The 57671-nt window shown below is 66.9% G+C and carries 53 protein-coding genes and 1 pseudogene (1 of these 54 running past the window's edge); 23 read left to right on the forward strand and 31 right to left on the reverse strand.

Annotation, left to right across the window (positions count from 1 at the left end; genetic code table 11):
- Positions 1 to 942: 942 nt before the first annotated feature.
- The 4 genes from AB0L53_RS44275 to AB0L53_RS44290 all read left to right on the forward strand — a co-directional run bounded on the left by AB0L53_RS44275 (position 943) and on the right by AB0L53_RS44290 (position 4369).
- On the forward strand, positions 943 to 2193 hold the full coding sequence (locus AB0L53_RS44275) for an integrin alpha (RefSeq protein ID WP_364008128.1): 1251 nt from the start codon (positions 943 to 945) through the stop codon (positions 2191 to 2193).
- Positions 2183 to 3478: a VCBS repeat-containing protein gene (locus AB0L53_RS44280; RefSeq protein WP_364008131.1), complete on the forward strand. Its 1296-nt coding sequence runs from the start codon at positions 2183 to 2185 to the stop codon at positions 3476 to 3478. The genes AB0L53_RS44275 and AB0L53_RS44280 overlap by 11 nt, the downstream gene beginning before the upstream one ends.
- A gap of 359 nt (positions 3479 to 3837) precedes the next feature.
- Positions 3838 to 4089 carry a hypothetical protein gene (locus tag AB0L53_RS44285; protein WP_364008134.1) on the forward strand — a complete coding sequence of 84 codons (252 nt, stop codon included), beginning with the start codon at positions 3838 to 3840 and terminating at the stop codon, positions 4087 to 4089.
- Positions 4061 to 4369: a hypothetical protein gene (locus AB0L53_RS44290; protein ID WP_364008137.1), complete on the forward strand. Its 309-nt coding sequence runs from the start codon at positions 4061 to 4063 to the stop codon at positions 4367 to 4369. Before AB0L53_RS44285 ends, AB0L53_RS44290 begins: the two co-directional genes overlap by 29 nt.
- 228 nt (positions 4370 to 4597) lie before the next feature.
- On the opposite strand, the gene AB0L53_RS44295 is transcribed toward AB0L53_RS44290, so the two are convergent.
- Genes AB0L53_RS44295 through AB0L53_RS44310 form a run of 4 tightly spaced genes read right to left on the reverse strand, consistent with a single transcriptional unit; the run spans position 4598 to position 6353 of the window.
- The gene (locus AB0L53_RS44295; RefSeq protein ID WP_364008140.1) at positions 4598 to 5491 is read right to left on the reverse strand and encodes a tyrosine-type recombinase/integrase; all 894 of its coding nucleotides are present in this window, start codon (positions 5489 to 5491) and stop codon (positions 4598 to 4600) included.
- 36 nt (positions 5492 to 5527) lie between these two features.
- A complete protein-coding gene (locus AB0L53_RS44300) occupies positions 5528 to 5836 on the reverse strand; it encodes a hypothetical protein (RefSeq protein ID WP_364008143.1) in 309 nt (102 codons plus the stop codon).
- Complete coding sequence (locus tag AB0L53_RS44305) at positions 5833 to 6024, reverse strand: excisionase family DNA-binding protein (protein WP_364008146.1); 192 nt, start codon at positions 6022 to 6024, stop codon at positions 5833 to 5835. Before AB0L53_RS44305 ends, AB0L53_RS44300 begins: the two co-directional genes overlap by 4 nt.
- Positions 6021 to 6353, reverse strand: a complete 333-nt coding sequence (locus AB0L53_RS44310) for a replication initiator (RefSeq protein WP_364008149.1) — start codon at positions 6351 to 6353, stop codon at positions 6021 to 6023. The genes AB0L53_RS44305 and AB0L53_RS44310 overlap by 4 nt, the downstream gene beginning before the upstream one ends.
- 258 nt (positions 6354 to 6611) lie before the next feature.
- Here AB0L53_RS44310 and AB0L53_RS44315 point away from each other — a divergent pair, with 258 nt between their 5' ends.
- Positions 6612 to 7325 carry a hypothetical protein gene (locus AB0L53_RS44315; RefSeq protein WP_364008151.1) on the forward strand — a complete coding sequence of 238 codons (714 nt, stop codon included), beginning with the start codon at positions 6612 to 6614 and terminating at the stop codon, positions 7323 to 7325.
- Positions 7322 to 7855 (forward strand): flavoprotein, encoded by a 534-nt coding sequence (locus AB0L53_RS44320; RefSeq protein WP_364008154.1) that lies wholly within the window; start codon positions 7322 to 7324, stop codon positions 7853 to 7855. The genes AB0L53_RS44315 and AB0L53_RS44320 overlap by 4 nt, the downstream gene beginning before the upstream one ends.
- 298 nt (positions 7856 to 8153) lie before the next feature.
- Here the strand turns inward: AB0L53_RS44320 and proS are convergent, their stop codons facing one another.
- Complete coding sequence (gene proS, locus AB0L53_RS44325; protein WP_364008157.1) at positions 8154 to 9596, reverse strand: proline--tRNA ligase; 1443 nt, start codon at positions 9594 to 9596, stop codon at positions 8154 to 8156.
- A gap of 427 nt (positions 9597 to 10023) precedes the next feature.
- On the opposite strand from proS, the pseudogene AB0L53_RS44330 reads away from it, so the two are divergent.
- Positions 10024 to 11245: pseudogene (locus tag AB0L53_RS44330) on the forward strand (IS30 family transposase).
- Between the two features lie 38 nt (positions 11246 to 11283).
- On the opposite strand, the gene AB0L53_RS44335 reads toward AB0L53_RS44330, so the two are convergent.
- Positions 11284 to 11604 carry a helix-turn-helix domain-containing protein gene (locus AB0L53_RS44335; RefSeq protein WP_364008160.1) on the reverse strand — a complete coding sequence of 107 codons (321 nt, stop codon included), beginning with the start codon at positions 11602 to 11604 and terminating at the stop codon, positions 11284 to 11286.
- A 58-nt stretch (positions 11605 to 11662) separates the two neighbouring features.
- Here AB0L53_RS44335 and AB0L53_RS44340 point away from each other — a divergent pair, with 58 nt between their 5' ends.
- Positions 11663 to 11989 carry a putative quinol monooxygenase gene (locus AB0L53_RS44340; protein WP_364008162.1) on the forward strand — a complete coding sequence of 109 codons (327 nt, stop codon included), beginning with the start codon at positions 11663 to 11665 and terminating at the stop codon, positions 11987 to 11989.
- Between the two features lie 517 nt (positions 11990 to 12506).
- Here AB0L53_RS44340 and AB0L53_RS44345 read toward each other — a convergent pair.
- The 3 genes from AB0L53_RS44345 to AB0L53_RS44355 form a co-directional block, all read right to left on the reverse strand.
- On the reverse strand, positions 12507 to 14486 hold the full coding sequence (locus AB0L53_RS44345) for a sugar transferase (protein ID WP_364008165.1): 1980 nt from the start codon (positions 14484 to 14486) through the stop codon (positions 12507 to 12509).
- Positions 14487 to 15340: 854 nt separating this feature from the next.
- Complete coding sequence (locus AB0L53_RS44350; RefSeq protein WP_364008168.1) at positions 15341 to 15598, reverse strand: hypothetical protein; 258 nt, start codon at positions 15596 to 15598, stop codon at positions 15341 to 15343.
- Positions 15599 to 15748: 150 nt separating this feature from the next.
- Positions 15749 to 16423: a hypothetical protein gene (locus AB0L53_RS44355; protein ID WP_364008171.1), complete on the reverse strand. Its 675-nt coding sequence runs from the start codon at positions 16421 to 16423 to the stop codon at positions 15749 to 15751.
- Between the two features lie 406 nt (positions 16424 to 16829).
- On the opposite strand from AB0L53_RS44355, the gene AB0L53_RS44360 reads away from it, so the two are divergent.
- Positions 16830 to 17003 (forward strand): hypothetical protein, encoded by a 174-nt coding sequence (locus tag AB0L53_RS44360; RefSeq protein ID WP_364008174.1) that lies wholly within the window; start codon positions 16830 to 16832, stop codon positions 17001 to 17003.
- Positions 17004 to 17275: 272 nt separating this feature from the next.
- Here AB0L53_RS44360 and AB0L53_RS44365 read toward each other — a convergent pair whose 3' ends face one another.
- The 7 genes from AB0L53_RS44365 to AB0L53_RS44395 form a co-directional block, all read right to left on the reverse strand.
- Positions 17276 to 17995 carry a zf-HC2 domain-containing protein gene (locus AB0L53_RS44365; protein ID WP_364008176.1) on the reverse strand — a complete coding sequence of 240 codons (720 nt, stop codon included), beginning with the start codon at positions 17993 to 17995 and terminating at the stop codon, positions 17276 to 17278.
- On the reverse strand, positions 17995 to 18504 hold the full coding sequence (locus AB0L53_RS44370) for a sigma-70 family RNA polymerase sigma factor (protein WP_364008179.1): 510 nt from the start codon (positions 18502 to 18504) through the stop codon (positions 17995 to 17997). Before AB0L53_RS44370 ends, AB0L53_RS44365 begins: the two co-directional genes overlap by 1 nt.
- 24 nt (positions 18505 to 18528) lie before the next feature.
- Complete coding sequence (locus AB0L53_RS44375; RefSeq protein ID WP_364008182.1) at positions 18529 to 19305, reverse strand: enoyl-CoA hydratase-related protein; 777 nt, start codon at positions 19303 to 19305, stop codon at positions 18529 to 18531.
- A 32-nt stretch (positions 19306 to 19337) separates the two neighbouring features.
- Complete coding sequence (locus AB0L53_RS44380; RefSeq protein ID WP_364008185.1) at positions 19338 to 20618, reverse strand: hypothetical protein; 1281 nt, start codon at positions 20616 to 20618, stop codon at positions 19338 to 19340.
- Entirely contained in the window at positions 20615 to 22156 is a 1542-nt protein-coding gene (locus AB0L53_RS44385; protein WP_364008188.1) for an amino acid adenylation domain-containing protein, read from the reverse strand. Before AB0L53_RS44385 ends, AB0L53_RS44380 begins: the two co-directional genes overlap by 4 nt.
- 80 nt (positions 22157 to 22236) lie before the next feature.
- Positions 22237 to 22518 carry a hypothetical protein gene (locus AB0L53_RS44390; protein WP_364008191.1) on the reverse strand — a complete coding sequence of 94 codons (282 nt, stop codon included), beginning with the start codon at positions 22516 to 22518 and terminating at the stop codon, positions 22237 to 22239.
- A 320-nt stretch (positions 22519 to 22838) separates the two neighbouring features.
- The gene (locus tag AB0L53_RS44395) at positions 22839 to 26333 is read right to left on the reverse strand and encodes a WD40 repeat domain-containing serine/threonine-protein kinase (RefSeq protein WP_364008194.1); all 3495 of its coding nucleotides are present in this window, start codon (positions 26331 to 26333) and stop codon (positions 22839 to 22841) included.
- A gap of 264 nt (positions 26334 to 26597) precedes the next feature.
- On the opposite strand from AB0L53_RS44395, the gene AB0L53_RS44400 reads away from it, so the two are divergent.
- Complete coding sequence (locus tag AB0L53_RS44400) at positions 26598 to 27056, forward strand: hypothetical protein (protein ID WP_364008197.1); 459 nt, start codon at positions 26598 to 26600, stop codon at positions 27054 to 27056.
- Between the two features lie 101 nt (positions 27057 to 27157).
- Here the strand turns inward: AB0L53_RS44400 and AB0L53_RS44405 are convergent, their stop codons facing one another.
- Complete coding sequence (locus AB0L53_RS44405) at positions 27158 to 27928, reverse strand: SMI1/KNR4 family protein (protein WP_364008200.1); 771 nt, start codon at positions 27926 to 27928, stop codon at positions 27158 to 27160.
- 681 nt (positions 27929 to 28609) lie between these two features.
- Here AB0L53_RS44405 and AB0L53_RS44410 point away from each other — a divergent pair.
- Complete coding sequence (locus AB0L53_RS44410) at positions 28610 to 29101, forward strand: RICIN domain-containing protein (RefSeq protein WP_364008203.1); 492 nt, start codon at positions 28610 to 28612, stop codon at positions 29099 to 29101.
- 454 nt (positions 29102 to 29555) lie between these two features.
- On the opposite strand, the gene AB0L53_RS44415 is transcribed toward AB0L53_RS44410, so the two are convergent.
- Genes AB0L53_RS44415 through AB0L53_RS44425 form a run of 3 tightly spaced genes read right to left on the reverse strand, consistent with a single transcriptional unit; the run spans position 29556 to position 32490 of the window.
- Positions 29556 to 30857, reverse strand: coding sequence for an MFS transporter (locus AB0L53_RS44415; protein WP_364008206.1), 1302 nt, complete (start codon positions 30855 to 30857; stop codon positions 29556 to 29558).
- Positions 30858 to 30889: 32 nt separating this feature from the next.
- Positions 30890 to 31651, reverse strand: a complete 762-nt coding sequence (locus AB0L53_RS44420; protein ID WP_364008209.1) for an SDR family NAD(P)-dependent oxidoreductase — start codon at positions 31649 to 31651, stop codon at positions 30890 to 30892.
- Complete coding sequence (locus AB0L53_RS44425) at positions 31648 to 32490, reverse strand: sugar phosphate isomerase/epimerase family protein (protein WP_364008212.1); 843 nt, start codon at positions 32488 to 32490, stop codon at positions 31648 to 31650. Before AB0L53_RS44425 ends, AB0L53_RS44420 begins: the two co-directional genes overlap by 4 nt.
- Positions 32491 to 32604: 114 nt before the next feature.
- On the opposite strand from AB0L53_RS44425, the gene AB0L53_RS44430 reads away from it, so the two are divergent.
- Positions 32605 to 33609 carry a LysR family transcriptional regulator gene (locus tag AB0L53_RS44430; RefSeq protein WP_364008215.1) on the forward strand — a complete coding sequence of 335 codons (1005 nt, stop codon included), beginning with the start codon at positions 32605 to 32607 and terminating at the stop codon, positions 33607 to 33609.
- Positions 33596 to 34288, forward strand: coding sequence for a GNAT family N-acetyltransferase (locus AB0L53_RS44435; RefSeq protein ID WP_364008218.1), 693 nt, complete (start codon positions 33596 to 33598; stop codon positions 34286 to 34288). Before AB0L53_RS44430 ends, AB0L53_RS44435 begins: the two co-directional genes overlap by 14 nt.
- Before the next feature lie 49 nt (positions 34289 to 34337).
- Here AB0L53_RS44435 and AB0L53_RS44440 read toward each other — a convergent pair whose 3' ends face one another.
- The 5 genes from AB0L53_RS44440 to AB0L53_RS44460 form a co-directional block, all read right to left on the reverse strand.
- Complete coding sequence (locus AB0L53_RS44440; RefSeq protein WP_364008221.1) at positions 34338 to 35555, reverse strand: globin domain-containing protein; 1218 nt, start codon at positions 35553 to 35555, stop codon at positions 34338 to 34340.
- A 32-nt stretch (positions 35556 to 35587) separates the two neighbouring features.
- Positions 35588 to 36016 (reverse strand): Rrf2 family transcriptional regulator, encoded by a 429-nt coding sequence (locus tag AB0L53_RS44445; RefSeq protein WP_364008224.1) that lies wholly within the window; start codon positions 36014 to 36016, stop codon positions 35588 to 35590.
- A 13-nt stretch (positions 36017 to 36029) separates the two neighbouring features.
- On the reverse strand, positions 36030 to 36695 hold the full coding sequence (locus AB0L53_RS44450; RefSeq protein WP_364008227.1) for a hypothetical protein: 666 nt from the start codon (positions 36693 to 36695) through the stop codon (positions 36030 to 36032).
- Positions 36696 to 37047: 352 nt separating this feature from the next.
- Complete coding sequence (locus AB0L53_RS44455) at positions 37048 to 37515, reverse strand: NUDIX domain-containing protein (RefSeq protein WP_364008230.1); 468 nt, start codon at positions 37513 to 37515, stop codon at positions 37048 to 37050.
- A gap of 57 nt (positions 37516 to 37572) precedes the next feature.
- Entirely contained in the window at positions 37573 to 38628 is a 1056-nt protein-coding gene (locus tag AB0L53_RS44460; RefSeq protein ID WP_364008233.1) for a hypothetical protein, read from the reverse strand.
- 140 nt (positions 38629 to 38768) lie between these two features.
- Here AB0L53_RS44460 and AB0L53_RS44465 point away from each other — a divergent pair, with 140 nt between their 5' ends.
- Positions 38769 to 39713: a GntR family transcriptional regulator gene (locus AB0L53_RS44465; protein ID WP_364008236.1), complete on the forward strand. Its 945-nt coding sequence runs from the start codon at positions 38769 to 38771 to the stop codon at positions 39711 to 39713.
- On the opposite strand, the gene AB0L53_RS44470 is transcribed toward AB0L53_RS44465, so the two are convergent.
- From AB0L53_RS44470 to AB0L53_RS44485, 4 genes are all read right to left on the reverse strand, one after another.
- Entirely contained in the window at positions 39710 to 40693 is a 984-nt protein-coding gene (locus tag AB0L53_RS44470; RefSeq protein ID WP_364008239.1) for a BtrH N-terminal domain-containing protein, read from the reverse strand. The two genes, AB0L53_RS44465 and AB0L53_RS44470, sit on opposite strands and share 4 nt — an antisense overlap.
- A 63-nt stretch (positions 40694 to 40756) precedes the next feature.
- Positions 40757 to 43003: a bifunctional polysaccharide deacetylase/glycosyltransferase family 2 protein gene (locus AB0L53_RS44475; protein WP_364008242.1), complete on the reverse strand. Its 2247-nt coding sequence runs from the start codon at positions 43001 to 43003 to the stop codon at positions 40757 to 40759.
- On the reverse strand, positions 43000 to 43503 hold the full coding sequence (locus AB0L53_RS44480) for a hypothetical protein (RefSeq protein ID WP_364008245.1): 504 nt from the start codon (positions 43501 to 43503) through the stop codon (positions 43000 to 43002). Before AB0L53_RS44480 ends, AB0L53_RS44475 begins: the two co-directional genes overlap by 4 nt.
- A gap of 199 nt (positions 43504 to 43702) precedes the next feature.
- A complete protein-coding gene (locus AB0L53_RS44485) occupies positions 43703 to 44605 on the reverse strand; it encodes a DUF1152 domain-containing protein (RefSeq protein WP_364008505.1) in 903 nt (300 codons plus the stop codon).
- Here AB0L53_RS44485 and AB0L53_RS44490 point away from each other — a divergent pair.
- From AB0L53_RS44490 to AB0L53_RS44505, 4 genes are all read left to right on the forward strand, one after another.
- Positions 44500 to 45228 carry a DeoR/GlpR family DNA-binding transcription regulator gene (locus AB0L53_RS44490; RefSeq protein WP_364008248.1) on the forward strand — a complete coding sequence of 243 codons (729 nt, stop codon included), beginning with the start codon at positions 44500 to 44502 and terminating at the stop codon, positions 45226 to 45228. The two genes, AB0L53_RS44485 and AB0L53_RS44490, sit on opposite strands and share 106 nt — an antisense overlap.
- Before the next feature lie 273 nt (positions 45229 to 45501).
- Complete coding sequence (locus AB0L53_RS44495) at positions 45502 to 45807, forward strand: hypothetical protein (protein ID WP_364008251.1); 306 nt, start codon at positions 45502 to 45504, stop codon at positions 45805 to 45807.
- 311 nt (positions 45808 to 46118) lie between these two features.
- On the forward strand, positions 46119 to 47687 hold the full coding sequence (locus AB0L53_RS44500; protein WP_364008254.1) for an alpha-L-arabinofuranosidase B: 1569 nt from the start codon (positions 46119 to 46121) through the stop codon (positions 47685 to 47687).
- Positions 47688 to 47938: 251 nt separating this feature from the next.
- The gene (locus AB0L53_RS44505; RefSeq protein ID WP_364008257.1) at positions 47939 to 49783 is read left to right on the forward strand and encodes a cellulose binding domain-containing protein; all 1845 of its coding nucleotides are present in this window, start codon (positions 47939 to 47941) and stop codon (positions 49781 to 49783) included.
- A gap of 11 nt (positions 49784 to 49794) precedes the next feature.
- Here the strand turns inward: AB0L53_RS44505 and AB0L53_RS44510 are convergent, their stop codons facing one another.
- Positions 49795 to 50235: an SRPBCC family protein gene (locus tag AB0L53_RS44510; protein ID WP_364008259.1), complete on the reverse strand. Its 441-nt coding sequence runs from the start codon at positions 50233 to 50235 to the stop codon at positions 49795 to 49797.
- A gap of 137 nt (positions 50236 to 50372) precedes the next feature.
- On the opposite strand from AB0L53_RS44510, the gene AB0L53_RS44515 reads away from it, so the two are divergent.
- The 5 genes from AB0L53_RS44515 (at position 50373) to AB0L53_RS44535 (ending at position 56759) form a co-directional block, all read left to right on the forward strand.
- The gene (locus tag AB0L53_RS44515; protein WP_364008261.1) at positions 50373 to 51359 is read left to right on the forward strand and encodes a DUF1838 family protein; all 987 of its coding nucleotides are present in this window, start codon (positions 50373 to 50375) and stop codon (positions 51357 to 51359) included.
- A 138-nt stretch (positions 51360 to 51497) separates the two neighbouring features.
- Entirely contained in the window at positions 51498 to 55052 is a 3555-nt protein-coding gene (gene dnaE, locus AB0L53_RS44520; protein ID WP_364008264.1) for a DNA polymerase III subunit alpha, read from the forward strand.
- Positions 55049 to 55393 carry a DUF6300 family protein gene (locus AB0L53_RS44525; RefSeq protein WP_364008267.1) on the forward strand — a complete coding sequence of 115 codons (345 nt, stop codon included), beginning with the start codon at positions 55049 to 55051 and terminating at the stop codon, positions 55391 to 55393. Before dnaE ends, AB0L53_RS44525 begins: the two co-directional genes overlap by 4 nt.
- 119 nt (positions 55394 to 55512) lie before the next feature.
- Positions 55513 to 56130, forward strand: coding sequence for a superoxide dismutase (locus AB0L53_RS44530; RefSeq protein WP_364008270.1), 618 nt, complete (start codon positions 55513 to 55515; stop codon positions 56128 to 56130).
- A 170-nt stretch (positions 56131 to 56300) separates the two neighbouring features.
- Positions 56301 to 56759, forward strand: a complete 459-nt coding sequence (locus AB0L53_RS44535; protein WP_364008272.1) for a GNAT family N-acetyltransferase — start codon at positions 56301 to 56303, stop codon at positions 56757 to 56759.
- A 55-nt stretch (positions 56760 to 56814) separates the two neighbouring features.
- On the opposite strand, the gene AB0L53_RS44540 is transcribed toward AB0L53_RS44535, so the two are convergent.
- Positions 56815 to 57671 carry the 3' portion of an aminotransferase class V-fold PLP-dependent enzyme gene (locus tag AB0L53_RS44540; RefSeq protein WP_364008275.1) on the reverse strand. Its footprint extends 520 nt past the window's final position, so 857 of the gene's 1377 nt are visible here — the last part of the coding sequence; its start codon lies off the right edge, out of view; the stop codon is at positions 56815 to 56817.

A 57671-nucleotide genomic window follows, 5' to 3' on the forward strand; every position in this document is an offset into this window, starting at 1 on the left:
CGGCGGTTACGCACCGCAACCCAGCCCATATCCGCCAGATTCGAGCTGGTGGAAGCCTTGAAGGGCGTTACACCACTGGTTCCTCACGTACACCTCTCCCGCTCGTTAACCAGGCCCGCACCGTCCGGCAGTACCGGCACGCCCTGACGTCGTCGAGGCTGCTCCCACCCTCACCCACGCCTCCGGGATCAGGCTGCCTCCCACTTCACACGACCCGCTACGACGGGCCATCGGCGAAGGCCTTCCACCTCCGCACGGTCAAAAGCGCCTCGTGGCGCACGCCGCGCCGCTTCCGGTGCTCGGGCCTGACAGCCCTGCACTCCGGGTCGGCTTGCCATCGAGGTGCCCTGGTTCTGGGATCCGCTGTACAGCACGGAGGTACAGCAACGTCGTCTCACGCAGTCTGATCGTCCCGAACCGCATCACACGCTTGACCAGGTGCGCAGCGCTTCGGTGAGGGAGTCGCGTCTTCCTTGTAAACAGAAGGTCAGGGGTTCGATTCCCCTCGTCGGCTCTGCATCAGAAAGGCCCCTGAACAGGCATTACGCCGTCAGGGGCCTTCTGCTTTCCGATCTTCAACCGGTGTCTTCGGCGTCTTTGGGAGCCACCTTGGGAGCCACCGGGGACTGTTTCCCCCAGGAGAGCGCTGGATATGGCTTCGGTTGCGGCGCGCCGGTCGCCTTCCAGCAAGTGTCCGTAAATGTCCTTGGTGATCGCGATGCAAGCATGGCCGAGGACTACGGAGACGACGTGAAGCGGGGTGCGAGCGGCGCGAGACGCCGTTCGATCACCAGCGACCTCGGATTCTTCGGACATTGCAGTGTCTCCCTATCGGCCTCCTCCGAGAGGACGGATCGCCGTCGGCAGGCATGAAGGCGTCCGCCTGCTGTCACCGGATAATGTGATCATTCCGGTTGCTGAACTCTCCGATTTGCCGGAAAGATGGCCCGGATGACGAGGGGGCGCCCGCTGTTCACCCGTTTGCTGACCGCGGTCCTGCTGGTGGTCACTGCCTGCAGCACCACTCCACCATCATCACCACAGGCCCAACCCACCGCAGGCGACTGCAGCCGGGCAAGCGCGCGCGACTTCGACGGCGACGGCCGCGACGACGTCGCGGTCAGCCGCACAGAAGGCGAGAGCACCATCTACCTCCTGACGGCAGGCAAGCTCGTTCCGCTGCCCGTGCCCGGTTCCAACCAGGAGAACGGCGGCTTCTTCGGCTGGGCGTTGACCCTTGCTCACGTCAACGGCGATCGCTGCATCGATGTGGTGGTGGGCGCGCCGGGCGTGGAAATAGACGGCAAGGAGGCCGCGGGTGCCGTCTTCGTCTATTACGGCGGAGACTTCGCACCCCCGCAGCGACTCATCGCCACCAAGCCGCACAAGCGTGGCCTGTTCGGCTCGTCGCTGGCCGCCCACGGCGACCTGCTCGCCATCGGCAGCCCGGGCGCGGCAAACGGAGGAGCGGTGTACCTGGCCAGGAACGGCACGCTGATCCGGTCGATCAGCCAGGACAGCGAGGGCATACCGGGCAACGGCGAGCGCCTTGACTCTTTCGGCGAACGAGTGGCACTGGGACCGCTGGCATCCGGCAAGGTGGGGCTCATCGTCGGCGCACCAGGGGAGATCGATGACGGTCCCGGACAGCAGGAGGGGAATCCGGACGAAGAAGCGGGCGCGGTGACCGTGATTCACGATGTCACGGCGGCGAAACCGGCAGCGACCCGGCTGAAGCACCCCACAGCGGTGAGCGGTGGTTTGCTGTGCGTCGGCTTCGGATCAAGCCTCGCGTACGTCCGGGGAATCGGACTGGCCGCCACGGGCAGCGACTGCGACCGCATCCAGTTTTACGGCCTCGATCTCCAGCCGATGCGCACGGTGCTGCGACCGCCGGGAGCCAACGTGGACTCGGGTGCCAGGCTGGCCGCATCCGAGCGCGGGCAGGTCGCCGCCCTGTGGATCAACCCCGGCGGGCTTCCCACGCTGCAGGTCCTGTCCACCACCGACAGCCTGCTGCCCAGCGACCGGTTGCAAGGGAGCTTCGGAGTGACCTTCGGCGGCGATCGGATCATGCTCGGCTCGATCGGCGGGCCGTACAGCAACGTGGCCGTCGTCGATCCATCCACCGGTAGAACCCAGCTGATCAAAGCGCCGAGCTCCTTCAGTTTGGGTGATCTAATTGCGGGCTGAAGCCACCGCCGCACTGCTGATCTGCGCCTTGATGGCCTGCTCGGCGCCGTCGTCGAAACCCGCATCCAGCGCGGCCCCGGCCGCCCGGCCCGCAGCGACCGCCTCCCAATCGGCAGTCGTCACCCAGCCCACCGTCGCCGTCACCCAGCCCGCGAAGACCGACTGTGCCAAGGCGAGCGCGCGCGATTTCGACGGCGACGGACATGACGACATCGCCATCGGCTATGGAGGCCCCGTCGGCCGTGTACACGTCCTGACGGCGGACAAGGTCATCACTATCCCCACCCCTCCTGGGAACAGGGCCGCGGCCTTCGGCCAGTCGGTGACCATGGCCAAGGTCAACGACGACGACTGCGTCGACGTCATCGTCGGCGCCCCGGGCGCCACGGTCGCGGGGAAGACCGGAGCCGGCGCTGTCTACATCCTGTACGGGGGAGCCGCCGCCCCACCCAAAAGGCTCGTCTCCCTCAGACCGGAAGAGGACGCGAACTTCGGCGAGTCCGTCACCGCCCACGGCGACCTGATCGCGATCGGCGCACCGAACGAGCAGCCCGGCGGAGCCGTCTACCTGGCCAAGAAGGGCTCGGTCAGCCGGCGAATCACACAGGAGACCAGCGGCGTGCCCGGCACCTCGGAACCCGACGACCACTTCGGCGAGCACCTGGCCCTCGGCCCCCTCGCACGCGGCGGCGTGGGCCTCATGGTTGGCGCCCCCAGCGAAAATCAGGACGGTCCCGGCCGCCAGGACCGCGACGGCCTGGACGAGCCTTTCGGCGCGGTCACCGTACTGCACGACGTGACAGCCGCAAACCTCACCGGAGTACGGCTTCCACCACCCAATGACAAGGACGGCAAGCCCTGCCGCAGCTTCGGCGAGAACCTGGCGTACGTCCCTCATGCCGGGCCGGCCGTCCTGTCGGCAGATTGCGGCCTGCTCCAGTTCTACGACCTCGGCCTCAACCAAACCCGCGCAGTCGCGGCCTCGGCCCCGTCGTGGGCGGGCGCCCTGGTCGCCTCAGCCGACGGACAGGTCGCCGCCCTGTGGAACGACGACAACGACCCGACCCTGCTCTTCCTGTCCCCCAAGGACCCGGCCAAGGACCGCCGTATCTCCGGCGACTACCTCAGGTACGCGATCCGAGGGGGGATCACGTTCAGCGGAACCCGGCTCGTGGTCGGCCTCGACCGGCCCGCGGACCTGGCCATCATCGACCCCGCCACCCAAAGAGCCGAACTCGTCAAGGCCGCCACCGGCACGCTCTCCGTCGACTCCATCGCAGGCTGAGGTGGGTGGGCTCGATGAGGCTCCGATCACTGGCCGTTGACGGAAACCGGTAACGACCCGGATGGACGATCACGAACTGAGCCGGACGGGTCTGAACGGTCGAATGACTGACGACCAGCGCGGTGAACGAGTCCGAACGACCCTAGAGATCGCTTGGGAACCTTGTAAACAGAAGGTCAGGGGTTCGATTCCCCTCGTCGGCTCACAGGCGGGAGGCCCTCGCGATCTTCGCGAGGGCATCTTGATTTCCCTCTGGCGAGCTTCATCTGGTCTCCTCCCAGTGCGCTGTCGCGTCTGGCGGCTATCCTCGCGGTATGAGCGCTCAGCCTGTCCATTCACAAGTTCCTCGGGAGCCCCGGGTGCCGCGTACCGTCGACGGGATCGCCGATGCGCTTCAAGGTGGTCGGCGGATGGAGTTCTACCGCGAGCTTGGTACGGCGCCGCTGGATCAGGCTGAGGCGATCCTGCGCCGGTGGTGGTGTGAGGCGATGCTGGACACCGATCCCGAGGCGGAGCAGATTCGCCGGGCCGCAATGGACGGCACTTTGCCGGTCGTCACGATGGAGGACATTCTCGCTCGCCGTGAGCGGCAGGGCCTGCCTCTCGAGTGAGTATGAAGAGGAGGGGTGGCCTTGCTACTTCTCCGAGAGCGTTGCGGAGCTGTTGGCGGATCCCCAGATAAGCCCGGCGTTGTTCTCGGCGATTGCCGCGCTGTCCGTTGAGATCAACGAGACGAGGGGCGGGGTCCCGGGGCACACTGCTTCGCCCCAGTGGCCACAGCAGCGGAGGGTTCCACTCGGCAAGGATGGGGTTCTGGGTGTCGCCGAGTACGTCGTCGTGGCGGACGCAGAGGAACCGCACTGCGTCATCACCCGCGTTCAGGTGTACTGAGTGGGTGGTACCCCGCCCGATCTTGCTAACGGATTTGCTAACAACGGCTCTGGATGATCGTGGACAGCCAAGGAAATTCCGGAGCCGGAGGACCCCTTCCACGCGGGCGCCGAAGTCAGGTTCGGACGACCGTGGACGAGCTGGAACCCTCTTGTAAACAGAAGGTCAGGGGTTCGATTCCCCTCGTCGGCTCTGCAACCGAAGGGCCCCTGAACAGGCATTACGCCGTCAGGGGCCTTCTGCTTTCCGATCTTCAACCGGTGTCTTCGGTGTCTTTGGGAGCCACCTTGGGAGCCACCGGGGTCTGTTTCCCCAGGAGAGCGCTGGAAATGGCTTCGTCGCGGCGCGGCGGTCGCCCTCCACCAGGTGTCCATAGATGTCCTTGGTGATCGCGATGCTCGCGTGGCCGAGGACTTCGGACACGACGTGGAGCGGGGTGCCTTGGGCGAGCATGAGTGACGCGCCGGAGTGGCGAAGCTCGTGGGGGTGCCAGTGGCCGAGGCCCGCCTTCTTGGCCAGCCGGGAGAACAGGTGCGAGAAGGTGTCCGGGTCGGATGGGTTGCCGAAAGCCGTTGGGACCATCAGCCCGCGCTCCGCCCAGTCCTCGCCGGCCTTGAGGCGTTCCTGGTTGTGGGCGGACTTGTGGCGCTTGATCGCCTCGATCAACTCGGGAGTCAGGCAGAGGACGCGGCGTGAGCGTCTGGTCTTGAGTTCGCTGATCGCGATGCGGGTCTTGGCGGCGGTGTTCGGGTCGCGGTTCTTGAGCCGCTTGACGGAGTGGGTGACTCGGAGGGTACGAGCGTCCAGGTCGAAGGCGTTCCACATGAGCCCCAGAGCTTCGCCGCGACGCAGTCCGAAGACGAGGGCCAAGAGGACGAGGACGCCCATGCGATGATCGGCGACGGCGTCGAGGAGCTGCTTTCCCTCCTCCACCGTGAGCGTCCGGCCTTCCTCTACGGGCACGCGCGGAGGCATCGACAGCGCCGCGACGTTCCGTATGACCAAGCCTTCCCGTTCCGCCTGGCCCAGGGCCTTTCGGAGCACGGCCCGCATGTTGCGGACGCTGTTCGCCTTGTAGCCTGCCTTGCGCTTGGCTTGCCACAGGGCATCGACCTGGGCCACGGTGAGCTTGGTCAGCTTGTGACGGGCGAGTCCTGGCTAGAGGTGCAGTCGTACCGTGTCCTCGTAGTCGTCCAAGGTCCCATCGGAGATGTGGCCGGGCAGGTGGAGCAGCCAGCGATCGAGGAACGTGCCGACCGTAAGCCGGTCATCTGGGACTGGAGCACCCTTGGCCAGGGTCTCCTTGAGCTTGCGAACCTTCTCAACAACTTCGGCGCGGGTCTTGCCGGAGACCTTCTTGCGGATGCGCGTCCCGTCCGGGCCGTAGCCGAGGGAGACCGCACCGCGCCAGCGGTCACCGTCCTTGTAGATCGAGCCCTCGTTCTGGCCACGCTTCTTGGTGCTCATGCTGCTTCCTGTTCAAGCTGAGTGACGAACTCGGTTAGTGCGGTTGCCGGAACGCGGCGCAGGGTGCCGATGCGGACGGAGCGGAGCGCGCCGGAGCGGATCAGTTCGTAGATCTTGGTGCGACCGATGCCGAGGTAGTCGGCCGCCTCTTCCGGCCGTAGCAGGAGAGGAGTGATGGTCGCGGTCATGCGGCTCTCCTCATGTCCTCGGTTGCCGAGAGATCTTGTCCGGCAGCTCTGGCTTCCAGTTCTCTGAGGTGGGCGCGCCAGCGTTGGCGTTCGTGGACGGATCTGAGGAGGCGGACGGCGAGTGGTGGCACGCTGGCGTCTCCGGCTGGGACGGGTCGCCAGACGTAGCGGTGCGGGTCGGTGGGTTCGTCGGGTTGGCCGAGGGCTTGCAGGACCCAGGTGCGGCGGTCCTGCTTGTGTTCGGTGAGGGCCTTGTTGCTCCACTTGCGGGAGACCAGGACGCGGCGTCCGGCGTAGCCGAGGTGTTCGGGGCTTGTGGGCCTTGCCACGGCAGCGGCCGGGGATCATGCCGGGCTTGGCGTCCTTGGGCTGAACGCCGTAGCGCAGCCAGTTCGGGCAGGTGGGCGAGCACGGTTCGTAGCGCAGGGCGTCGAGCATGCGGGCCGCGGCGGAACTATCAGGCGTGCCGATACGCCCAAGTGACCGCGATGCTCCCCGCCCTGCTCCGCAAACTCCGCGCTGCCTGCACGCTGCTGCACGGTGACGACCGGCTACGAGCTCACACCCTGTGCGCCGAGGCATACCACGTGACCTCCTCCATCCTGCTCAAGCAGGAGGACAAGGGCCTGGCATGGCTCGCGGCAGACCGCAGCGTCCAATCCGCACACACCAGCCAAAGCCCACTCATGATCGGCTCAAGCTCGCGCATCATCACACATGCCCTGATGGACGGCGGGCATCATCGCGCCGCCACCGACGCCGCACGCAGCGCCGCCGAACGCATGGACGCCGATCTCACCGACCCTTCTCCCGACGACCTGTCGATCTACGGTTCTCTGCTGCTGCGCGGAGCCATCGCCGCCGCGAACACCGGCAACCGGCACAACACCTCGGAGCTACTCGACGAAGCCGCCGAGGCAGCCACTCGACTGGGCCACGACGCCAACCACATGTGGACCGCATTCGGCCCGAACAACGTCCTGTGTCACCAGGTGAACGTCGCCCTGCGTTTCGGCGACGCGGGTACCGCCATCGACTACGCCCGCCAGGTCGAGCTCGACAGGCTACCGACCAACGAACGCAAGGCCACGCTCCTGCTCGACACCTCTCGCGCGTTCCTGATGTGCAGCCAGCACGACAAGGCGTTGCACATCCTGCGCGCCGCAGGCGAGTTGGCCCCCGAGGAAATCTCCGGCCGCCCCGCGGCCCTCCGGTTGGTACGTGACATCCTGGCTACCGCCCCGATCAGCGTCCGCCGTGAAGCCCGCGAGTACGCGGCATCCCTGGGAGTCAGCGCGTGACCCAACGCGGCAAGGTCCTCTACATCATCGTGTGCGCCGCCGGCCCCGCCCCTGACGTCGGCCGCCTGGTCGCCCTGGCCCAAGGCGAAGGCTGGACCGTCCAGATCATCGCCACCCCGCCCGCGCTCGACTTCATCGACGCCCCGGAGCTGGAGAAGCAGACCGGCCGGCCCGTTCTCAGCCAGTACCGAAAGCCGAACGAACCGAAATCTCCCCGTGCTGACGCGATCATCGTCGCCCCGGCGACGTACAACACGATCAACAAATTCGCCTCAGGCATCGCCGACACCTACGCGCTCGGCCTGCTCTCCGAGGCTCCCGGACTCGGCATTCCCGTCGTCATCCTGCCGTTCGTCAACACCGCCCTAGCCTCACGGGACCCTTTCCAACGCAGCGTTGACCGGCTCAGAGCTGAAGAAGTCCGAGTCCTACTCGGCCCAGCTCAGTTCGAGCCACACCCGCCCAGTTCCGGTGGCGAACGCATCGACAGCTACCCCTGGGCTTTGGCGCTGGAAAACTTGCCGAATTGATCTCATAGGTATCAAGCGGCGGCGCGGCGCGCCGCCGTACCCCCGGCCCTCCGCCCGCCCGCCGTCCGGGCGTGCGGCCTGGGGGCCGGTCCCGGACGGCGGCGGGACACCGGGCCGGGCACCGCACGCCCGCCCCGCCGTACTGACCGGACGCTCCGGCCGGGGTTGCCGCGCCGCCGCACAGATGCAGCCCTACGATCGCCACTGCATGGCTGGACGCCGTACGTGCCTGGGGGCGATCGACGATCCGGGACTTCGTTCCTCAGCCCCGGCTCACGGAGCATCGTGGTAACCGTGATCAGTAAGCCCGCCCAAAGATGACACGCTTGCCATATGCCGATGCTTCCCCGCAATGCACGCACCATCCGGTCTCCGGAGTACCGTCGAGCGGAATGCAGCGCGGAGTTGCTGCGACCTTGGCCTTGATGTCGTCCTCACAGGCGGGTCTGCCGCAGTGCAAGACCAACGCCCATCCCGATGCCACCGCCTTCGTGAAGGCGTCCCAGGTGTCCACTCTCATGGTGTGACTGTCGCGGTATTCGGTAGCCCGCTGAAGAAGGAAGGCTTGGAACTCCTCCAGTACGCCAGGAATGAGCTCCGGTGCAGAAGACAGCGAGATGCTTTGTTTGCCTTCGTCGCCCAGCCTCTTGGCCATCACTACAGTGCCAGCCTCAAGATCACGCGGACCGAGTTCCAGCCGGATAGGGGCGCCGCGCAGCTCCCAGTCATTGAACCGGAAGCCAGGTGAAAGCTGTGCGCGATCATCGACATGGGTACGTATACCGGCCGCCTTAAGTCGCCCTGCAAGCTTCAGTGCTGCGGCTGAGGTCTGCGCGCCCTGATCGCCACGTCCAATCGGCACGATTACCACTTGATAGGGGGCGAGTCTGGGTGGGAGGACCAGGCCCTTGTCGTCGCCGTGGGTCATGATGACGCCGCCGATCATTCTCGTCGACATGCCCCATGAGGTGGTGTGACACAGTTCGAGACGACCGGCTTCGGAGGTGTACTGGATGTCGAAGGCTTTGGCGAAATTCGTGCCCATGTAGTGGGAGGTTCCAGCTTGGAGCGCCTTGCCGTCCCTCATCATGCCCTCGATGGTGAAGGTACGGACTGCGCCGGCGAACCGCTCCCCAGGTGTCTTCTCGCCAGGTACTACTGGGATCGCCGCGATGTCTCGCGCAACCTCCGTGTAGAGATCGAGCGCCAGCATCGTCTCGCGCATGGCGTCCGCCTCGTCGGCGTGTGCTGTGTGACCCTCTTGCCAGAGGAATTCCGTCGTGCGCAGGAACATGCGGGGCCGCAATTCCCAGCGCACGACGTTGGCCCACTGATTCAGTAGGAGCGGAAGGTCTCGATGGGATGAGACCCACTTGGCCATCATCTCGCCGATGATTGTCTCTGAGGTGGGCCGAACGACCAGCGGCTCTTCGAGCTCCTTACCGCCAGCGTGAGTGACAACGGCGAGCTCAGGCGAGAATCCCTCGACGTGATCGGCCTCTCGCCGAAGGTAGCTCTCTGGGATCAGTAGAGGGAAGTAAGCATTCTCATGACCGGTGTCCTTGATCCGGCGATCAAGTTCCTCTTGGATGAGCTCCCACAGGCGGTAGCCGTACGGTCGGATGACCATGGTGCCCTTGGCGGGTCCCCTGTCAACGAGCTGCGCCTTGGCAACCAGCTCGTTGTACCAGGCCGAGAAGTCCTCATTCTGAGGAGTCACACCACGTTCATCACGTCCCATGCACGGAGAATATCGCTCATGGCATGTCCTCGTGGCCCCGTGGAGGACGGCCTTGCGACAGTGCCCTACGGGGAAGAGAGCAGATGGCAGTCATAGGGTCTGTGACGCCCAATACATCAACCTGGCCTCGTGCCTGCTCATGAGTGCACACGGGCGATCGCGGCCGGAACGGCGGCCCCGGTTTGGGAGCCACGTGGGGAGCCACCCGAACGGACGATCATGAACTGAGCCGTACGAGCCTGAACGGCGAGGCGACCTCCTACTGGCCCAGCGAACGGACCTGAACGGCCCTGAAGATCGTTTGGGGACCTTGTAAACAGAAGGTCAGGGGTTCGATTCCCCTCGTCGGCTCGCAGCTCAAAGGCCCCTTTCAGAGGGAGGGCCCTCCTTCTAGTGGTCGTCGCAACACCCCAGATGAGGGGATGCGATGGACTTCGAGATCCGGGAGGACCGGGAGCGCGCGCGGGGGCGCAGGGCTCTTTCCCGTGAGCGAGCGGCATACTTGCGGCTCGTGCAGCAGGGCTTGAGCACCAAGGAGGCATGCCGGATCGTCGGCATCAACCTCCGGACGGGTCGGCGATGGCGTAACGGACGCAATCCGACCGGCAAGCACGTGGGGGCGCTACCGATCACATCGGCGGCGCCCCCAGACGTGCGTGGCCGCTACCTGAACGAGACCGAGCGAATTCACATCGCCGACCGGGTGCGGGAGAAGGCGTCGATCCGGGAGATCGCGCGCGAGCTGGGCCGTGCGCCCTCGACCATCAGCCGGGAGATCCGCCACAACCGGCACCCCACCAATGGTCAGTACCGCCCGCACGCGGCGCAGGCCCGAGCCGACGCGCGCCGGCCCCGCCCCAAGCCCGGCAGGATCGGGCAGAACCCGGAGTTACGGCATACATTCAAGACCATCTGCACAAGCGCTGGAGCCCGGAGCAGATCGTTCAGAGCCTGCGCAAGACCTTTCCCGAGCGGGCGGAGATGCACGTGTGCCACGAGACCATCTACCAAGCGCTCTACGTCCAGGGCCGCGGCGAGCTGCGCCGCGAGCTGACCCGGGCCCTGCGCACCGGCCGCGCGATGCGCAAGCCCCGTCGCCAGGCCCAGCAGCGTCAGCCCCGCTACAGCGCCCCTACGGTGATGATCAGCGAGCGACCCGCCGAGGCTGATGACCGCGCCGTGCCGGCCACTGGGAAGGTGACTGCATCATCGGCAAGAACGGCACCTCGGCGATCGGCACCCTGGTCGAGCGGACCACGCGTTTCGTGATGCTCGTCCACCTGCCGACCGACCGCAGCGCCGAGCGCATGCGCGACGCTCTGGTGGAGGCCATGGCCACGCTGCCGACTCATCTCAAGCGCTCTTTGACCTGGGATCAGGGCAGCGAGATGGGCGCTCACCGGGCTTTCACGCTCGCCACCGACATCCCCGTCTACTTCTGCGACCCGGCCAGCCCTTGGCAGCGCGGCTCAAACGAGAACACGAACGGCCTGCTGCGTCAGTACTTCCTCAAAGGCACCGACCTGTCCGTTCACACCCGCCACCAGCCCGACGCCGTCGCCGCCGAGCTGAACTCCAGACCTCGCAAGTCGCTCGGCTGGGAGAGTCCCGCACAGCGCCTCACCGAGCTCATGACGGCCTGCCTCTGACCTGTGAGAGCAGCAGGACGGCCAGTGCTCCTGGTGGGCTAATCAGCCGCAGTGTTCCCGGTTCTGCCCGTCGCGCTGCCGGACTTCAGCTCCTCAGACAGGAGCTGCAACAGGCCGGGCAGATGACGCTCGATGTCCTGCCTGGGCAGTGAGACGGCGCTGCCGTTGCCGTGGTCACGCTGCATGATCAGCCCCGCCTCGCGCAACACCCGGAAGTGATGCGTGCGCGCGGCCTTCTTCACCGGCAGGTCAAACGAGCCGCAGGCACGCTCCCGGTCTTCGGGATCGGCCGCGAGTTCGGCCACGACCCGGCGGCGGGAGTCGTCGGCCAGCGCGCGCAACACCTTGCCCAGATCCATAACTCACTCCTAGGTACGATTTGCATCATACCTGGGTCGATGGCTAGCGTTGGCAGGTATGAAAATTGTCGTACCTGAAGGAAGTGGGGCGGTCGGTATCTACGGCTTCGCCCGGCCGAAGCCCGAGCGCGCCGATGAGCTGGAGCGGCTGCTGCTGTCATTCGTGGAGCCGACCAGGGCCGAGCCTGGCTCGATGCAGTACCAGGTCCACCGAGACGTGGCTGATCCCAGCACGTTCGTGTTCTACGAACTGTGGCGGTCGGCCGACGACCTGCGCGCGCATCTCGCGCGTCCCGAACTCGCACGCTTCCAGCAGCACCGCATGGACTACCTACGAGAAGACCTGGAGATCCACTGGCTGACACCCCTCAGCGTGACCTCCTGACCCCATTGTCAGCGTATCCGCGCCGACACGCTGGACAGAGTGACCGACCTTGGCCAGGCGCCCCACATACGTCGGTTCCCGAAGAATCTCGCCGCCGTCCGCATCACATGAGCAGGCAAGACGAACGGCCGCCCACTCCCGCTATCGAGGGAGCGGGCGGCCATCGCCGCAACGCTCAGGGTCAGCGCGGATTTCTCGCGGCTATGCTGACCCGGCTGATCACAGGGTCGGTCACACTGAGTCGGACGAAGTGAGGGCTGTCAAGATCAACTCGGGCCAGAGTCTCTGTAGGAGCGAGGCGTTCAGAAAGCGCTGCAGGTCGTCAGACGTGACGCTTTCCCGGATCACGCGCATGTACATCAGTCGCGTGCCAGTAACCACCGGTCTGCTACCGGGCCTCCTGACGGTTGCTCGGACCGACTCCCACCCGGCAAGTGAGGACGAGCTTACGAACCACAAGACTCACCGCTACGTCACGGCTTCACTCCTGTTCTGCTGGGCGCACGGAAGATCGAGCCTAGAGAATGCGCTTCCAGTAAGTGGAGAGGAATTTCCGGGCGATCTCCCGATCCAACTTCAGGCTCGCGTGCTGGTCATGCCAGAGGCCCGTGAAGCCTCGTTGAAGGTCGTACGCGAATGTCCCCTGCTTGAGATTGAGCTCGACGGTCTTGTTGGGGAAGGCGCCGAGCCACCCAGGCTTTCCGGCCAGATCCGCTTCGTTCCAGCGTGGCCCCAGGATGGGCCCGAGCGCCGCTACTGTTCTCTGTCTGTCGGGGGTCAATAGCGGTCGGTCGTTTACGACCGACATGTTTCCCTTGATGATGACGTTGTAGAGCATTTGGACGGTCTCGTCGAGAGTGGTTCGCGACCACCCATTACCGACGCTCGTACGTTCGCCGCTGCCGCCTTTCGTGCCGTCGGTCATCTTCATCGTACGGCCCTTGGCCATGTCGAACTCGCGGCCGAACTGGCCAACCCGTTTCTGGAAGAAGAAGGGATTTCTTCCGTCCTCGGCGAACTTTGCGAGCGCGAAGATGGCGTTCGCAGGAGTGGTGATCATGACAATCCCGGTGGCCCATTTGACGTCATGCCACCGCTTGGCCGGGCTCTGCTTCCATTCTCTGCCCCTCAGGCTCGCATAGGGTGGGGCAGGCCAGGACCGAGCGGCGATACCCGCGCCGGTGCTGAGTGCGGCCATGCCGAAGCCCATCTCAGCGGCGTGCTTCCAATCCCAGCCGACGCCGCTCGCCCATCCCGTGGTTGCCAGCACAGTTGAGCTCACCGCACCGCCGACCATGATCCGGGAGAATGCCCGCTCCCATGTGGCCGACTCCATGGCCTCGGCCAGGCCCGTGAGCGCGGGTCCGCCTCGGCGCAGCAACGCGGGCAGCGCGCCGTGCGCACCGGCCATCAACCCGCCGGCGAGCGCTCCGTGCAACATATCCCGAACCAGCTTTCCGACATTGATGGTGCCGGTGGCGAACAGCTGGTCGATCGCGCTCAGTCCGCCGGAGTACATCGCGCCCAATGCTGCCTGACGGATGATCAGCAAAGTGATCCGCAGTACCTGGCCCTCGGTTCGGAGCAGCTTTTTCACCACGGCGTCGAGGAGCGGGCCGAGCCGGGGGGCCAGTAGCTTTGCAATGAGCATCAGTGCCACCACGAACGCCGCAGATGCCAGGAATCGCCGTCTGGCCTCCACGATCGCGTCGTAGCCGATCTGGCCGCTGTCGGCGAGGTGCGCGCACCGCCGATGCAGGTCGGCCAGCTGCCCATTCTCGCCGTGCACCACCCGCGTGGTACGTCCGAACACAGCCGTGGCCAGCCCGGACCCGGCCCCGGTCACCCGCCCGGCCTGCCCGGCGACCTGCTCCTTGACGTCAGCGACCACGCGTCCCACCGTCGTCGCGGCATCCCGCAGCCGCGCCACACCGTCGAGATCACCATCCGGCCACGCGGACCCGACTCCTACAGATTCGAGGAACCAGATCGCCTGGCTCACGAAGTCAGGCGCTGGTGTGGTCGTCGGCAGACCGCTCGGGCTCAGCCCGGGCTTGTACACATCCGGATCCGTCAGCCATCCCGGGTACCCCTGCGCGTACGGGATCTCGGTGGTCGCCTCCCCGGCCTCGGCGTACCTGCCCCCGGCAATCATCCTGGCGTTCAAGTCCTCGGTTGCGGCATACCTGCACCCGGCGACGACCATCCCGGCCGCCATCGCGCGTAGCAGGTTCACCGCTTCGACCAGGTCTTTCAGCAGGTCGTCACGTAGTCGGGCGAACCCCGGCATGCCTGCCTCGGGATCGCCCTCGAACAGCGCCCGGCCTAGATCGTCCTGACCGAAGGGGCGCTCATCCACCGCCCGGCAGAACTCGTCCACGCCCTCGGCCAGATCATCAGCGGCCTTCCGGACGCCTTTCCCCGCGCTGAGCCAGCTCTCCGGGTCGAATATCAGTATCCCCGCAGGGGCCAGATCGTCGGCGGCGATGTTCCTCATCTCCATGATCTACAGCAACCGTTCGCAATCACTAACGGAGCATCTACGCCGACGGATGGCGGGGCCGCCTTCACCGTCGGCCGGCAAGGCTCGATGCAGTGGTGGTTGATGCGCGTTCGGCAACGTCGCACCCCCGCCGATGGCGAGCTCCTTGGGGACCAGACGAAGCCGCGACTTACATTGCAAAGAGCTCGTTCGACCAAAAGCCGATGCATTTGCAGTGGACGAAGGCTCAGCCGCCTGCGGCTGTCTCCTGGGTGGGGTCGGCGCGTGGGCCAGAACGCCAACTCCCATGATCGCGGCTATGGAGAATCCTGTACCCACAAAAACTGTGCGGAGGCGCATGTTCAGCATCCTCCTTTTCAATAAGGTAGAAATGCGAAACAAGCGATCCCCATATCGGATGTCGATGTCGCCGCCCAGGACGAATGCCACATAAATACACCATTTATACAGCCGGCAAGATCACGAGTCAATGCCCACTGGTCCGGTCGCTACTTGGCCGTAGTCCTCACCCACATGACCGCCCCGACTGCCGGAAGTGCGGCTACACCGCCGACCTCGCGAGGCGACGAGGCCGCATGCGCCGGGTGCCGGCGTGGCGATGTGGAGACGGTTCCCCAGCCTGCCCGCGTTCTTGCCAGGCTACTGCTGCGTCTGAGCATCGCCGAGCGATGCGCGCTGGGCGAGCGGCCCTGCGGGTCCAGCGTGGACGTGCTTTACGGTGTTCGCCGCCAGTGGGCCGCCCTTCTTGCCGCCGCTCGTCAGCAGATCGCGGTAGAACTTGGTGATCGCTGATGGGCGTAGTGCTTACAAGCGGACGCTGCCGATCCTGGGTGTGATGTAGAGCCGGATCATGTCGCATGGCCCTTGAGGGGGTGCGGCTTGATCTGGACGGCGTGGCCCTCGATCCACTCGGCGAGGTATTCGGCGACCATGATCGCGTTCCGATCGATGTACTCGCCGCGCCGAGCTCTCACCCTGGGCCTCATCACGGGGGCCTTGGCGTCGTCCTCTATGGCGAAGCCGCTCACCCAGCGTGGCTTGCTCTGGCCGGTCTCAGGGTCCCTGACACGGATGACGTACGACCAGGTGGCGCCGCACTTCATCACGCCCCGGCACGCCGGGCGTGCGGCCTGTCCCGTCCGGTCCCGGCACGCCGCGTCGCCCGTCCGCCACTAGCCCCCCGCGAGCCCAGAAGCGTAGGGTGCTCACCTCTAGCTCGCCTCCTCCCTGCCCCCCTCAGTAGCCCAGGTATCCCATCAGCCGAAACGGACCGATCTGTTGCCGCCCCGTTGAGCTGCAACACGACGAGGTGTCGGGATTGCTTGGAATGCAGGACCAGGTACGCCCCAACGGCAGAGGCGATCGGCATGTGGCTGGTTAATGTGGGAAGGCCCTGTCGGGTTTCTCCCGATCAGCGCCTGCGCTGCTCGACCGGCCAGCGCACGGGTATCCGTTTCAGGATGTCGGTGGTAGAGGTCGACGAGCTCATCCAGAAAGAGCGGCCAGCCGGTTAGGCAGGCCGCCTCGATGGCGGCATGCTTCCTGTCACGGTCTGGGCTGTGCAAGGCTTGCCGGATGAGGGTTATCGAGTCCTGATCTGGTTCTTCGGCTGCGATGGCCATTCGCACCAGCGCGCCAGGGTCCGATTCCGTCCGCTCATGCGCACGAGTGCGGAGATCTTCGAAGCTCACCACGGGCAGTTGCGTCTTCAAGAAGGCGACCATCCGGTCCAGGACGTCGTCCGGTGCGGTGAGTATGAGGTAGTCCACAGGCGTCTTGCCATCATTCGCCAGAGACAAGCACACGGTCTCGTCTGCGTCCCGGTACTGATGCTCGATCACGTGCTCGGTGCGCGGCACCAGCGCGTCATAGATGAGGTCGACCCCCTCCTGCTCCTCTAGATCGGCCAGCAAGTCATCGATGTCGTTCACAACGTCGGGACCCCGTGCCGGAGGGGCGAGCACGAGGTACGAAACTGCCATCGTGGCCGAACTCCAATCCGTCGCCTTCTATGAATACTTCATGGTGTCAGGTTGGTGATCACTCCCTCGCCCGAATCACACGATACTCATGAAAAGCTGAGGGACGCCGAGCAAAAGCCGGTTGAGCGAGCGTGAACCAGAGGGGCTGCGCCGCCCCCTGGACCCTCGCGAGCCGGGGCACTCGTTCGCGTCGCTGATCAGAGCAATATGCATCGAAAGTGGATCTCCCACTTGTAAACAGAAGGTCAGGGGTTCGATTCCCCTCGTCGGCTCTGCAAGATGAAGCCCCTGGACTGGTGTTTCCGGTTCAGGGGCTTCATGTTTGTCAGGACAATATTGCGATCTTGCTAACACGGTGTTCGCCCCCGTCAGCCACCTGGCCGGGAAGGTGACTCCGCTCGGCATCGCCGCTACGCTGCTGGGCGGTTCGCCCGCGCTGGGCGTCTGCATCTATCTGTGCTGGCGGATCCTGCGCGCCCAAGCGGACCCGACAAACCCGGCCTTGGCTGTCATCGGGTCGAACCGTTGACAGCCATCGATCCCGGCCAATACATGCCGCGTCGCCATGAGGCTGTACGGCGGGCGTTCCTGCTGGCCGAACGCCGTGTTCGAGATCAGAGCTCGTGTCCCGATGACCATCCGTCGTCTGCCATGGGGAACTTGGTGGAGGCGATTGAGCCTCGCGGGTGAAGGCGTGGGACCCTGTGCCGAATCCGGCGGCCTGATGTCGGGTGGTAGGCGGGGGAGGCGACCCCGATCCTGACTCCGCGCGCACCGGAGCGTCGCCCTCGGAGTCGGCCGCTACAGGTGCCTGTCGAGTAGGATGCGCCCGTTCTTGGTAAGCCGGACGTCGATGCTCCTGATTTGCTTCATGGTCAGCCCGGTCGTGCCGACGGGCATGGTCGTGGTGCCGGGCGACGCCATCCAGGTGGCCAGCCTGGTACTGCTGCCCAGAAGGTCGGTGACGTACATGGCGTACTCGAACGTCTTGGGCGGGGCCGGGTCGGCGGGCACGGCGTAACGGCAGGTCAACTCCACTCGAGTGCCCCAGGGTTCCCGGATGACGCGCACCTCGGCGGTGACCGGGCTGGGAATCGTCTGCAGCATCGGCAGGGCGGCCTCTTGCCGCTCGGGCGGGAGCGGGGACGCCTGCATCGGCAGGGCGGCCTCTTGCCGCTCGAGCAGGAGCGGGGACGCCATCACCCCGGCAAGGGCCGCCGCGATGGCGACCGCGGCGGCACGTATCCGGCCCCACCGCCGGGCCCGTCGGCTGGAGTCCATCAGCTCGGGCAGCAGACTCGCCGGCACCTCGGCAAGCGAGGGGTCGGCGTGCGGCGGGCGCAGGGCGCGGTCCGCCGGGACGGTCGAGAGGATGCCGGGTATGCCGGCGAGCGAGGCGACCGCCTGCGAGCAGGCGGCGCATCCACTCAGGTGCTCTTCGTACTCGAGTCGTTCGCGGGGTGACAGGGCCCCGATGACGTACGCCGCGTCCCATTCCGCGTACGGATCCGTTGAGGACATCAATGAGTGGTAACCCCCCTCTCCTGCAGCGCGAGTCGCAGGGCCCTGAGAGCGTAGTGCAGCCTCGACTTCACCGTGCCGGGCGGCAGGTCGAGCTCGTCGGCGAGTTCGGCGATGGATTCGCCGCCATAATAGGTGCGCACGATGACGGTTCTGTGGTTCTCCGACAGTTGCGCGAGGGCGTCGGTGACCAGCCAGGCGTCGAGTGTGGCGTCTATCTGGTCGGCGCTGGACGTTTCGGGGAGCCGGTCGGTGCCGACCTCCCGGCGTACCCGAGCGCTGCGGCTATGGTCGATCACCACGTTCCTGGCCACGGTGTACAGCCAGGCGCGCGACGCCGTCTCACCCTTGTGGAAGACCTCCGGGCTCTTCCACGCTCGTAGCAGCGTTTCCTGGACGACGTCATGGGCGAACTGGTTGTCGCCGGTCAAGCGGACAACGAAGCGCCACAGCGCGGGCGCGTGCTCGTCGTACAGTGCCCGCAGGAGTGCCGCATGCGCATCGGTCATGTCCACACCCATGTGAGAAGGGGGTTACTTTCCCGGGAAAACGGGCCTTCGCTTGCTCAGGAAGGCTTGCGTGCCCTCGCGCATGTCCTCACTGGTGAACGTGCGGCGGAAAGCGTGCGCCTCGATGTCGAGCGCGGCGCCGATCTCCCGGCCGCGCGAGTCGTTGACGGCCTCCTTGCACAACGCCACGGCGATCGGCGAGTTCGCTGAGACCAGCGCCAACGACTGGTACGCCGCCTCCAGCATCTCCTCCCTGGTCACGAACACCCGGTTGACCAGGCCGATCCGCAGGGCCTCCCCGGCATCGACGTTGCGGCCCGTGTAGATCATCTCCCGGGCCCGGCCGGGGGCGACGTGACGTTGCAGCCGCACGCATCCGCCGAAGGCGGGGATCAGCCCGAGCCGTACCTCCGGCTGGCCGAATACGGCGTCCGCCGTCGCATAGATGTAGTCGCAGGCCATGGCCAGCTCACACCCGCCCCCGAGCGCGTACCCATTCACGCAGGCGATCACCGGGAACGGCGCCGCCTCGATCAGCCGGGTGACCTCCTGGCCCAGCCTGCCGAATTCCTCGCCCTCCTCCGGCGTCATCGCCGCCATCTCCCGGATGTCGGCACCGGCGACGAAGGCGCGTTCTCCCGAACCGGTGAGGATCATCCCGCGGAAGCCGGTCAGGCCGGTGAGGAAGCGTCGCAGCTCGGTGAGGGTCTGCCAGGACAGGGCGTTGAGCACGCCGGGCCTGTCAATGGCGAGCGTCACGACCTCATCCTTGTCGTCGACCGTCAGTGTTCGAAAAGCCATGGAACGTCCTCCAGAGATCACGCGCTGTCAGGTCAGGAATCCCAGATCGCTCCGTACGTGGGGACACCCCGCATCTCAAGTTGTTCGACGAGGTGCCATGTGGTCTTCTTGTTGGAGATACAGATGATCGCCTCGGCGTCGAACTCCACATACACCCGGTAGGCCAGGGCCAGAAGGTCGGGCTTGCCTTTGGCATCGGTGTCCCAGACGACCGCGTCTGGCTGCACGGCGAGGATCTCCTCCACCAGTTCGTCGCCGTATGTCGTGTGGGGGTGCCGTGTCGACCAGACCAGCCGCGACGGCGTGTCGCGCGACAGCAGGTGCGGCAGGCACGGGCCGATGCCGCTGCCCGTGGCCACCCAGACGACGCGCGCGAACAGCTTGTCGATGTTGCCGACGCCGGCCGTCGGTATGCCCTTGACCCACAGGTGAGAGGGACCGTCGTCGATCAGCGACCCCGTCCAGTCGCCGGCACGCGAGACAGTGAGCCGGAAGCCATTCCTGCCGGGGGCGGGCACATTGGCGAAGGAGTGCCACTCGATCAGCGGGTTACGGCTCACGGTGGTCGACGAGCCCGCGAACGGCGTGACGCCGTAGTCGAACCCGAGTAGGGCCACGTGCGACGACGGCCTGGAGATCCGGACAGGCACGCGCCGCAGGCGCAGCCACGGCAGCGCGACGCTGAGGGTGATGGCCGTGAGCGCCCAGAACGTTGCCTGGTGGGCCGCGGTCAGCAGCGCATGCGTCCAGAACAGGGCGAGCACCGTCCAGCCGCCGAACCGGTGCACGACCTCGAACACGTTGTGGAGCCGCGCCCGCAGCGAGGGCAGCGCGAAGACCACCATCGCGAGCAGCAGCGCCAGGATCGCGTACGCGAGCGTGAGCAGCGCTGCGGAGACCCCGGCGGGGCGCACGGTCATCACCCCGGTGAGGAAGGCGAACCACAAGGTGGCCGCGACCGCCCCGCCGACGTGTAGTCCACCGAAATGGTAGACCTTGCCCAGAATGCGGCGGACCGCCAGCGGCCAGCGGACGGGGGCATCGGTGGCCACGTGAAAGAGCAGGTTGATGACGTACTGCTGGCGGATCAGCACGGCCAGGGTGACATTGGCGACCACCAGGAGGGACAGGGTGCTCGGGTCGGCCCACCAGCCGGCGGTGATCGCGTGGACGAGGAACCCTGTGTTGACGGCCAACACGACGGCGGCGAGCCGGTTGTAGTGCATGCAGCGCCGGCCACTGCCGAGGATCCTGATCGCCGAGCGCGGCGGAGGCAGTTCGAGCGCATCCGACAAGGAGCGCACGACCGTCATGCGACCACGTCGATCAGCGGGTCGATCAGGTCGGGCAGGGCGTTCTTGTCGACCTTGCCGCGGTCGGTCATCGGCAGCTCGTCCACGGCCACGACGCGGGAGGGCACGCAATAGTACGGCAGCGACTGCTCGACGGACTTCCTCGCCGCCTCGACGTTCACGCTCGCCGGGCTGACGAAGCCGATCAGCTCGCCCTCGCGCAGGACCGTGGTGGCGCGGGCGCAGTCCGCGGTCAGCTCCAGTGCGCCGGTGACCGCGTCCAGCTCGACCCGGAAGCCTCTGACTTTCACCTGGTCGTCGGTGCGGCCGTGGTGTTCCAGCTCACCGTCCGGTGTCCAGCGGCCCAGGTCGCGAGTGCGGAACATCATGTGGCCGCCGCCACGGAAGGGATCGGGCCGGTACCTCTGCATGGTCACGACGTCGTTTCCAAGGTAGCCCGCGGTCACGCAAGCGCCGCCCGCCCACATCTCGCCGATCTCGCCGATCGGGCATGGCCTGCCGTTCTGGTCGAGGATGTAGACCGTGGTGTTGGGCAGCGGTCTGCCGATGGTCAGGACGCGGCGTCGCGGATCGTAGCGCTGAATCGTGTTCACGATGGTGACCTCGGTGGGTCCGCACGCGTTGTGGAAGGCGCTGAAGCGAGACCAGGTGTCCGCCAGATGCTGGGGGCAGCGCTCGCCCGCGACCGCGACCACCTTGACGTTGCGGCACCGAGAGGCGTCGAGGGAGCCCAAGATTCCCGGGGTGGCGATGACGACGTCGACGTCGCGAACGGTCTCCTCGATGTCGTTGCCGCGGATAACGAGCGTGGCGCCGTGCGACAGGGCTCCAAGGATCTCCCAAACCGCCATGTCGAAGGCGATGTTGAGGATCTGGGCCACCCTGGTGTCAGGGCCGATTCCCAGGGAGCCCGGCTCGTTGAGCAGGATGTTGCACAGGTTGGCGTGGGTCACGTTGACACCGTTGGGATGACCGGTCGTCCCAGAGGTGAAGATGACCACCGCCACGTCGCCCGACCCGCCCGGGACTCGCGAGGACCACTCGCCCGAGCGCGGGACCTGGTCCACCGCGATGACCTCGTGACGATCGCCGGCGGGAATCCTCGGCGCCGAATCAGAGGAGGTCAGGATCACCTTGACGGAGGCCGTGTCGACAATGTGGCGCAGGTGGACGGCCGGGGTGATCCGGACATCCTGCGGCACGTAGGCCGCGCCGACCTTCAAGATCGCGAGGATGCCCACGACCATGGGGATCGACCGTGTCATGAACAGGCCGACGCGGTCGCCGGGACGCACGCCACGGTGGGCGAGCGACGCGGCGAGGCGGTCGGCGCGGCGGTCGAGTTCCAGGTAGGTCATGCTCTCGCCGAGATGAGTGACGGCGGTCGCGGTCGGCGTGGCCTTGGCGTGGGCCTCGAAGGCATGGTGAATGCGGTCGAACGCCGGGGCGGCCTCCGGGCCGGCGCCGAAACTCTGGAACAGGATCCGATCCGCAGAAGGAAGATCGACGAGAGCCGAGCGATTCAGACGCAGTGTCACTGGAAGTCTCCCGCTGAGTCGACGTGAGCTTGCTGTCCGCGTTTGGCTGATCTTCGAAACGATGTAGCCGCCGACCCGGTTCAACGATGAGGTGAACTTTTCGCAATCGATTCGCCCTGGCTGCGACGGGGTCTCGGTAACCACCCCGGCGCCTGCCGGGTGTCACACCGCAGTTGTTCGGCATTGGCGAGGTAAGTGCCGCTATGGAGCACCTGGTTCGAGTAGTCGATGCCGGCGGCGTCGTCGGCTCCAATGGAGACGTCGACAGAGGTGTCGCCGGCCGTAAAGCGCACGATGCCGCCTTCGACCTGACGCGCTGCGGAGGAAGTCGCGGAGGCGGTGCTGGCCACCACGTGGGCCAAGCATTCCACCGCCGATGGTGGCGTCCGTTATCAGGGCGTGATCACGCTGGGTGCGCTGGCCAGGCTCGATCCATTGATCCGTATCCACTTCGGTGGGCGCCGCGACAAGTCCGAGCGGAAGAAAAGGAGTGGTCAGCTGGGCCGTCTGCGGCGCGCGAGCCCGTGTTCTCGATGAGGATCCCGGGCTCGCCAATGGCCGGCCGCAGGCTCGGTGATGGCGTCAGCGAAGGCGTAGCCGGTTCCGTCCCAGTAGGCGGGGCGGCAGCCGGAGACCGTCCCTCCTTCATCCCCACCGCGCATGATCGAAGCGCTGATCGTCCCTAGGGTTGCCTGGTCGGGCAGATGTCGCGGTAGGGCACGTCCTTGAGGAAGGCGGCCCAGTCGGCCGGGGAGAGCGTGTGCCCGGCACGGCGGCACACGTCCTGGACGATCCGCTCGGCACCGATCGGGACCTGGTAGACGGAACCCCAGTCGGCGGCGTAGAGGGTGGAGTCGTCTGGGCCGAAGGCGAGCGAGGTGATCTGGGAGCCGTGCAGGTTGAACGTGCCGCCGAGCCGCCGCATGGCGTTGACGTCCCAGACCTGGAGGATGCCGTCCGTGGTCACGCTGGCGAGCAGATCGCCCTTCTGGGAGAAGGCCAGTTCCGCGATCTCACCCGTCGTCCCGCGTAGGACCGGCGTGATCGGGGTCGGCCCCTGGACCGTCCACATCGCGATGCGGCCGGCCGGACCGGCGCTGAACGCCAGCCGCCCCTGGTCGCTGACGGCCACTGCCGAGACACCGCGTACGACATCGAAGGCCGCGTCGACCGGCCTGCCGGCGGTGAGGTCGATGAACCTTCCGAAAGTCGAGGCGAGGCGTCCGTCCGGCGTGTACGGCCCGCCGTCGATCTGCGAGCTGAACGTGCGCAAGACGCGCCCACCGGCGGTGTCCAGCACGAGTAGCCGGAAGCTGCCCTCCTGGGAGGATGGCCCGAGTGTGAGTGCGATCGTCTTGCCGTCCTGGCTGAAGTCGACACGCTCGGGATTGTTCGTGTTCGTGTGCGGCGTGGAGATCTGCCAGAGCTTCTTGCGTGTCGCGAGGTCGATCAGCCGCACGCTCGTGATGTCGGCGATGAGCATGCGTGTGCCGGTCCGGTCGAATCCCCATGCCCCGAATTCGCCGAGCGGGAACGTCGCCACCTCCTTGCGGCTGCGCAGGTCCCAGAGCCCGAGGCGCTTCTGATCGGGATCCTCCATTGCCACCCACCGTCCTCCGGGACTGAGTTTCGCCACTCCCTTCCGGACATGGGTGGCGTCGGCTCTCGGCGACAGGTCGAGGCTGATGGCCATGTTGTCGTAGAGGTAACGCAGGGTCTTGCCGTCGGGGTCGAACCGAAGGTCGGTCAGCTCGTCCTCGGCCCGGTAGGTGAGGATCTGCTTGCGATCGGCGACCTTCCACACGCGCAGCTCGCGTTCAGCGAAGGCGGCCAGGTAGTCCCCGTCCTGGCTGAAGCGCAGCTTGGCCCCGGACTTCGTGCAGATGTCGCAGGCCCAGTCGTCACCGCCATGCTTGTGCTCACGACCGGTCGCCGCGTCGACGAGCGCGATCGTGGCGTTCGCGCAGGCGATGGTCTTGCCGTCCGGGGTGAAAGCCGCCACGTCCAAGTGAACGCGGCAGGGCGCCAGGCGCCGTTCCGGGGTCCATCCCGGCAGCGCCAGCTCGTCGAAGCGCCCACCCGTCATCAGCAGGTGTCTGCCTGTCGGATCGACGAGCGGAGGCTGCGACGGGACCAGGCTGCCGTCCGTGTAGGGAGTCTTGCCGAACTGCTTGCCGGTCGCCACGTCCAACAGGTAGACGATTTCGCCTTGGTACATCACGGTGAGGATTGACTCGTGCTCACCCCAGATCGCGCTGAATCCGCCGGGTTCCGGCAGGGAGCGCCGCACCAGTTGCCTGCCCGAGGTGAGGTCCCAGACGCCGAGCTCTGAACCGATGGTCAGGGCGAGTAGACGGCCGCTCTTGTTGAGCGCCGGCTCCTGGGGAGTCCCGTCCTTCAGCCTCAGCCCGGCCCAGCCACCGGTGCGCTTGCCGGTGCGGACGTCGTAGACGTTCACGCCGGCTTCGCTGACGCTGACGAGTGTGCGGCCGTCGCGACTGAGGGTGCGATGGGCCAGGCCTTTGACCAGGGGATCGCGGAAGACCGCCGTCTCCTGCTGCTGCAGGGAGGCGGTAAGACTGGATCGGGTCTCCATCTGCGGTGAGACCCGCCAGGCGGCCACGCTCAGCAGCATCGCCTTGACCGGGTCGGTCGTGCGCATCCGGTCGGCCTCCGTCGCCACCTGCTTGGCGGCGAGGATGTCACGCTGTTCGGTGGCCCGCTGCCGCTGATAGACGGCCAGCCCTCCGGCGACCATGGCCACGACCAGCAGCCCGGCCAGCGCGATCGTGGTCAGCGTCCTGCGGCGGGTCCGCTTCCTGGTCAGTTCGGTGCCTGCCCGCAGGAAGTCCCGCTCGGCGGGGGTGAGCGTCACGTGACGGCGGCCGGTCGCCGCCCAACTGAGCACCTGCTCCAGACGGCTGCCCTGGAGCAGGTCGCCGTCCCGTCTGCCGTTGTCGGACCAGTGCCGGGCCGCCGCGGAGATCTGACCCAGTACGGCCAGGCCGTCGCGGTCGGCGTCGACCCACATGCGTAGCCGCGGCCAGGCCCTCAGTAGCGCGGGCCTGGATAACGCGACCGAGGTGTCCTTCGTGGTCACCACGTACGAGAACGCCCGCAGGATCCGCTCGACCGCCGCCGCCTCGCGCTCTGGGCGCCCGCCGTACAGCTCCTCGCGCGAGACCCACCGCCCGCTCTCGTACCCGTCCTCGTCCACGGTCACCATCCGCAGGAACACCTCGGCGGCCAGCTCGCGCTCCTCTGGCGTGAGCGCCGTGAAGGCGTCCTCCGCGATCGTCCCCAGCGCGGGATCACCCTGGTCGAGCCCGTGTACGCCCTGCGCCGAGCGGATGCCCGCGGCCAGCAGGCCCTTGGTGTCGGCGGCGTTGCCGCTGACCAGCGCGAGCAGCAGGTCGCGTGCCGCGGGCCTGGCGGCGGGTTCCTTCGCCATCGCGGCCGCCACCAGCGGGGCCAGCCGCGGCGGCAACCTCCGCAGATCCGGTGAGGAGGACAGCACTTGGTGCATCATGCCGCCCAGGGTGTCGGCCTTGAACGGGTCCTCCCCCGTGGCGGCGAACACGATGACGGCACCCCACGTGAACACGTCGGCGGGCGCCCCGGCGCGCTGCCCGATGAACACCTCGGGCGCCATGTAGCTGGGCGTGCCCGAGATCTCGCCCGTCTTCGTCAGCGACATGTCCATGGTCCGGGCGATGCCGAAGTCGATCACGCGCGGGCCGTCCGGGCTGAGCAGCACGTTGTCCGGCTTCAGGTCACGGTGGATGACGCCCGCGTCGTGGATCGCGGTCAGCGCGGTGGCGATCGCCGTCGCCAGCCGGTGGAGGTCGTCCTCGGTGAACTTGCGCCCGTCCATCACGGCCTTGCGCAGGCTCGGTCCCGCCACGTACTCCGAGACGATGTACGGCTTGCTCGCCTCCAGGTCGGCGGCGAGCACCCGGGCCGTGCAGAACGAGGCCACCCTGCCGGCCGCGGCCGCCTCCTTGGCGAAGCGGTCGCGGCTGCCGTTGTTCTCCGACGCGTGCAGCACCTTGATGGCGACCCTGCGTCCCTCGGGGTCGTAGGCCTCGTACACGACTCCCTGGCCGCCCGAGCCGAGACGTCCAGCCAGCCAGTAGTCCCCGATGTGCTGCGGATCCCCCGCGCTCAGTGCGTCCACGGCGCGTTAGATGAAGATTCTTTGCCCGAAGTTGTTACATCCGACCGCCTTATCCGTCGTGTCGGCTTAACCCGGGAAACCACGGAGGTTCCAATGGCTCAGCGGCTCAGCATCGCGGAGCTCGCCCCCGGGCTCTAAGGCCTCGCCGTAGGTGGTTGGGGTGATCGACTGCCGGTCCACCGGACAACGTGGCTGCGGCAGTGGCCCGGGCCGCCAGACTGGTGCGGTGACCAACAGCCTTCAACGGGCCTCTAGCCTTATCGCATGACCACGGAAGATCGACTCTCCACTGTCGATGGTCTTCTGGCCCGCCCTTTTCCGAGCGAAGAAGAACGAACGGTACCGGCCAGAGGGACGTGGGAGGGCTATCACTCCAGCGGACAGCGCCACCACATGTTCGTCCTGAAGTCCAGCCAGGACTTTTGGGACGACCGCAGCGAGGATGTCGTCGAGGCGGCAGAAGAAGAGATCGCCGCCGCATTCGAGGCACTGGCGACCGCCCTGACGTCGCGCTGGGGCCGACCTGAGGTGATCGATCTGGGGCCTTACCTGGAGAGTGAGATCCCAGCGCCTGAGCCGATGAGCGAGCTTTGCCAGCTCAGCGGCGAAATGACCGTCTGGCATCCGGGAGCCGGCCGATGGGTTGCACTCGCAGTCGGTCAGGCTGATCCGGAGTTTCCGATCCTGCTGCTCGCAGCCGTTGGTGAAACGTCACTTCGCTGAATTGTCGTGCATCCAAGGCCGCCCGGTGAACTTTTGTGACGACCAGGCCTCAGGCGGGCGCTCCGGCTCCGGGATGGTCGCCGTACCGTGTGCAACATGAGCTAGAAAGGGGGGCTCGTCCACGCGTCGCCCTCCAGCGAGGCAGATGGCTTCCCGCTGGTGTCGTTCCTCAGCCGGCTGTACCAGTCGTATCCGTTGGCCCAGCCGTCGAACCACTCGGCCAAGGACGGGACAATGGTCACGATCGCGACCTCAGGCGACTGCTCCTCGGGAAAGTCCCACCCGTCGCCATCCCAGAGGCAGACAGGGTTATCGGGCTGAGTGAGCGACATGTACCAGTGCATGGAGCATCCGGCGGGCACGAGAGGAAACCCGAGCACGCTGCTCACCTCCGGGTATTTCTCGTATTCTTCGAGCGCGTCCGGCCCGCCCTCGTACTTCCGGTGTCCTCCAGACGGAAGGCGCAGGATGTCATAGGAGGGGCCGAAGCCGCCGTTGCTCACCTCCGTGTACACCCTCCGCAGGAGCTCGGGTAACTCGTGACCGATGCGTTGTTCGCAGGCGCGCAAGTCCGCCTCAGAGACCGGTGGGTACGGTGGCTCATGCAGGACATCACTGAAGTACCTGACGGCTTCGGGGGCACCTGCTTCCAAGGCCGCTTTGATGAGGTGATCAGGTGTGGGGTCGTCAAAGCTGAGTTGGGTTATGCTGCCGCTTTCACGGATCGGCTGCCGCGTGTGGTGGATGCGGCTCCAGATGTTCTCCCCGTACTCACGTTTGAGCCAGTCCAGCGGGACGTAGACCCGGTCATGGCGGCGTGCGGGATCCCAGGCCCGTCTACGGATGCGCTGGATCAGATCGTCATGTGACATGCACGACAGAATGCCAGCGAAGGCCCAGTGACAGCGGCGATTAGGACCACGCCGCGGTGCTGTGCTGGGAGCCACACGGGCGAACGATCTTAGCGTGCCTGGCCTTGGCCAGGATCGGTGGTTGGCAAGCCGGGCGTTGAGGTGATCGAGTGCCTTCGGGGCTGCCGGTTCCATTGCCTTTCGGCCACCGGTATCCGCTTCATGGGCATCCTGTCCCGCCGAGGAGTTCCGCCCCTCTCACGATCGGCCTACCAGACCACCACGGCGGCCTGGACTTCGACGAGGTTTCCACGTTCCACGCACGCGAGATGCGGTCAGATGTCCACCAAACCGCATCAAGTCCGCCCGCCTCCCCAAACCTCCGCAGGCAGGCTTTGGTTAAACAACTCCTGAAACCAATGTGAACATTTGGAAGAGAAGTGGCATCTGATACGTCGTGATCCACAACGTGCGGATTAAACGCCGGCAAGGCAGTTGGCACACCAGCCGCCGGCCTGGCCGCAGTGGCCATCGGCGTGGATTTTCCAAGCGTCTGCGGCGCCAGCGGTGGCCGCCGCTCTCGGTGACTGCGGCATACCGGTGGCGGCTCCGCGGGCGCTGTGCGTGGGGTGGATCTGGGTTCGGCAACGGATTGATCGCCGGGCCACTGGAAAATGACTCGAAAGGATCGTGGAGAACAGTATGAGCAGTGTATTGCTGAAGACGGCGTCCGTGCTGGCTGTCGTGGTGTCGGGGGTGGCCTTGGCCGCGGGTCCCGCCGCGGCGGACGACACCAAGCGGATCCAGATCGCAACGGCAAACCAGTGCCTCGATGTACGCGGCTTCAGCCCCAAGAATGGAGTGCAGGTTCAGCTGTGGAAGTGCAACCAGAACGCCAACCAGCTATGGGTCATGCTCAAGGACGGCACCATCCGTAACTCGCTCAACGGGAAGTGTCTCGACGTGCGGGGCTACGGCCCCAAGAATAAGACCCCGGTCCAGATGTGGAAGTGCACCGGCAATGCCAACCAGCAGTGGTACTGGTCTTCTTCGAAGTTCGACGGCTACAAGACGCTTCGCAGCCGTCTGAACAACAAATGCCTGGACGCGAGGGGGAGGACGTCGAAGAACGGCACGCCACTGCAGATGTGGGCATGCCGCCCGGTCTGGAACCAGGCCTTCCGCTGGGCCTGACGCCGGTGATGCTTCTACGCTGCCCGAGTTGGCGTGGCGTGCCCAGCCCGTCATCCTCGCGGCATTAGCGCTCAGCCTGTTCATCCACGACTTCCTCGGGAGCCGCGGGTGTCGCGTACCGTCGACGGGATCGCCGTGTTGTTCTCGGCGATCGCCGCGCTGTCCGTTGAGACAAACGAGACGAGGGGCAAGGTCAGGGGTTCGATTCCTCTCGTCGGCTCTGCAAGCTAAAGGCCCCTGAACAGGCATTACGCTGTCAGGGGCCTTGTGCTTTTCGATTTTCAGTCGGTGTCTTCGGGAGCCACCGGGAGCTGTTTGCTCAGGAGAGCAGTGGAGATGGCCTCCGTTGCCGCCTTCCAATACGTGGGTGGTCACTTCGGTGTCGTTGTGGCCGAAGATGTCGCGGACGACCTGGAGCGGGACGAGGTCGGTCCGCCGGCCGGGCTCCGATGGATCAGCCCATCACCCTGCGCCGGTCCCGTTCCGGATGGACGAGTACGGCGAAGCAGAGCCCGCCGAGCGCCACCAGCGCCCCGAAGACGAGGAACACCTCGGCGTAGCCGCGCTGCTGGGTGTCGGCTATGTCGAGCAGCCAGCCGGTGAAGATCGGGCTGGTGACCCCGGCGAGCGATCCCAGCGCGACCAGCGCGGAGAGTGCGCGCGCCCGCTTGGCGACCGGGGTGATCTCGGCGAGCGAGGGGTTGGCGATGACATTGACGGTGGTCGACAGGCCGTACCCCAGAGTGAGGACCACGATGGCGAGAACCGGCGAGCTCACCCAGTAGAGCAGCATCAACATCAGCCCGGACGCGATGAGGCAGCAGCCGCCGAAGACGCCGCGGGCGAGGCGTGAGGGCACGCCCTTGCGGAGCAGCCTGTCGGTGATCGGCCCGACGCAGAGCAGCGAGACGATGGCCATCGCGCTCGGCACGGTGAACAGCGTGCCGGCAGTGGTGATGGAGAAGCCGAGCCCCTCGTGGAAGTAGGACGGCAGCCAGGTGAAGATGACCGCGGCCAGCGCGCCCTGGGTGAAGACGGCGGCGAAGCTGCCGATGAAGGTCCCGCTCAGTACGATCCGCCACCAGGAGACGGCCGGTTCTGAGCCTCCCGCAGTGGTCGACGTGTCCCCGTACGGCCCGAGCCGACCCCACACGAGCCAGAGCCCGCTCCATACCAGCGCGAGCAGTCCCACCGTAACGAACGCCGCATGCCAGCCGAACTGGGCGATGATCAACGCGACCAGCGGGACGAGGGCGAACTTGCCGATGGACGTCCCACAGGTGATCAGCGCGGCGGGCAGGCCCCGTCGCTCGTTGGGGAACCAGGAGTAGGCGGCGACGTGTGACAGCGGCTGCGCGGGTCCTTCGGCCGCGCCGACCGCGACCCGGCTGAGATAGAGCATCGCGCCGCTGACCGCGAAGATCGCGGGTATCTGCCCAAGCGCCCACATCACTCCGCAGGCCAGCAGGACCCACCGGACGGAGAATCGGTCGGCGACGTAGCCCGCGATCAGGCAGGTAACGCCGAAGAGCAGATAGGAAGCGCCGGAAATGGAGCCGAACTCGGCCTTGCTCAGGCCGAGTTCCCGCATCAGCGGTTGCGCGGTCAGCCCGAGCAGCGCCTTGTCGAGGAAGACGACGGCGTGGCTGGCGACCACTATGCCGAGTACGGTCCAGGCACGCCTGGCGGAGACGTGGGGGAGTGCGGTGCCGGCGCTGAAGGATTTCGCGGCGAGACCGGGGTCCTGTGCGGACATGTCGGGACTACTTCCAGTTGAGATGGGGTGAATCAGGGAGACGGTGCGAGTTGGGCGCCGCCGCACACGTGCAGCACCTCGCCGGTGATGAACGCGGCCCGGTCGGAGGCGAGGAAGGAGACCGCGTTGGCCACGTCGTCCGGGGAGGCCAGGCGGCCGAGCGGGGTCATCGCGCGATGCCTGTCGAGGAAGGCGTCGAACTCCGCCTCGCTCCGCCCCGCCCGGGTGAACGGCGTGACGACCATGCTCGGCGCGACGGCGTTGACGGTGACGTCCAGCGGGGCGAGTTCGAGGGCGAGCGACCTGGTGAGCCCCACGACGCCGGCCTTGGAGGCGGTGTAGGCGAGCGGCCCGCCGCTGAGCCAGGTGCGGGAGGCGATGTTGACCACGCGGCCGCCGCCGGCTTCCTTCCACAGTGGTACCGCGGCCTGGCAGAGCAGCGCGGGGGCCCACAGGTTGACCTTCATCACCGGGTCCCACCCGGCCTCGGTGAGCGAGGCGAGGTCGGCTCGGCGGTTGAGCGCCGCGTTGTTGACCACGTGATCGAGCCGGCCGAAGCCATCGGCGACCCGCTCGACGACCGCGCGGACGGAGTCGGGATCGGCCACGTCCGCTCGCAGGCCCACCACGGGACGGCCGGTCTCCCTGGCCAGCCGATCGGCCTGGCGCGCCACACGGTCGCCGTCGATGTCGACGAGCACCACGTCGGCGCCGTCCTCGGCCAGCCGCGCTCCGATCGCCGCGCCGAGCGCGCCGGCCCCTCCTGTGACGAGGGCCACGGATTGCGTGTTCATGAAATGGTTCCCTTTCTGCCGTGCCCGAGCAGGAACTCGGCGTTGAAGCGCAGCGCGTCGACGGGGGTCCGGTCGGTGCTGAAGTCCTCGACGGAAATCCAGCCCTCGTATCCGGCGCGGTCCAACTCGGTCAGGAGCGCGGGGACGTCGAGCACGCCGTCGTCCATCGGCGTCCAGCGAGGTGTCCACACGCCGCCGCCGGTGGGCCGGTCGAAGGCCGCGTTCTTGACGTGGACGTGGGCGAGGTAGGGGCCAAGGATGTCCAGGGCCATGCGGTGATCCTCGTACCCTTCGAGCACGAGATTCCCCGCGTCGTAGATCACGCCGATGTACGCGGGATCGAACCGCGACACGAGCCGCTCGGTGAGCGAGGCGCTCGGGCAGATGGTCCGCTGGTGCTGCTCGATGAGCGCCATGACGCCATACCGCTCGGCGAGCTCCGCCACCCGGGAGAAGAACTCCACCGCGGCGGCGAACTGCGCGCCGTACCGGCTGCTCGCATCCCGCCAAGGCGCGCGCAGCCTGATCCACGGCACGTTCACGCCGGCGGCCAGCCGCAGTGCGGCCTCAGCCTTTCCGACGTCGCCGTGGTCGATGTAGACACCGAGCCCGATGACCGTCAGCCCGGCCGCACGCGTCTCTCGCGCCACCGCGGCGAGCGCCGCCGGGTCCGGGGGTACGGTGCATCGGTTCCCGCGGAAGAAGCCGGGCGCGTCCCCAGGGGCCGGGAGGTCGCCCACTCGCCACTCCATCCCGGCGTACCCGGCCGCGGCGGCCGCGGCGATGCCCTGCGCCGGGGTCAGATCCGGCAGGCATATCGAGTAGACGCCGAGCTTCATCTCACATCCCGTCTGGCTGACGCATAGGGGAGCGAAATACTCCCGTAATGGGAATTAGAGGATAAGTCTGTCTGTAATGTCCAAGTCCGCTCACGCACCCCCGCTATGCTCCGCATGCATAACCCATCCGACTGTAGCGACCTGGGCGGCGACATCATGGACGTGGAATTCCGGCATCTGCGCTACTTCATGGCGGTGGCGGAGCAGGGCTCGTTCAACCGGGCAGCGGCGGCCCTGCTGGTCTCCCAGCCATCCCTCAGCCGCCAGATCGGTCACCTCGAACGCCACCTCGGCCGGACGCTGTTCCACCGCACTCCGCAGGGCACCACGCTCACCCCGGAGGGTGTCGCACTCGTCGGTCACGCCCGCGAGCTGCTCGCGCTGCTGTCCGCGACGCCTGAGATCGTGTCGGGTCCGACGCGTCCCAGGGAACTGGTCAGCATCGGCGTACCTCCCGGAGTTCTGGACACGTGGCTCGTCGACACCGCACGCGCGCTCCATGCCGAGCTTCCGCACTGCGAGCCGGCCTACCGCGAGGCGGGCAGCAACGAACAGCTGCGCCTGCTCCGGCGCGGCAGCCTCGACATCGCCATCGTGCACCAGGCACCGCCCGCCGATCATGTGTGCCGCCGGCTGTGGGCGGAACCGCTCGGCGCCGCCGTACGGCCGAGCCACCCGCTGGCCGCGCAGGACAGCTACGCGCTCGACGACCTCGACGGCCTCCGCGTTCTCGTCCACTCCCGTGACCAGGTGCCGACCCAGCAGGACAGCCTCATGGCGGCCGCGCTCGCCGCGGACATCCGGCCGCAGTGGCTCTTCACCCACTTCGTCCAGCACGCGCTCGCCTGTGCCGAGGCCGCGGAAGCCGACGCTGTCGTCGTCGGCTCGCACACCGCCGCCCGCCAGCTCCCCGAGTGGCCATGGCGCCCGCTGGCCGGGCTGTCCCTCCCCATGATCACTTGGGCGGTACGGCCGACGCACACGCGGACGGTCGTCGAGCAGGTCGCGGCCGTCATCGCCGCGCAGGCGGCCGGCCTGTCCGGTGCGGACCAAGCCGGAGATCGCGACTGTTGGGACCGGGGCACAAGCGACCGACGAGCCGGATTTGACGGCCCTTGAAAGTGTGCCGGCCGGCGACTACGGTCTCCGGATGGTCGCTTTGCAGGACATCCTCGCCGATGCGGCTAGCGGACATATGCCCCAGCCCGGGGCCGGCCCCACGATCGTCCCGCAGCCGTCCCCGCGTGACGCGGGAGTGATCGCCTTCACCGCGCACAATGTGATCTACGCCGACCTCGATGAGGACTGGATCAGATCTCGGCTTCCCGACGGAGATTTATCGGCGCCACTGAACCCGCTCTTCCTCAGGGAACTAGAGGAAGCCATGGGGCGCAGTGTCAGCAACATCGACATGCTGGCTGTGGCTACCCCCTGCGCTGGTCCTCCGCCGATCGAACTGGTCGAGGTCACGGACGCGGCCCATCCTCGTGTCCGGCGCGCCCATCGCTATCGTGACGATGTACGCGTCTGGACCTGTCCAGGAGGTTTGCTGGTCATCGGACGAGGCGTCGCCGCTCGATGGGAGGTCGCGATCGAGGTCGACTCCTCCAGTCGAGGAGGCGGATTGGGCCGAACCCTCGCCCGCGCCGCCAGGCATCTCGTCACGCACCCCCTCTGGGCGCAGATCGCCCCGGGCAATGCGGCGAGCGTCCGGACGTTCCTCGCCGCCGGCTACGTTCCGATCGGCGCGGAAGCGCTTCTCGTCCCACCCTCCCCATTCGGACGGCACACTCCATGATCCGTTGGTTGATGGTGCTCTCAGGGGCCTCAGGCATGGGCTGATACCGTCAGGCGGGCGTCGGTACGGGGGCCGGGCGCCACTGTTCGGAGCCGAAGACCTCGTAGCGGATCCGCTCGTCCGGTACGCCGCGGCGGTGCAGGCCGGCCCGGACCATCTGCATGAACGGGACCGGGCCGCACAGGTAGACATCCGCCTCGGGGTGCAGTGGGATCGCGTCGGTGTCGATGAAACCGGTGAAGGCGTCCGGCGCGTCCGGGACCGTCTGCTCGTACCAGACGAGGTTCCGGAAGGACAGCAGCCGGGAGCCGTTGGCGATCATGTCGGCGCGTAGCGGGTGGCGTTCCACGCTGCGGTCGGCGTGCACGGCCGTGACGTCGCGGGTGGGCTGGGTGCGCGACACGTGGTCCAGGATAGCGGCCATCGGGGTGATGCCGACGCCCGCGCTGACCAGGACCAATGGCGCGTCGCCGGCGCGCAGGGTGAGTTCGCCGTACGGGTGGCTCAGCCGCAGGCGGTCGCCGATACCCACCTGGTCGTGCAGGAAGCCAGAGACTATGCCGTCCGGGGTGCCGCCGATGCCGCGCACTCGGCGTACGGTGATCCGCAGCATGCCGGCGGCGGCCGCCTGCGAGAGGGAGCACTGGCGCAACTGACTGGTGCCGTCGGGCAGGTCGGCGGCGACGGTGACGTACTGGCCGGGCAGGAAGCCGGGGGCAGGGTCGCCGTCGGCCGGCGTCAGGATGAACGACGCCGTGTCGTGCGCCTCGGTGATCTTGTTCGCCACGACGTACTCCCGCCACGGGGTGGCGCTGTTCACGTCGGCCTTGGCGTACAGGCGCGCCTCGTGGCCGATCAGCCGGGCGGCGAACAACCAGTACACCTCGTCCCAGGCGGCGGCGACCTCCGGGGTGACCGCGTCGCCGAGCACGGTGCCGACCGCGCTCAGAAGGTACTTGCCGACCACCGTGTACTGCTCCGGGCGGATGCCCAGGGCGCAGTGCCGCTGTGCGATGCGCTCCACGATGTGGTCGAAGACCGGGGCTTCCGGGCCGGCGCCGACCAGGTGCCCGGCGAACGCGGCGACCGCACCGGCCAGCGCGTGCTTCTGCTCGCCGGTCGCCTGCGCGCTGCGGCTGAACAGGTTGAGCAGGTCAGGGTTCTCGCCGAGCATCATGTCGTAGAAGACGCCCGAAATGGCGCCGAGGTGTTCGCCGACGACAGGGAGGGTCGCCTTGACGATCGGGAGACTGGTTGCGGAGAGCACTTGTTCCTCCAGGTGTGGGGATGGATGGCGGGTCAGCGACGGCCGAGGCTCAGTAGCACCTGCCGGGTCGGCGGCGCGGTCAGGTCCCCGACCGTGAGCGGGTCGAGGCTGGCGTAGAACGCCTCTTGCGCGCGGCGCAGGGCTCCGCGCAGCAGGCAGCCTCGGCTGAGCGGGCAGATCGGGTCGCCGTCGCAGTCGACGACCTCGGTCCCGCCCTCGAGTTCGCGTACGAGGCCGCCGATCGAGGCGGTGCGGGCAGTGGCGGCGAGGCGTACGCCGCCACTGCGACCACGGACGGTCTCCAGCAGGCCCAGGTGCTGCAGCCGCTGGACCACCTTGGCCAGGTGGTGCCGGGGCACGACGAGGGATTCGGCCAGCTCGTCGATGGTGAGCAGGTCGTCGCGGGTCGCGCTGAGCATGAGGATGCGGAGGCTGATGTCCGTGGAGCGGTTGAGGTACACAGGACGACTCTACTTAAACAGGAGTCTGAAAGTCCTCTTTTGTGAGCGACCTCACTTGGGGTGAAGCCGATGGCCCAATCCCGGCTTTGCGCTCATGCGTAAATTGCGCGTGTATCGGACGGCAAACGGCCCGCCTGACGCTGTACGCCATGGAAGCCAACAGGATGACATGCGCGATGTGCGACGAGCAGCCCATCCAGGAGTACAACGGAAAGAACGGGCTGGACCGGGCCCCACTCTGCAAAGACCACGACGACGAGACCAAGTACTGGGTGAGTTCGTGGACCAGGGTCTCCATGAAGGCTGCTTTGCGCATCCCGTTGAGAACAAAGATCGTGTAGCCGGTGATCTTGTTGTCCACACCCTGAGCCTTGCACAGGCCCAGCAGGGTGCCCTTCTCACCCAGTCCGTGACCCTCGGCCAGGATGACGCTCGCGGACACCACCTTGACGGCGCAGAACGCGCGTCGGGCGTGGTTCTCGGCCAGCAGCTTGGCCCCCCGCAAGAGGGTCTTGGACTCCAACACGTAGGCGGGGGTGCAGCAGGCCCGGCACATCTGCGCGCCGGAGCAGAGCTTGCAGAAGGAGAGCCCGGAGAACGTCCACGGCCCCCAAAGCGGGGTCATCACCTTGGGCTTCACGGTCATTTTGGCGATCTCGACGTACGCTTCCCTGCCCACGGTGAGCAGCGTCGTGCGCTCAGGACAACCGTCGCACCACTTCTTGGGGACGAGGACGCCGGGCGCCGCAAGAACTTCATGATGGCCAACCCGAACGCCTTCTACGGGGGCGACATGAGGGCATACCTGCTGCAGGCGAGAGCACCGGCATTCAACCCGTTCACGAACCTGCGGAGTGCCCCGGACATCAAGTGACCGCCCCGGCGAGGGCCTGGGCCGCACTACCCGGCCCTCGCCTGACGCGCAAGGTGAGTGCCCTTTCCGGACACCCCGTCGGCGACTGGGCCGTGACCATCGACACGCCGGCGGCAGGGTCGATGCGCACGCTCGGGTCGCCATGAGTGACCCGTACTCAGGAATCAGCGTGAAGCAGCTCCGTGAGCGGCCCGCGCACATCGGCGGGGTACAGGTTCAGCTGCTCGAACTCGTCAGCCCGCAGCCATCTGAGCTCAAAGGTGTTGTCCGGCCCGTGGTCCATAGCCTCCTCCCCGGCCAGCGACGGGACGCCGCTGACGTCGCCTATGAGGAAGTAGAAGGCGGGTCGGCCATTGTGTGAGCTGGTGAAGAGCAGCCGGTCGATCTTCCCGGTGAGAGTCGTCTCCTCGTGGAGTTCGCGTACTGCCGCGCTCTCCGGCGACTCGCCATCCTCCACATGGCCCCCGGGGAGAACCGTGTAGCGGTGACCAGGACACGACGACCCCCGCCAGCCTGCGGCATCGCACATGACGCACGGGATGCCGGGGCGGCGCATGAGGAAACGCTTGATGACCAGGACTCGGATACCGTCGGTGACCACGGCGACTGCTCGGGGGATCGACATGAAATTGATCATACGATTCGCCCCTGAGGTCGGCCCACGCCTTTTTGCCTGCTGGGTTCAGCGGGGGTTGCCGGACAGGTGGTGCACGTTGGGCGTGCGCCCATGGCGGGCGGGTGCCATCTCCCTGCGGCGGGCCGCCAAGATGGCCAGCACCGCCAGCACCGCGGTCACGGCGACCGACACCGCGAGCGCGATCCACGTGGCCGCGTCGGGGTGGATCAGTGACTGGCCGCGCAGCGCCTGCCACGCCGTGATGGCGAACAGCGCGGCGTAGCCCACGATGACGACCCCGGTCAGCTGGGCGCGGGCGCGTTCGCCGCGCAGCCAGCTGACCCGGGCCGCGAGGGCGGTGAGAACCAGCACCGCGAGTACGAACACCTGCATGGAGTGCAGGCTGATGAAGTGCGGAACGCGCAGGTCGCCGCCTGCGGTGCTCCAGTTCGTGATCGGCATGCCGTCGCCGTCGGGCGCCCCCACCCCGTGGCCCCCGACCAGCGGGACCGGGTTCCCGTAGGCATCCTGGACCGTCCGGGGTGTCCTGTTGGCCGTCCCGACCATGAAGGACGCCAGCCCCATGCCCATGACGGCCAGCCCGATCCCGGCACGCAGGGCCCAGGTGAGCGCCGGTTCACCGATCCGCTGGAACAGCAGCATGATGGCGATGAGCAGGTTCGCCGCGAACAGCATGACCACGCCTGTGGAGAAGACCAGCTGTCCGATCGTGTTGAAGGTGTCGGCGCCGGTGTTGAAGTGGCTGTAGGTGCCGCGGGCGGCCTGTACCGCGATGAAGCCGACGTCGATGATCCCGGCGACGGCCAAGGCCGTTCCGAGGTTCCACATCGTGCGCTTCGCCTTGCGAAGCTTCGGCAACAGCCAGGCGAGCGTCGCGCCATGGATGACGAACGACACCCCGAACTTCAGCGGCTTCTCCCAGATCGACTGCTGCATGAGCTCGCGGCCGTCGATGAGGAGACCGAAGAGCGCGACGACGACGAGCGCGGACATCGCCGCCACCATGACCATCAACGGTCGATGCCACGACCGCACCTCGGTGAACGAGAAGGACACCGGGTCCTCGGATCGGGTGGATGCGTACGGTGTATTAAGTGTCATGCGTACAGAGTAGCTACGCATGGCTTAAAAGCCGGATTATTCTGCGGTTGAGACAAATAAAGTGAACTAGTGCTGTAGTGATCGAACTAGTACACTGCCTGCAGAACCTCGCCAAACGAAACCGAACGAATCGGGGGCACATGTCGTCGTCAACGCAGCGACCGGACCCGCCATACCGGCGGATCGTCGCGGAGATCCGTACCCGGATCCTGACCGGCGACCTGCGGCCCGGCGAGCGGATGCCGTCCATCCGGCAGATCGCTCAGCGATGGGGCGTCGCGGTCGCGACCGCGACCAAAGTGATGGCGACGCTCCGCGACGACGGGCTGGTCGAGACGAAGGTCGGTTCCGGCGCGGTGGTCAGCGCACGCGCGGCCCGGCAGCAGCCGGCCGGCCCGAGCGCGTCACTGAAGCCGCGTCAGGGCGGCATCACCAGGCTGAACCGGAAGCAGGTTCTCCGCACCGCCATCGCGACCGCCGACGCCGAAGGGCTCGACGCCGTCTCCATGCGGCGACTCGCGGCCGAACTCGGCGTCGGCCCGATGTCGCTGTACCGGCACGTGGCGAACAAGGACGAACTGGTCACGCAGATGGTCGACGAAGCCTTCGGCGAACCGGATCTGCCCATCCCGGGGCCGGAGGGGTGGCGGGCCAAGCTCGAACTGATCTCCCGCAGTCAATGGGAGCTGTGCCGGCGACACCTCTGGCTGCCGAGGGCCATCTCGTTCACTCGCCCGTCGCTCGTTCCCAACATGATGGAGCACACAGAGTGGACCCTGCGCGCGCTCGACGGGCTCGGGCTGCCCGTGGCGACGGGGATCCAAGAGGCGCTCACGCTGCACACACTGGTCCTCACCATTGCCCTGTCCATGGCGGATGAGGTCGAAGCGGAGCAGGAGACCGGCATGACGCTCGACCGGTGGTGGCTGGCCCAGCGCAAGCGAACCGACGAACTCCTCCACAGCGGACGCTTTCCGCTGCTGGCCGCGATTCCCGAGGAAGCGGCGTCGGACCTGAACGGACTGTTCGAGTACGCCCTCGCGCGCCATCTCGACGGTTTCGCCGTCTTGGTGGACGGGCGTTAAAGCCCACTCAGCACGTGCATGGCCTCCCGCTCGATTCGCGAAAGGTCGTGGAGGATGGCGCCGGCCTGCTCAAGTCGCGCCGCGTCGCCGCTCTCCCCGGCCTTCGCGATCAAGCCGGCCACGCTCGTCCACAGCGCGGCGGCCTCGGCGTACAGCCGGTGACCGGTGCGCAGACGGTCATCGTCGATGAGTTCGGCGCACTCGCCGAGGAAGTCACGGTAGAGGGCGCGGAACAGGGCGCCGCCGGTGCCGGCCTTCTCCATGAGTACGGCGGCTTGCGGCAGGTCGCGCTGCGGATCGTCCATGCGTAGCAGCCACTTGGGCACCTGGCTCGCGGCTTTTTCGATGCCGCGGTGGCCCAGGTTGGCGATGGGAGGGGCCAGGAAGGCGTCGGCGCAGGCTTTGATCGCGGGGATGATCTGGTCCTGCCAGGAGGGCGCGTGCGCCGGCAGGGTGATGGAGAACGAGCGGTTCCTGGCGGTCATCGGGCCGCGTTCGGCCCTCGCCATGGCCAGGCTGTTCCGGCTCGTACGTACGGCTCCTCCCTGTTGCGCGGTGTCCACCAGGTAGGCATCGTGCTCGTCGTAGCCGTACATGGCGACGACGTGGCCGCCGAAGTGCACCTTGGACTGGAAGTAGGCCAAGTGGAAGGAGTCGAGCTGGAGGCCGACCGGACGACCGGCGTCGATCTGGGCGGCCACGTTCTCCCACGCCTTGCGTAGTGAGGTGGTCTCATCGACCGACAGCGTCAGCCCGAGCCTGGCAGTCAGGTTTCTGGTGAGTTCAAAGGGCTTGACGCGCCCACCAAGGAAGGGGAACGGCATGCTTTTGCTGTCCCAGTAGATGAAGGACAGGCCGGAGCCGAGCCCGAACAGCATGGGCTCGGACAGATCAAGTCCCTCATGCCGTAGCAACACCCCCAGGGCCGTCGTCTCGCAGTGCTGCAGGCCACGGCCCTCGATGCCTGGCACGATGGTCATGTCGCTCTCCTCGGTGATTGGGCGATCGGCGAAAGCAGCATGGGGCCTCCCACAGAGGAAGAGTCAAGCCGTTCGCTCATAAGCCTCAGAAGCGGTGGGCGCGCTGAACGTGCCCTCCCTGCGTACCGTGTGCCAGCGCAGCCGTACGCCCAGTACCGCGGTCGCCAAGGACTGGATCACCACGAGGTACAAGAGCTGGCGGTAGACGAACTGCTGCAAAGGGAGCACCCACAGGGCCGAGGCGCGCTCGCCGTCCAGGCGGAGCGCGTACCAGCCGGTCAGCGCCTGCACCGCGACGAACCCGGCCCACACCGCGACCACCGGCAGGGGATCGCCCACGGCCGTGCTGTAGATCGCCATGAGGTCGACGACGGGTGCGAGCAGCGGCAGCAGCACCTGGAACAGCGCCAGGTAGCCGAGGCAGCGGCGGCCGAACGGGTCCTGGTCGAGTACGGCGCGGCGATGCTTCCACATCGCCTGCATGGTGCCGTAACACCAGCGGTAGCGCTGCTTCCACAGCTGGCCGAGCGTGGTCGGGGCCTCGGTCCAGGCCAGGGCCTTCTCCTCGTAGACCACGCGCCATCCGGCCCGGCACAGTGCCATCGTGAGGTCGGTGTCCTCCGCCAGCGTGTCGGTGCTGACACCGCCCAGAGCCACCAGGGCCGAGCGGCGGAACGCCCCGATCGCGCCGGGTACGGTCGCCATGCAGTCGAGCTGCTCGAAGGCGCGCCTGTCGAGGTTGAACCCGATGACGTACTCGATGTGCTGCCAGCGCCCGATCATGCCGCGCCGGTTGCCGACCTTGGTGTTGCCGCTCACCGCGCCGACCGTGGGGTCGGAGAGCTGGCGTACCAGGTGGCCGATCGTCGCGGGTTCGAAGACGGTGTCGCCGTCCACCATGATGAGCAGCTCGTCCCCGGCCGCCGCGATGCCCGTGTTGAGCGCCGCGGGTTTGCCGCCGTTGCGCTGCCGGATCACCCGTACGTTGGCCAGTCCCAGCCCGGCGGCCAGTTCGGCGGTCGCGTCGGTCGAGCCGTCGTCGATGACGAGGATCTCCAGCTGGCCCTGGTAGGTGGTGTCGGCCAGTGAGCGTACCGTCGCCTGGATCCCCGCCGCCTCGTTGTAGGCGGGCACGATCACCGTCACGGGCGGGGGCGCGGGCCACGCGGGCGCGCGTCCCCTTCGCCGCTTTCCACCTCTGGTACGGCGGGCATGCACCCACGCGAGTACGGCGAAGAAGACCAGCCGCGCCAGCGTGAGCGCGCCCGCGGCGACGAGCACCCACATCAGCGCGTCGGTGAACCATCCGGATACGCGCTGGGCCACGTTCAACGCCGAGCCGACGAACCGGTCCGCTCCGCCGGCCTGCTGCTGTGTCGGCGGCATACCGAGGGCCTTGGTCACCGTGACCGCCCGGTAGCCCTTGCCCGCGATCTCCTTCAGGACCAGATCGACGGCCTCGACGGTCTGCCGCCTGTCGCCACCCGAGTCGTGCATCATGACGATCGCGCCCCGGCCCCCGGCCGGAAGCGACGAGGTCACGATCTTCCGCGTGCCGGGGCGGCTCCAGTCCTTGGTGTCGAGATCCGCCAGCGTGACGAGGTACCCCTCGGCCGCCAGTGCCTTCATGCTCTCCCACTGCGGGCCCGTGATCGCTTCGGGCGTGGAGGAGTACGGCGGGCGGACCAGGGCGGTGTGCAGCCCGGTCGCTCCCGCCAGGGCCTTCTGCGTCAGTGACAGCTCCAGCCTGAGCCGCCAGCCGGGAACCGTCGCCAGCTCGGCGTGCGTGTAGGTATGGCTGCCCAGCTCATGGCCTTCCGCGACGATCCGCCGAGCCAGTTCGGGGTATTTCGCGACCTTCGAGCCGACGACGAAGAACGTCGCCTTGGCACCGTGCTTCTTCAGGGCGTCGAGCACCGCCGGCGTCCAGGCGGGATCCGGGCCGTCATCGAAGGTTAGGGCGATCGTCTTGTTCGGCAGGTGCGCGCTGGAGGGCTCGCTGCCCGTGAGGTTCAGCACGGGTCCGCCGCGCCGCATCTCCGCCAGCTGCGGGGAAGGGTGGTCGGTGGCGGGCGGAGCGGCGCGCGTCTCGCCGACGACGTTGGTCACGTACCCGTTGAGTACGAGGGCGCCGGCCGCCAGCAGCATGCCGATGGCCAGCAGGAACCAGTGGCCCCTCGGGTCGGCCCGTTTGGCGGAAGATGGCGCGGCCGGTCGGTCCTGCTCAGCCTGGACCGAAGCGGGATCCTGCCAGGCGGCGACCGCCGGGCGCGGCCAGACCTGCTTGTCCTGGTCGGCCAGGCCGCTCACTTCTTCGGCCCTTTGGTCCGGTCCGGGTCGAGCCCCGGCGGCGTCTTGTTCTGGCCCGGGGGCAGGTCGGTGGGCTCGGCTACGGGCTCGACCGTGGGCTCGGTGGTCGGCTCCGGTGCCGGTTCCGTGCTCGGCTTCACGCTGGGTGACGGCGACGGGGTCCGTACGGTCACAGGCTCCTTCGACCGTACGGCGGGCCGGGTACTGCTTGGAGTGGGACGCGCCGAGGCGCGGGTCACCGAAGGGGTGGGCCGCTTGGTCCGGCTCGTCCGAGGCGTCGGTGAAGGGTCGGGCGATGTTGTGCTGCCCATCCCGCCCTTCTGATCGCCCGGCCACCCGGTCACCGACAGCGTCGTGTTGGAGAACAAGCCGCCGATGACGACGGCGAGCAGCGCGAGGGCCAGCACGCCGGACGCGATCGAGCCGATCATGATCAGCCGTCGCCGGCGACCGCTCTGGTCGACGAAGACGGCTGTCGTGTGGTGATGCTCAGGAGACACATCGGGAAATGGTAGTGACCAGATGTAACTTGTGGGGAAATAGTGTGATTTGGGCGGGGTGCTCAGCGGTGTCTGAGTCGTACTGCGGCGCCAGTCCGGCGGCGGCCCAAGCTTGCAGCCGCGGCGGCGAGGTTCGCATCGGCGGTCTGCTCCAGGTCGTAGCTACGCCTTGGTCCTCAGGTTGCTCGGGTGGGAGCCCCTAGTGCGGGAACGCCTTCGGCGGGCGGGGCGTCACCTCGTCGCGGAACGTCTCGATGATGGAGACGACCTGGCGCATCAGCGCGGTGTCCCGGAGCCGGTCCAGATAGAGCGAGCGCCGGGCCAGCGCGCCGAGGTCCACGGCGAAGTAGATGGCCATGAGCGGGTTGACGAACAGCTCGCTGCCCTTCGTCCGGTCGGTGAAGCGCACGTCCCCGAACTCGCCGCGCACGGCCGCCGCGATCGAGCCGTTCACGATGCTCGGGTACGTCGGCAGCTCCGCCTGGGCATGGGCGACGGCGTCGAGGTAGAGCGCACCAGCCTTCATGGACCTGGAGACAGAGAATGCGCCCAGGTAGGCGCCGTCGCGTTCCAGGGCCGCCAGGTTCTCCAGAACCTGTACGTGGTTGACGCCGTGATAGGCGTCCACCCCGAAGCCCAGGCAGGCCACGATCTTCTCGGGGACGTCGAGAGCATGGACGGCGGCCAGGCTCGTCATGTCGTCGGCCGGGGTGCCGAGGCCGGCTTCGTCGCCGCGCATGAGGATGTCGGTGCCGCCGTCCACCAAGACGACCGCGTCCAGGTCGAGGTGCTCGGCGAGCTTGGCGTACGCGGTGCGCAGCGGGCGGACGCCCACCTTGGGGAAGGCGTACACGGTCGACGGCTGGCCGTGCGTGGCCAGCCAGCGGGCCAGGCAGCCCTCAGGGAAGTACCAGTCGCGGGCCGTGGTGTCCGGGCGTATCTCCGCCACGTCCTCGAACAGCCAGACATCCAGGTCGAGGGCGTCGAGGTGGCTGAATGACAGGTTCGCCAGGTGTACCTCCTTGCCGGCCTCCCGGAGGGACAGGGCGAGGGGTAACCCGGCGTACACGTCGGAGCCTCCGCCCGCGCCGGCGACGAGGATCCGGCTGGAACGCTCAAGCCGGGCGGACAGCGGCGTGCCAAACATGCGTCACATCCTTCCGCAAAGCTTGTCGAAACGCTCAGCCCGAGAAGCGGGCCATGGGCCGGGCCGCCGCCGAGCTGGTGAAGGACGGCATGACCGTCTACCTCGACGCCGGAACGACCATCCTGTCCATGGTCTCGTTCCTGTTCCCGCGCGAGGGGCTGACCGTGGTGACCAACGACTTCACCACGGTCGAGGAGCTCCAGGCGGCCAGGCACCTGTCCGTCATCCACACCGGCGGCCAGGTCGAGCCCGACAACCGCTCCAGTGTGGGGCGGCTGGCCGCGGCCACCGTACGGCAGCTCGCCTTTGATCTGGCGTTCATCAGCACCGGCTCATGGGACCTCATCCGCGGCGTCTCCACCCCGACGGCCGCCAAGGTGGAGATCAAGCAGGCGGCGATGGAAGCGGCGTCACGTTCAGTGCTGGTGGCCGGGTCGTCGAAGTGCGGAAGTTTCGGGATGTACCGGGTCGCGCCGCTGACCGCCTTCGACATGGTGATCACCGACGCCGCACTCACGGAGGCGGCCGCCGAAGGGATCCGCGCCGGCGGCACCGATCTCCACCTGGCCCGGATCTAGCGCCTTTTCCGCTCCGGTACCGATCGCATCGTCGTTGACAGTGCCGCCCCAGCTGAAGAACCCCCCGGGTTCGGGCCACATGGCGAGCGTGAAGTCTTCGGGAGAGCCCTCTCTGAGGTCTCGGCAACCCTTGCGACAGATCACGAACTCGTCAGCTGCTGTCGGCGACCAATAGGCATGACGGGACCGATCACGGAGCCGGATCAGCGGCAGCCGAGGGGCGGGACAGCGCTCCTGCTTCTCGGTCTCCTATGGCTCATCGGCACACCCACCTTGGGCGTTCTGGCGTTCTCGTTCGGCTTCACCCTGGCCGAGGGCGCCTCGGCGAACGGAACCCTCTTCCTGGTGTGCGGGATAGCCATGTTGATCCTCGGGCTGGGCGCTCCACCGGTTGGTTTCATCGCCAGTTTGGCGCTGAACAACAAGGCGGGCGCATGGACCTACGGTGTGATCGTGGCGGCATTCGTCGCCCTCGCGATCGCGTTCGTCACCAAAGATCGAGGCGGCCCGGTCCACGTGGAGGAGCCGGCCGTGTGCACGGCACCACCAGACAAAGCGGTGGGCGTGCCCGGCTGTTAGAGCGACGATGCGGGGTTTCCCGGTGATCGTTCTGACCGCGCCGCGTTTTCATAACTCTGTCGAAACCTTGACGCAACATAGGCTTCCGATCCATAGTGAGCCAGTCACCCCATAAGCGCGTCTCTGGAGGTCTTATAGCCCGCAGAAATGTTAGCGCTAACAATGTAACCTCCTTTCCGTCCCTGTCGCGATGTCGCAGGTCGGCAGGCATGTCGCTGTGCGCACGGCCGCACGGCGGCGTCCTTCGCGTCTTTCGTTAATGACCTGTGCCTGGAATATAGCGACGCCCCCCTGAAAGGCAGAGGTTCATCATGATTGTTCGGACCCAATTACGGCAGCTTAAAAAGGTACTGCTGTCCGCCGGTGCGGCCGTCGCGCTCGCCGCCGGCCTCCTGGCCGGGGTCTCCGCGCCGTCCCAGGCCGCCACATCGTTGTCGTGTGACATCTACGCCGCCGGTGGCACCCCGTGCGTCGCGGCGCACAGTACGACCCGCGCCCTGTACGGCACCTACAACGGCTCGCTCTACCAGGTGCGTCGTACCTCGGACAACACCACCCGGAACATCGGACTCCTGAGCGCGGGCGGATACGCCGACGCCGCCACCCAGGATTCGTTCTGTGCGGGTACGACCTGCCTCATCACCATCATTTACGACCAGTCCGGTCGGGGTAACAACCTCACCCAGGCGCCCCCCGGCGGGTTCCCCGGCCCGGCTCCGGGCGGGTATGACAACCTCGCGAGCGCGACCGCCGCGCCGACGATGATCAACGGTCACAAGGCGTACGGCGTCTACGTGGCTCCCGGCACCGGCTACCGCAACAACAACACCAATGGCGTCGCGAAGGGCGACCAGCCTGAGGGGATGTACGCGGTCTTCGACGGCACGCACTACAACGGCGGCTGCTGCTTCGACTACGGCAACGCCGAGACCAACAGCCGTGACAACGGCAACGGCACCATGGAGGCCATCTACTTCGGGAACATCAAGGTCTGGGGCTACGGCACGGGCAACGGCCCCTGGGTCATGGCCGACCTCGAGAACGGCCTGTTCTCCGGAGTGAACCCGGGCTACAACGCGAACGACCCGACCGTGAACCACCGGTTCCTGACCGCCATCATCAAGGGCGAGCCGAACCACTGGTCGATCCGGGCCGGCAACGCGCAGTCGGGCAACCTGTCGACGTACTACAACGGAGCGCGCCCCAACGTCGCGGGCTACAACCCGATGAAGAAAGAGGGGGCGATCATTCTCGGGATCGGCGGCGACAACAGCAACAGCTCCGCCGGCACCTTCTACGAGGGCGTGATGACCTCCGGCTACCCGTCGGACGCCACCGAGAACTCGGTGCAGGCCGGCATCGTCGCCGCCGGATACGCGCCGTCGAGCGGGGGCGGCAACCCCGGCGGAACGCTCACCCCCGGCTCGTCGATCTCACTGCGCGCGACGACGGCCTGCTGCACCGACCGCTACATCCGGCACCAGAACGACCAGGCCATCACGTCGGTGATCACCTCGGGCAGCTCGTCTCTCGACAAGAGCGACGCCTCGTGGATCGTACGCAGCGGCCTGGCCAGCGGTTCGTGCGTATCGTTCGAGTCGAGGAACTACCCCGGCGACTTCCTGCGGCACCAGAACTACCAGCTGTACCGGCAGCACAACGACGGCAGCTCACTGTTCGCCGCAGACGCCACCTTCTGCCCGCAGGCCGGCAAGAGCGGCCAGGGCTCCTCGCTCGCCTCCTACAACTTCCCGACCCGCTTCATCCGCCACTACAACAACATCGTCTACATCGCCAGCAACGGTGGCTCGAACGCCTTCGACAGCGCCACCTCATGGGCCAACGACGTCAGCTGGATCGTCGAACAAGCCTGGGCATAGATATCGCCCACTTGAGTGGAGCCGTCCCCGGTCCTCGGGGGCGGCTCCTCGCCGTTCTCCTCAGACCGTCGGGTGAAGGAGTGGCTTCATTTTCAGCTAATTTCCGAAATTTTCGGCTGTGGAGTGGAGGTGATCCCAGGTCGCATAGCTGCAAAGGTGGTCGATCTCCGAAATGTTTCGGACGTGCGTTGACATGTTTCAGGCGGGTTCTCAGACTGATCGCCAACGCCCCACCTGGAAGGGAGAGCCTAATGACCCTCCGTACGAGGGCCGTCGCGCTGGCGGTAGCCGTGACACTCTCGCTCACTGGAGCGCTAATCGTAGGCCCCACCAGGGCAACGGCGGCAACCGGAGTCGAGGACGAGGGCGCCGACTGCGTGGTGACCGGCCTGCCCGACGCGGGATCCTTGCCGAGCAACTCCCGGCTCCCCGACCCTTTCAAGAAGCTGGACGGTACGCGCATCTCCGCCAAGTCCGACTGGCGGTGCCGACGGGAAGAGATCAAAAAGCTGGCGGAGAAATTCGTCTACGGCGAGAAGCCCGGAAAACCGGCAAGCGTCACGGGTACGGTCTCCAGAACCAGCATCACGGTGAACGTGAACCACAACGGTAAGAGCGCTGGTTTCTCGGCGAGCGTCTCATTGCCGAGTGGTTCCGGGCCCTTCCCGGCCGTCGTCGTCCTGGGCGGATTCGGCGCGGACACGGCCGCCATTACCGCGGCCGGCGCCGCCGTCATCAACTACGACCCCTACGCGGTCGGGCGAGAGGGCACGCCACGAAACAACAAACAGGGCGCCTTCTACAGCATCTACGGCTCCTCCAGCAGCACGGGGTTGTTACTCGCCTGGGCCTGGGGAGTGAGCCGAATCATCGACGTCATCGAGCAGTCGGATGGCAGCGTTCTCAAAGCGGACGCGACCGGCGTCACGGGCTGCTCGCGGTTCGGAAAGGGCGCCTTCGTGATCGGCGCCTTCGATCAGCGCATCGCTCTGACCATGCCGATCGAGTCGGGCAGCGCCGGTGTTCCCATCTTCCGCGGGATTCCCGGGGAAGGCGCCCAGAGTCTGAGCAGTGCCTATGGAGAGCAGCCGTGGCTGGGCGACGCGTTCGGCTCCTTCACCAGCGGTCCGGACCGGCTGCCGGTGGACACGCATGAAATGGTGGCCATGGTCGCGCCGCGCGGACTGTTCATCATGGACAACCCGCACATCGTCAATCTGGGTCCCCGATCCGCGAGCGTGGCGGCCTTGGGTGGGGCGGAGGTCTACAAGGCGCTCGGCGCGGGAAGCAACATCACCTACTGGTCCGACATTCAGGACGGCAACCACTGCGCCAACAGACCTGAATGGCGGTCCCCGTTGCAGCAGAACATCCAGAAGTTCCTGCTGAAGACGGGCAACGCTCCCGGCGCGATCAGGATCTCGGCCAAGGCGCTCGGCAATCTGTCCGATTGGCGGGACTGGCAGACGCCGAACCTCGGCGATTCCGGCGACACCACGCCGCCCACGGCCCCGGCCGGCCTGGCGGCCTCGGGATCCACCTCCACGGGCGCGAGCCTGACCTGGACGGCCGCCACGGACGACAACGGCGTTGCCGGCTACGATGTCCTGCGCGCGAGCGGCGCTACGTTCGTCCAGGTCGGCACCTCGACCACGACCTCGTACAGTGACACGGGCCTGACGCCGAGCACCACCTACCGCTACCAGGTCAGGGCACGGGACGCCGCGGGCAACGTCTCACCGGTCTCGAACACCGCGACAGTCACCACCCAGCCCGGCACGTCCACCGGAGCGTGTACGGCCGTTCCGACCGTACAGACCCAGTGGGCCACCGGGTACGTCGTCCAGCCGCTGACCATCACCAACACCGGCACCGCGACGATCACCGGATGGACGGTCACCTTTACGCTGCCGGCCGGGCACACGGTGACCGGCTCGTGGAACGGCACCCTCACCGTCAGCGGACAGACCGTGACCATCAGAAACGTCGCCCACAACGGCACCCTCGCCCCCGGAGCCGGCATCACCAGCGTCGGCTTCCAGGCGACCCGCCCGAACGGCAACACCGCACTTCCGTCCGGATACACCTGCGCCTGACAGCTGAGGGCCTACCTACGAGACAGCCGCGCTGCCAGGATCCGAGCGCGGGCGAGCTGGACATTGCGCGCCTGGCCGGCCGCGAACCCGGCCAGGAGCCATGGCGCCGTCAGGTCGAGCCGATCGCTCATCCGGGTACCGGTGCCATCCGGCTCAAGGTCGAAGCGGTAGGCCATGCGTATGCGTCCCGGGCTCCGCACCTCGCCGTGGACGGACAGGCCGTCGGTGTGCAGGGCCACGTCGATCGCGTTGTCGTACGTGAAGATCCGTAAAAATCGGAAGCGCTCGACGGCCCTGTACCGGATCACGTCGGGCTCCGAGCGGTCCACATCGCTGACGGCCACCACGAGGGGGGACAGACCGATGTAGCTCTCCGGCGTCGTCAGGTGCTCGAACACCTTCTCCGGTGTGGCGTCCACGTGGAATTCGTGGGTCAGCACGCTGCTCGACACCTGGCCTCCCGTACCTGCGAGTTCTGTCGAAGAATTGTGGTCAGATTTCTTACCGCCGGGAAGCGCGAAATGATCACGAACAGCGCCCTGAGATGATCAGCGTGATCACTGTCACCCTCGGCATCCCAGGAGCACCCTTGTCCAAGCGTCATGGCTTAACCCTGTCCGCGGCCCTCGCCGCGCTGTTCGTGTGCGTCGCCATCCCTGGAGCAGCGGCGGAACAGCAGACAGAGGATCCGACATATCCGGGGCCGATCTACAAGACGGTCACTGACAAGAGCGGACTGCTGTCCCTGCAGACCAACGGGCGGCCGGACGGAAAGGACATGGTCTTCCGGATCTCAGGGGCCGTCTACGCCAACATCGAGGGCAACGCCTACGACCCGCAGCTGCGCCATGGCCAGAAACTGTTCAACATCGAGGGCTACAACATCCGGCGGCTGTACCGGGTGCCCGGCACCACGCAGCTCTACCAGCTCTCCCGCGAGATCGTCTTCTACACCGACCCCACCGACCCCACGAAGATCCTGCGGGAGTGGAAGAACCCGATCGACCAGCGCACCTACCCCGTCGTCCCGATCAACAACGACACGGTGAACTTCGGCCCGTTCAACGTCACCTCCTCCTACGTCGGCCCGCCCCTGCGGCAGATGCACGACGAGACCGAGTGGACCAGCGACATTCCGGTGCGTACCGACTTCGGGGCCACGTTGGGCGAGCAGTTCGGCCTGGTGAACGGCGTCTACGCGGCCCAGGAGATGTTCGACTTCTACGTCGACGATCGCGAGGTCGCGGCCCGTACGGTCGCGGGCAGCATCCCCAAGGGCGCGATGGACACCAAGATCAGCTGGGCCAGGACGAGCCCGTGGGCGCCGTTCATGTGCCTGCCGGAGACCGGTGTTCGCGGCCAGCTCACCTACCACGCCCGCAGCTGGTCGCTGGATTCCTACCTGGACGTCGAGCCGTGGCTACGGGCGGAGATCGACGCCGCCTACCCGCTCTACAAGGCCGCTCCCATCGCGCCCGGCCCGAGCGAGAACTCCTGGGGCTCCTTCTACAACAAGCAGCTGGGCAAGGGCGCCACCACGTGGTCCGGCTGGTGCGCCGCCAACGGAAAGGGCTGACCTTCCGGGAGCCGCATTGCACTCTGGCAACAGCCCGGCACAGGGTGTCTGCGCCTTGGGTTCAATGCCCCAACAGCCTCACGGGACGGAATAGGCTCATGCGTGCAGTCGGGCCGGGGCGCAAGGTTAGGGGAACGGGTGAGCAAGTCCTTCGTACATCTGCACGTCCACACTGAATACAGCATGCTTGACGGGGCGGCGAAGATGAAGCCGCTGTTCAAGGAGGCCGCCCGCCTCGAGATGCCGGCGATCGCGATGTCCGATCACGGCAACATGTTCGGCGCGTACGAGTTCCAGAAGGTGGCCAAGGACAGCCCCGTCAAGCCCATCATCGGCATCGAGGCCTACGTGGCGCCGGAGAACCGGTTCGTGAAGAAGCCGGTCTTCTGGGGGTCGCGAGCCGAGACCGGTGTGGCGGACGGCGAAGGCGGCAAGGACGTCTCCGGCGGTGGCCGGTTCACCCACATGACCATGTGGGCCAAGGACGCGAACGGACTGCGCAATCTGTTCAAGTTGTCGTCCTTGGCCTCGTTCGAGGGCTACTACTCCAAGCCCCGGATGGACCAGGACCTGATCTCCCAATACGCCAACGGCATCATCGCCACCACCGGCTGCCCCTCCGGTGCGGTGCAGACCCGGATCCGGCTCGGCCAGTACGACGAGGCGGTCAGGGTCGCCGGCGAATACCAGGAGATCTTCGGCAAGGAGAACTACTTCCTGGAGCTGATGGACCACGGCATCGACATCGAGCGGGAGGTCCGGGCCGACCTGCTTCGGCTGGCCAAGCAGCTCGACATCCCGCTGCTGGTCACCAACGACAGCCACTATGTGACCGAGGACCAGGCCGACGCGCACGACAGCCTCCTGTGCGTCGGCGTGGGCAAGAACAAGGACGATCCCAACCGGTTCCGCTTCAACGGGTCGGGCTACTACCTCAAGAGCGCTGACGAGATGCGCCGGCTGTTCGCCGATCTGCCCGAAGCGTGTGACAACACGCTGCTCGTGGCCGAGATGGTCGGCGACTACAGCGACGTGTTCGCCTACGTGGACCGGATGCCCCAATACCCGGACGTCCCCGAGGGCGAGACGCAGGAGTCCTGGCTGCGCAAGGAGGTCGAACGCGGCCTGGAGATGCGTTACGGCACCCCGGTCCCCGCCGAGGTCGTGGAGCGGTACGAGACCGAGATGAAGGTCATCGGCCCGCTCGGCTTCTCCTCCTACTTCCTGGTCGTCGCCGACATCTGCAAGCACGCCCGCGACAACGGCATCGCGGTGGGCCCCGGCCGTGGTAGCGCCACCGGCTCGATCGTCGCCTACGCGACGCGCATCACCGAGCTCGACCCGTTGGAGCATGGCTTGCTGTTCGAGCGGTTCCTGAACCCCGAGCGCATCAGCCCGCCCGACATCGACCTCGACTTCGACGACCGCCAGCGCGACCGCATGGTCCAGTACGTGACCCAGAAGTACGGCAGCGAGGCCACCGCGCAGGTCAACACGTTCGGCACGATCAAGGCGAAGGCCGCCGTCAAGGACGCCTCCCGCATCCTCGGCTACCCGTTCGTGATGGGCGACAAGATCACCAAGGCGATGCCGCCGGACGTCATGGGCAAGGGCGTCCCGCTGGCGGACATGTTCAACGAGAGTCACCCCCGTTACATCGAAGGCGCCGAGATCCGCGCCCTGTACGACAACGACCAGGACGTGCGCAAGGTCATCGACACCGGCCGCGGCATCGAGGGCCTGATCCGCGGTACGGGTGTGCACGCGGCGGCGGTCATCCTGTCCTCGGCGCCCCTGCTGGACCTGATCCCCATGCACATGCGGGACAAGGACAAGGTGATCATCACCGGGTTCGACTACCCGAGCTGTGAAGACATGGGCCTGATCAAGATGGACTTCTTGGGCCTGCGCAACCTGGGCATCATCGACCACGCCATCAAGATCATCAAGCAGAACCGGGGCGTGGAGCTCGACACGCTGACGCTTCCCCTCGATGACAAGACCACGTACCAGCTGCTGGCCCGCGGCGACACCCTGGGCGTCTTCCAGCTCGACGGCGGCCCGATGCGGCAGCTGCTGCGGCTGATGGAGCCCACCCGGTTCGAGGACATCGCCGCAGTGCTCGCCCTCTACCGGCCGGGCCCGATGGCCGCCAACGCGCACACCAACTACGCGCACCGCAAGAACGCCCGCCAGGACATCGAGCCGATCCACCCCGAGCTCAAGGAAGCGCTCGAACCCATCCTCGGCCCCACCTTCCACCTGCTCGTCTACCAGGAGCAGATCATGGCCGTGGCCCGGGAGCTGGCCGGCTACACGCTGGGCGGCGCCGACCTGCTGCGCCGCGCCATGGGTAAGAAGAAGAAGGAGATCCTGGACGCCGAGTACGCCAACTTCCAGGCGGGCATGCGCGCCAACAAGTACAGCGACGAGGCGATCCAGGCGCTGTGGGACGTCATGCTGCCGTTCTCCGGATACGCCTTCAACAAGTCCCACACCGCCGGATACGGTCTGGTCGCTTACTGGACCGCCTACCTGAAGGCCAACTACCCCGCCGAGTACATGGCCGCCCTGCTCACCTCCGTGGGTGACGACAAGGACAAGGCCGGTGTCTACCTCGCCGAATGCCGCAAGATGGGCATCCAGGTCCTGCCGCCGGACGTGAACGACAGTCAGCTCGACTTCGTCGCCGTCGGTGACACCCAGGTGCGGTTCGGCATGGGCGCCGTCCGTAACGTCGGGGAGAACGTGGTGGAGGGCATCGTCAAGGCCCGCGCCGAGAAGGGCCGCTACGAGCACTTCAACGACTTCCTCAGCAAGGTGCCGTTGACGGCCTGCAACAAGCGAGTCATCGAATCGCTGATCAAGGCGGGCGCGTTCGACTCGCTCGACCACCAGCGCAAGGCCCTGCTCATGGTGCACGAGCAGGCGGTCGATTCGGTCATCGACATCAAGAAGAACGAGGCCCACGGCCAGGACTCCCTGTTCGGCGGCCCGAGCGACGACGAGGGCGAGGCGGCGTTCTCCGTCCAGATCCCCGACATGGAGTGGGACAAGAAGACGCTGCTGGACTTCGAGCGGGAGATGCTCGGCCTGTACGTGTCGGACCATCCGCTGGCGGGCACGGAGCGGCTGCTGGCCCGCAACCGCGACACCACCATCGCCGAACTCCTCGAAAGCGGCCGTGACGACCGCGGCGACGTACGCGTGTGCGGCCTCATCACCAAGGTCGACAAGCGGGTCAACAAGGCCGGCAACGTGTGGGCGATCGTCACGGTCGAGGACATGGACGCGGCCATCGAGTGCCTGTTCTTCCCCAAGAGCTACGAGCTGTACGCCCCGGAGCTACGCGGCGACGTCGTGGTGTCGGTCGGCGGCCAGATCAACAACCGGGACGGCGCCATCAGCGTCTTCGCGCAAGATCTCACCCCGCTCGACGTGTCCGGCATCACCAGCGATTCCGGGCATCCCGTCACCATCCAGGTTCGCGAGGAACGTCTCACGCAGCAAACCGTGGAAGAGCTCCGTAACGTGCTGAAGCTGCACCAGGGCAGCGTGCCACTGCGGATCAACGTGCAGCGGCTGAGTGGGAAGACCCTGGTGTGCGCTCTGCCGGAGTTCTCGGTCAACGCCGAGCCCAGCTTCGCTGCGGACGTGAAGCAGCTGTTCGGGCCGGAAGCCATCATGCTGTGACCCAACGGCGGATCGAGGTCGTCTCGACCGCGGAGCCGCCCACGTGCCCGCGCTGCCAAGGCGAAGCGCTGCTGTCGGCGCGGGTACCGTACGGCTGGGCCAACGCCGGCGGAGGGTGGGTGCACGGCCGTACCGGGGTCGTGCTCTGCCCTGCCTGCGATGAGGACACGCCGCACGCGGCGCCGCTGATCACGTGGTTCCACGTCCACGGCAAGGCTGATCATGGGGACGCGGAGCTCGCGCGGCTGCTGGCGGCGTGGGCTCAGAACGTGTCGGTGTCCCGCTTGGACGAGCAGGCGCTGGAGGCCGAGATAGGGCGGTGGCGGCGCGGCGACCTGTAGCCGCGCGGGCTCGCCGCCCGTCGCTGTCGTGCCATGGGTGGGGCGACTCTTCTCTCGCTTACTTGCACATATATCGTTGTTGCGAGTTATGTGCATTAGCGACCGTAGAGGAGCCAGACATGGGGGACTACACCCTTCCGGACATGCCCTACGACTACGCGGCACTGGAGCCCGCGATCACCGGGGAGATCCTGGAGTTGCACCACGCCAAGCACCACGCCGCCTACGTCAAGGGCGCCAACGACACCCTGGAGAAGCTGGCAGAGGCCCGAGACAAGGGTGAGTTCGGCGGTCTGGTCGGCTTGGAGAAGACCTTCGCCTTCAATCTGTCCGGCCACGTGCTGCACACGATCTTCTGGCAGAACCTGTCCCCGGACGGCGGCGACCGCCCCGACGGCGAGTTGGGCGCGGCCATCGACGAGCACTTCGGCTCCTTCGACGCCTTCGCCAAGCAGCTCACCACGGCCACCGCGACCGTGCAGGGCTCGGGCTGGGGCGTGCTGGCCTGGGAGCCGCTGGGGCGTCGGCTGGTGGTCGAGCAGGTCTACGACCACCACGGTAACGTCGGCATGAACACCACTCCGCTGCTGGTCTTCGACGCCTGGGAGCACGCGTACTACCTGCAGTACCGCAACGTGCGCCCGGACTACGTCGAGAAGCTCTGGGACCTGATCAACTGGACCGACGTCATCTCCCGTTTCGCAATCGCTCGCTTCGAAGCCGTCCGCGGTGCCTGACCTATGACCGCGGCGCCTGCCCGCCAGCTTGGTCCAGCGAGCCGGGCGGGCGCCGCCTGCGCTCGGGATCGCCGTGGTCTCGGGCGGTGACGGCAGGCCCAGAATGAAAGAATCACCTCATGGCAGAAGGTATATCGACATTTCAGGCCACCACGGATGATGGAGACGTGGTGGGGGAGATCCACGCGGAGTCCTGGAAGGTGGCCTACGAAGGCTTCTTCGACCCGGAGTACTTCGCCGAAGCCGTACGGAGCCGGCGCGAGAAGTGGCACGCCACGCTCGCGGACGGGCAAAGCACCATCCTGCTCGCCGCGCTGGCCGGACGACCACTGACCTTCTCCTACTTCGGTCCCTCGCCGACGAGGCCAGGCGATGCGGAGATCTTCGGCTTCTACAGCCACCCGGACGGGTGGGGCACCGGCAGCGCGGGCGCCCTGATCGCCGCCTCCTTGACCAGGCTGCGCGAGGACGGCTTCAGCGGGGTACATCTGTGGACGCTGCGCGACACACCCCAGTCACGCCGCTTCTACGCCAAGAGCGGCTTCACCGAGTCAGGTGCGGCCCGCAAGCATGATTTCGGTGACGGCAATCCGATCGAGCAGGTCGAGTACGAGCTGAGCTTCCGCTGATCCCGTAGGCGGTCTCCGAAGGGCGGCGGCGGACGCTTGTCGGCGTCCTTGCCGATCACGGCTCTCTGCGGGCGATGTCGCGCAGTGCGGCGGCGAGCCGGTCCACATCGTCGGTGGAGGTGAACAGGGCCGGGGTGACGCGTACGGCGGCGCCGCCGGTGATCCCGGTGCGGGCGACGGTGAAGATCCGGTGCCGGGTCATGAGCTCGTCGGCGATGGCCTGGTTGTCGGCCTCAGAGGTACGGCGGCGCAGTCGCATGGCGGTGATGGCGCCGTACATGTCGGGCTCGTCCGGCGTGAGGATCTGCACGGTCGGGAGGTCGCGCAGCTGGTGGACCCAGCGATCGCGCAGGAAGCGCAGCCGGGCCTGCTTGGCCTCGGCCCCGAGGGCGTCGTGGAAGTCCAGGGCGGTGTCGGCGGTGAGGAAGGGGGCGACGTTCATGGTGCCGGAGTGCACGCGGGAGCGGATGTCGGTGGCCGGATAGGTCTCGTCGGCGTAGAGGGGGTCGATGTCGGCCAGGCGCTGGGCACGGATGTAGAGGAATCCGGCCCCCAGCGGTACGTTCATCCACTTGTGCAGGGAGAAGGCGGCGAAGTCGGCGTCGAAGTCGGGCAGGGTGAAGTCGAGTTGCCCCCAGGAGTGGGCGGCGTCGACGATGACGTCGACGCCATGCCGGCGGGCCATGGCGACGATCTGGCGCACCGGAGTGACCAGGCCGGTGCGGTTGTTCATGTGGCTGAGCAGCAGCAGTCTCACCTTCGGGTGCTCACGTAGCGCGCGTTCGTAGACCTCCAGCACCGCCTCACGGGTGGCAGGCTCGGGGATGACGATTCGCGCCAGGTGGACGCCGCGCCGGGCTTGGAGCCAGTTCATCGCGTACTGGGCGCTGTGGTAGTCCAGGTCGGCGTACA

Source organism: Nonomuraea sp. NPDC052129 (genome assembly GCF_040680095.1).
In the GTDB taxonomy this organism is placed as follows: Bacteria; Actinomycetota; Actinomycetes; order Streptosporangiales; family Streptosporangiaceae; genus Nonomuraea.

Bases quoted from the DNA above. Each gene is read 5' to 3' on its own strand.
- AB0L53_RS44275 (WP_364008128.1), top strand. From the start codon at position 943: ATGGCCCGGATGACGAGGGGGCGCCCGCTGTTCACCCGTTTGCTGACC.
- AB0L53_RS44300 (WP_364008143.1), bottom strand. From the start codon at position 5,836: ATGAGCACCAAGAAGCGTGGCCAGAACGAGGGCTCGATCTACAAGGAC.
- AB0L53_RS44305 (WP_364008146.1), bottom strand. From the start codon at position 6,024: ATGACCGCGACCATCACTCCTCTCCTGCTACGGCCGGAAGAGGCGGCC.
- proS (WP_364008157.1), bottom strand. From the start codon at position 9,596: ATGGGACGTGATGAACGTGGTGTGACTCCTCAGAATGAGGACTTCTCG.
- AB0L53_RS44335 (WP_364008160.1), bottom strand. From the start codon at position 11,604: ATGGATCTGGGCAAGGTGTTGCGCGCGCTGGCCGACGACTCCCGCCGC.
- AB0L53_RS44340 (WP_364008162.1), top strand. From the start codon at position 11,663: ATGAAAATTGTCGTACCTGAAGGAAGTGGGGCGGTCGGTATCTACGGC.
- AB0L53_RS44345 (WP_364008165.1), bottom strand. From the start codon at position 14,486: ATGAGGAACATCGCCGCCGACGATCTGGCCCCTGCGGGGATACTGATA.
- AB0L53_RS44365 (WP_364008176.1), bottom strand. From the start codon at position 17,995: ATGTCCTCAACGGATCCGTACGCGGAATGGGACGCGGCGTACGTCATC.
- AB0L53_RS44370 (WP_364008179.1), bottom strand. From the start codon at position 18,504: ATGACCGATGCGCATGCGGCACTCCTGCGGGCACTGTACGACGAGCAC.
- AB0L53_RS44375 (WP_364008182.1), bottom strand. From the start codon at position 19,305: ATGGCTTTTCGAACACTGACGGTCGACGACAAGGATGAGGTCGTGACG.
- AB0L53_RS44380 (WP_364008185.1), bottom strand. From the start codon at position 20,618: ATGACGGTCGTGCGCTCCTTGTCGGATGCGCTCGAACTGCCTCCGCCG.
- AB0L53_RS44400 (WP_364008197.1), top strand. From the start codon at position 26,598: ATGACCACGGAAGATCGACTCTCCACTGTCGATGGTCTTCTGGCCCGC.
- AB0L53_RS44405 (WP_364008200.1), bottom strand. From the start codon at position 27,928: ATGTCACATGACGATCTGATCCAGCGCATCCGTAGACGGGCCTGGGAT.
- AB0L53_RS44410 (WP_364008203.1), top strand. From the start codon at position 28,610: ATGAGCAGTGTATTGCTGAAGACGGCGTCCGTGCTGGCTGTCGTGGTG.
- AB0L53_RS44415 (WP_364008206.1), bottom strand. From the start codon at position 30,857: ATGTCCGCACAGGACCCCGGTCTCGCCGCGAAATCCTTCAGCGCCGGC.
- AB0L53_RS44420 (WP_364008209.1), bottom strand. From the start codon at position 31,651: ATGAACACGCAATCCGTGGCCCTCGTCACAGGAGGGGCCGGCGCGCTC.
- AB0L53_RS44425 (WP_364008212.1), bottom strand. From the start codon at position 32,490: ATGAAGCTCGGCGTCTACTCGATATGCCTGCCGGATCTGACCCCGGCG.
- AB0L53_RS44430 (WP_364008215.1), top strand. From the start codon at position 32,605: ATGCATAACCCATCCGACTGTAGCGACCTGGGCGGCGACATCATGGAC.
- AB0L53_RS44455 (WP_364008230.1), bottom strand. From the start codon at position 37,515: ATGTCGATCCCCCGAGCAGTCGCCGTGGTCACCGACGGTATCCGAGTC.
- AB0L53_RS44460 (WP_364008233.1), bottom strand. From the start codon at position 38,628: ATGACACTTAATACACCGTACGCATCCACCCGATCCGAGGACCCGGTG.
- AB0L53_RS44465 (WP_364008236.1), top strand. From the start codon at position 38,769: ATGTCGTCGTCAACGCAGCGACCGGACCCGCCATACCGGCGGATCGTC.
- AB0L53_RS44470 (WP_364008239.1), bottom strand. From the start codon at position 40,693: ATGACCATCGTGCCAGGCATCGAGGGCCGTGGCCTGCAGCACTGCGAG.
- AB0L53_RS44490 (WP_364008248.1), top strand. From the start codon at position 44,500: ATGACAGGTTCGCCAGGTGTACCTCCTTGCCGGCCTCCCGGAGGGACA.
- AB0L53_RS44500 (WP_364008254.1), top strand. From the start codon at position 46,119: ATGATTGTTCGGACCCAATTACGGCAGCTTAAAAAGGTACTGCTGTCC.
- AB0L53_RS44505 (WP_364008257.1), top strand. From the start codon at position 47,939: ATGACCCTCCGTACGAGGGCCGTCGCGCTGGCGGTAGCCGTGACACTC.
- AB0L53_RS44530 (WP_364008270.1), top strand. From the start codon at position 55,513: ATGGGGGACTACACCCTTCCGGACATGCCCTACGACTACGCGGCACTG.